Source organism: Aeromonas sp. 603079 (assembly GCF_049172135.1).
GTDB lineage: Bacteria > Pseudomonadota > Gammaproteobacteria > Enterobacterales > Aeromonadaceae > Aeromonas > Aeromonas veronii.
Window position 1 is genome coordinate 1 of record NZ_JAAKPX010000033.1, and the last position, 45595, is coordinate 45595.

The 45595-nt window shown below is 58.7% G+C and carries 40 protein-coding genes and 1 tRNA gene; 22 read left to right on the forward strand and 19 right to left on the reverse strand.

The window, feature by feature from the left end; genetic code table 11:
* Nucleotides 1-206 (forward strand): transposase (locus G5287_RS19690; RefSeq protein WP_335875341.1); only part of this gene is annotated, 206 nt, incomplete at its 5' end.
* 66 nt (nt 207-272) lie between these two features.
* Here G5287_RS19690 and G5287_RS19695 read toward each other — a convergent pair.
* Complete coding sequence (locus G5287_RS19695) at nt 273-2063, reverse strand: AMP-dependent synthetase/ligase (RefSeq protein WP_216952881.1); 1791 nt, start codon at nt 2061-2063, stop codon at nt 273-275.
* Nucleotides 2064-2290: 227 nt separating this feature from the next.
* Between G5287_RS19695 and G5287_RS19700 the strand changes: the two genes are divergently transcribed.
* Entirely contained in the window at nt 2291-2791 is a 501-nt protein-coding gene (locus G5287_RS19700) for a hypothetical protein (protein WP_406596058.1), read from the forward strand.
* Between the two features lie 7 nt (nt 2792-2798).
* On the opposite strand, the gene rimI is transcribed toward G5287_RS19700, so the two are convergent.
* Nucleotides 2799-3248 (reverse strand): ribosomal protein S18-alanine N-acetyltransferase, encoded by a 450-nt coding sequence (rimI, locus tag G5287_RS19705; protein ID WP_216952883.1) that lies wholly within the window; start codon nt 3246-3248, stop codon nt 2799-2801.
* Between the two features lie 109 nt (nt 3249-3357).
* Nucleotides 3358-3792, reverse strand: a complete 435-nt coding sequence (locus G5287_RS19710) for a DNA polymerase III subunit psi (protein WP_227341928.1) — start codon at nt 3790-3792, stop codon at nt 3358-3360.
* A gap of 313 nt (nt 3793-4105) precedes the next feature.
* Between G5287_RS19710 and G5287_RS19715 the strand changes: the two genes are divergently transcribed.
* From G5287_RS19715 to G5287_RS19735, 5 genes are all read left to right on the forward strand, one after another.
* Nucleotides 4106-5719 carry an ATPase RavA domain-containing protein gene (locus tag G5287_RS19715; RefSeq protein ID WP_421231756.1) on the forward strand — a complete coding sequence of 538 codons (1614 nt, stop codon included), beginning with the start codon at nt 4106-4108 and terminating at the stop codon, nt 5717-5719.
* A gap of 9 nt (nt 5720-5728) precedes the next feature.
* Entirely contained in the window at nt 5729-7183 is a 1455-nt protein-coding gene (viaA, locus tag G5287_RS19720) for an ATPase RavA stimulator ViaA (protein WP_421172245.1), read from the forward strand.
* Nucleotides 7184-7378: 195 nt separating this feature from the next.
* Nucleotides 7379-9226 (forward strand): diguanylate cyclase, encoded by a 1848-nt coding sequence (locus G5287_RS19725; protein ID WP_151286234.1) that lies wholly within the window; start codon nt 7379-7381, stop codon nt 9224-9226.
* Nucleotides 9227-9445: 219 nt separating this feature from the next.
* On the forward strand, nt 9446-11032 hold the full coding sequence (gene prfC / locus G5287_RS19730; protein WP_005349018.1) for a peptide chain release factor 3: 1587 nt from the start codon (nt 9446-9448) through the stop codon (nt 11030-11032).
* A gap of 57 nt (nt 11033-11089) precedes the next feature.
* On the forward strand, nt 11090-11566 hold the full coding sequence (locus G5287_RS19735; protein WP_266134772.1) for an ASCH domain-containing protein: 477 nt from the start codon (nt 11090-11092) through the stop codon (nt 11564-11566).
* Between the two features lie 43 nt (nt 11567-11609).
* Here the strand turns inward: G5287_RS19735 and G5287_RS19740 are convergent, their stop codons facing one another.
* Nucleotides 11610-12524: a bifunctional helix-turn-helix transcriptional regulator/GNAT family N-acetyltransferase gene (locus G5287_RS19740; RefSeq protein WP_081042924.1), complete on the reverse strand. Its 915-nt coding sequence runs from the start codon at nt 12522-12524 to the stop codon at nt 11610-11612.
* A gap of 140 nt (nt 12525-12664) precedes the next feature.
* Complete coding sequence (gene mdtH, locus G5287_RS19745) at nt 12665-13861, reverse strand: multidrug efflux MFS transporter MdtH (RefSeq protein WP_421172242.1); 1197 nt, start codon at nt 13859-13861, stop codon at nt 12665-12667.
* A 92-nt stretch (nt 13862-13953) separates the two neighbouring features.
* Here mdtH and G5287_RS19750 point away from each other — a divergent pair, with 92 nt between their 5' ends.
* Nucleotides 13954-14847, forward strand: coding sequence for a LysR family transcriptional regulator (locus G5287_RS19750; protein ID WP_005340524.1), 894 nt, complete (start codon nt 13954-13956; stop codon nt 14845-14847).
* A 32-nt stretch (nt 14848-14879) separates the two neighbouring features.
* Here the strand turns inward: G5287_RS19750 and G5287_RS19755 are convergent, their stop codons facing one another.
* Nucleotides 14880-16655 carry a M4 family metallopeptidase gene (locus G5287_RS19755; RefSeq protein WP_204384234.1) on the reverse strand — a complete coding sequence of 592 codons (1776 nt, stop codon included), beginning with the start codon at nt 16653-16655 and terminating at the stop codon, nt 14880-14882.
* Nucleotides 16656-17000: 345 nt separating this feature from the next.
* Between G5287_RS19755 and G5287_RS19760 the strand changes: the two genes are divergently transcribed.
* Nucleotides 17001-17555, forward strand: a complete 555-nt coding sequence (locus G5287_RS19760) for a GNAT family N-acetyltransferase (protein WP_421231757.1) — start codon at nt 17001-17003, stop codon at nt 17553-17555.
* Nucleotides 17555-18106 carry a ribosomal protein S5-alanine N-acetyltransferase gene (gene rimJ, locus G5287_RS19765; RefSeq protein WP_421231758.1) on the forward strand — a complete coding sequence of 184 codons (552 nt, stop codon included), beginning with the start codon at nt 17555-17557 and terminating at the stop codon, nt 18104-18106. The genes G5287_RS19760 and rimJ overlap by 1 nt, the downstream gene beginning before the upstream one ends.
* 53 nt (nt 18107-18159) lie before the next feature.
* Here rimJ and G5287_RS19770 read toward each other — a convergent pair whose 3' ends face one another.
* From G5287_RS19770 to G5287_RS19780, 3 genes are all read right to left on the reverse strand, one after another.
* Nucleotides 18160-18408 (reverse strand): hypothetical protein, encoded by a 249-nt coding sequence (locus G5287_RS19770; protein ID WP_005340533.1) that lies wholly within the window; start codon nt 18406-18408, stop codon nt 18160-18162.
* Nucleotides 18409-18717: 309 nt separating this feature from the next.
* Nucleotides 18718-19767, reverse strand: a complete 1050-nt coding sequence (locus G5287_RS19775; RefSeq protein WP_421231759.1) for an oxidoreductase — start codon at nt 19765-19767, stop codon at nt 18718-18720.
* A 135-nt stretch (nt 19768-19902) separates the two neighbouring features.
* A complete protein-coding gene (locus tag G5287_RS19780; RefSeq protein ID WP_005340537.1) occupies nt 19903-21066 on the reverse strand; it encodes a multidrug effflux MFS transporter in 1164 nt (387 codons plus the stop codon).
* Between the two features lie 238 nt (nt 21067-21304).
* Between G5287_RS19780 and rdgB the strand changes: the two genes are divergently transcribed.
* Complete coding sequence (gene rdgB / locus G5287_RS19785; protein WP_005340539.1) at nt 21305-21901, forward strand: RdgB/HAM1 family non-canonical purine NTP pyrophosphatase; 597 nt, start codon at nt 21305-21307, stop codon at nt 21899-21901.
* Nucleotides 21902-21991: 90 nt separating this feature from the next.
* Nucleotides 21992-23137, forward strand: a complete 1146-nt coding sequence (hemW, locus tag G5287_RS19790) for a radical SAM family heme chaperone HemW (RefSeq protein WP_058056772.1) — start codon at nt 21992-21994, stop codon at nt 23135-23137.
* A gap of 104 nt (nt 23138-23241) precedes the next feature.
* On the opposite strand, the gene G5287_RS19795 is transcribed toward hemW, so the two are convergent.
* On the reverse strand, nt 23242-23481 hold the full coding sequence (locus G5287_RS19795; RefSeq protein WP_234926049.1) for an alternative ribosome-rescue factor A: 240 nt from the start codon (nt 23479-23481) through the stop codon (nt 23242-23244).
* Between the two features lie 214 nt (nt 23482-23695).
* The gene (gene zntR, locus G5287_RS19800) at nt 23696-24151 is read right to left on the reverse strand and encodes a Zn(2+)-responsive transcriptional regulator (RefSeq protein WP_005341244.1); all 456 of its coding nucleotides are present in this window, start codon (nt 24149-24151) and stop codon (nt 23696-23698) included.
* Between the two features lie 415 nt (nt 24152-24566).
* Between zntR and purH the strand changes: the two genes are divergently transcribed.
* The 4 genes from purH to G5287_RS19820 all read left to right on the forward strand — a co-directional run bounded on the left by purH (nt 24567) and on the right by G5287_RS19820 (nt 28750).
* Complete coding sequence (purH, locus tag G5287_RS19805) at nt 24567-26159, forward strand: bifunctional phosphoribosylaminoimidazolecarboxamide formyltransferase/IMP cyclohydrolase (protein WP_201994810.1); 1593 nt, start codon at nt 24567-24569, stop codon at nt 26157-26159.
* 114 nt (nt 26160-26273) lie between these two features.
* A complete protein-coding gene (gene purD, locus G5287_RS19810; protein WP_005341242.1) occupies nt 26274-27560 on the forward strand; it encodes a phosphoribosylamine--glycine ligase in 1287 nt (428 codons plus the stop codon).
* 277 nt (nt 27561-27837) lie between these two features.
* A complete protein-coding gene (locus G5287_RS19815; protein ID WP_005349056.1) occupies nt 27838-28212 on the forward strand; it encodes a cytochrome b562 in 375 nt (124 codons plus the stop codon).
* Nucleotides 28193-28750 carry a cytochrome b/b6 domain-containing protein gene (locus G5287_RS19820; RefSeq protein ID WP_421231760.1) on the forward strand — a complete coding sequence of 186 codons (558 nt, stop codon included), beginning with the start codon at nt 28193-28195 and terminating at the stop codon, nt 28748-28750. Before G5287_RS19815 ends, G5287_RS19820 begins: the two co-directional genes overlap by 20 nt.
* 336 nt (nt 28751-29086) lie before the next feature.
* Here the strand turns inward: G5287_RS19820 and G5287_RS19825 are convergent.
* The 5 genes from G5287_RS19825 to rpsU all read right to left on the reverse strand — a co-directional run bounded on the left by G5287_RS19825 (nt 29087) and on the right by rpsU (nt 33981).
* Nucleotides 29087-29163, reverse strand: a tRNA-Ile gene (locus tag G5287_RS19825).
* A 187-nt stretch (nt 29164-29350) separates the two neighbouring features.
* Nucleotides 29351-31246 carry an RNA polymerase sigma factor RpoD gene (gene rpoD / locus G5287_RS19830; RefSeq protein WP_263718854.1) on the reverse strand — a complete coding sequence of 632 codons (1896 nt, stop codon included), beginning with the start codon at nt 31244-31246 and terminating at the stop codon, nt 29351-29353.
* 183 nt (nt 31247-31429) lie between these two features.
* Nucleotides 31430-33217 carry a DNA primase gene (gene dnaG / locus G5287_RS19835; protein ID WP_421231761.1) on the reverse strand — a complete coding sequence of 596 codons (1788 nt, stop codon included), beginning with the start codon at nt 33215-33217 and terminating at the stop codon, nt 31430-31432.
* An 89-nt stretch (nt 33218-33306) separates the two neighbouring features.
* Nucleotides 33307-33750 (reverse strand): GatB/YqeY domain-containing protein, encoded by a 444-nt coding sequence (locus tag G5287_RS19840; RefSeq protein WP_005341238.1) that lies wholly within the window; start codon nt 33748-33750, stop codon nt 33307-33309.
* A 15-nt stretch (nt 33751-33765) separates the two neighbouring features.
* A complete protein-coding gene (gene rpsU / locus G5287_RS19845; protein WP_005309452.1) occupies nt 33766-33981 on the reverse strand; it encodes a 30S ribosomal protein S21 in 216 nt (71 codons plus the stop codon).
* A 179-nt stretch (nt 33982-34160) separates the two neighbouring features.
* Here rpsU and tsaD point away from each other — a divergent pair, with 179 nt between their 5' ends.
* Nucleotides 34161-35174: a tRNA (adenosine(37)-N6)-threonylcarbamoyltransferase complex transferase subunit TsaD gene (tsaD, locus tag G5287_RS19850; RefSeq protein WP_005340567.1), complete on the forward strand. Its 1014-nt coding sequence runs from the start codon at nt 34161-34163 to the stop codon at nt 35172-35174.
* Nucleotides 35175-35416: 242 nt separating this feature from the next.
* On the opposite strand, the gene G5287_RS19855 is transcribed toward tsaD, so the two are convergent.
* Both G5287_RS19855 and aspA read right to left on the reverse strand, forming a co-directional pair.
* Nucleotides 35417-36736 carry an anaerobic C4-dicarboxylate transporter gene (locus tag G5287_RS19855; RefSeq protein ID WP_021229055.1) on the reverse strand — a complete coding sequence of 440 codons (1320 nt, stop codon included), beginning with the start codon at nt 36734-36736 and terminating at the stop codon, nt 35417-35419.
* A gap of 125 nt (nt 36737-36861) precedes the next feature.
* Nucleotides 36862-38304: an aspartate ammonia-lyase gene (gene aspA, locus G5287_RS19860; protein ID WP_005340569.1), complete on the reverse strand. Its 1443-nt coding sequence runs from the start codon at nt 38302-38304 to the stop codon at nt 36862-36864.
* A gap of 443 nt (nt 38305-38747) precedes the next feature.
* Here aspA and G5287_RS19865 point away from each other — a divergent pair, with 443 nt between their 5' ends.
* Entirely contained in the window at nt 38748-39224 is a 477-nt protein-coding gene (locus tag G5287_RS19865; protein WP_421231762.1) for an FxsA family protein, read from the forward strand.
* Between the two features lie 34 nt (nt 39225-39258).
* Here the strand turns inward: G5287_RS19865 and G5287_RS19870 are convergent, their stop codons facing one another.
* Entirely contained in the window at nt 39259-40593 is a 1335-nt protein-coding gene (locus G5287_RS19870) for an MATE family efflux transporter (protein WP_231720294.1), read from the reverse strand.
* 260 nt (nt 40594-40853) lie between these two features.
* On the opposite strand from G5287_RS19870, the gene G5287_RS19875 reads away from it, so the two are divergent.
* The 4 genes from G5287_RS19875 to G5287_RS19890 all read left to right on the forward strand — a co-directional run bounded on the left by G5287_RS19875 (nt 40854) and on the right by G5287_RS19890 (nt 45385).
* Entirely contained in the window at nt 40854-41147 is a 294-nt protein-coding gene (locus G5287_RS19875) for a co-chaperone GroES (protein ID WP_005340573.1), read from the forward strand.
* Nucleotides 41148-41190: 43 nt separating this feature from the next.
* On the forward strand, nt 41191-42825 hold the full coding sequence (gene groL / locus G5287_RS19880) for a chaperonin GroEL (protein ID WP_005341224.1): 1635 nt from the start codon (nt 41191-41193) through the stop codon (nt 42823-42825).
* 104 nt (nt 42826-42929) lie between these two features.
* A complete protein-coding gene (locus G5287_RS19885; protein WP_216952894.1) occupies nt 42930-43430 on the forward strand; it encodes a molybdopterin-binding oxidoreductase in 501 nt (166 codons plus the stop codon).
* 23 nt (nt 43431-43453) lie between these two features.
* Complete coding sequence (locus tag G5287_RS19890; protein WP_227341942.1) at nt 43454-45385, forward strand: putative bifunctional diguanylate cyclase/phosphodiesterase; 1932 nt, start codon at nt 43454-43456, stop codon at nt 45383-45385.
* Nucleotides 45386-45595: the final 210 nt, after the last annotated feature.

The window sequence follows — 45595 nt, forward strand, 5'->3', positions numbered from 1 at the left end:
CGATGACGGATGGGTATGACTGTTACCAGAATGCGTTGGCGGAGCGGGTGAACGGGATTTTGAAAGGAGAGTTATTGTTGCAAAGCCCGCAGGATTTGACGCAAGCGCGGGAAATGGTGCGTGAAGCGGTGGATATTTACAACGAGGAGCGGCCGCATCATGCGTTGAAATACAGAACCCCCGATGCGGTACATAGAGGGTTCTGAGTAGAAAAATGCTAGTTGAAAATGTGTAAACCTATTTCAGGACTAGACATCTGAACCTGAGCGATATCAGACGTGGTTATACATGGCCTCGATTTCGCTCTGGTACTTGGCTTCGATGATCTTGCGGCGCAGCTTCATGGTGGGGGTTAGTTCACCCAGCTCCATGGAGAAGGCGCTCGGCAGCAGGGTAAACTTCTTCACCTGCTCGAACTTGGCCAGCTCTTTTTGCAGATCGGCGATGCGGGCTTCGAAGAACTCCATTACCCGGGAGTGGCGCAGCAGCTCGGTCTTGCACTGGTACTGCAGGTTGATGGAGCGGGCGTACTCCTCCAGCGACTCGAAGCAGGGGACGATCAACGCCGAGACGAAGTGGCGGGCATCGGCGACGATGGCGATCTGCTCGATAAAGCGATCCTTGCCGATGGTCCCTTCCACCAGTTGCGGGGCCACGTACTTGCCGTTGGAGGTCTTCATCAGCTCCTTGAGGCGCTCGGTGAAGTAGATATTGCCCTGGCTGTCGAGCTCACCGGCATCGCCGGTACGCAGGAAGCCATCCTCGGTCATCACTTCGGCGGTGGCGTCCGGCTTGTTGTAGTAGCCGCGCATCACTGTGGGGGAGCGCACCAGCAGCTCGTTGTTCTCACCCAGCTTCACTTCGATGCCGTTCAGTGCCGTGCCGATGGAGCCGAGCTTGAACTGGCTGTCTTCGTAGCAGCAGACGGTGGCAGTGGTCTCGGTCATGCCGTAGCCGTACTTGAGGTTGAGCCCCATCGCCTGGAAGAAGAGGTTCACATCGTCGGCCAGACGGGCGCCCGCCACCGGCAGGAAGCGGGTGCGGCCGCCAAAGCGGGCGCGCAGCTTGCGAAACACCAGTCGCTCGGCGAGCCAGAGCTGGCCGTAGAGCAGCGGGGAAGCGGACTTGCCCGTCTGACGGGTGGCAACCATCTGCTTGCCGACACGGGTTGCCCAGCCAAACAGGGCGCGCCGCAGAGCCGGAGCCTGAGCGACTTTGGCCTGGATCATGGCATAGGCCTTCTCGTAGAGGCGCGGCACGGCGCACATCACGGTCGGCTGCACCTCGCCAATCACATCCATCACCTTCTGCGGATCGCGGATATAGACGTTCTCGGCGCCGCAGTAGAGCACGTAATAGCTCCATACCCGCTCGAACACGTGGCTGAGCGGCAGCATGCAGAGCGACACATCCTGCTGATTGAGGTCGAGGCGGCTGTTGTGCATCTCGAAACAGGCGGCGATGTTGCTGAAGTCGAGCATGACCCCCTTGGGTTCGCCGGTGGTGCCGGAGGTATAGATCAGGGTCAGCAGGTCATCCATCCGGTACTGGGTTTCCCGTACTCGCAGTTCCTGCTCACTGGGCTGATGGTTGCCGGAGACCAGAAATGTCTGGAAGTGGCTCGCCTGCTCGCAGCCGCGCAGGTTGACGTTGCCGTCGAGGGCGATGAGCTGGCGGATCTCGCCGCTTTCAATCAGTTGCAGCGCCTGATCGAACTGAGGTTGTTCGCCAACGAACAGCACCTTGATGCCGGCATCTTTGACGATGTAGCGCAGCTGATCGAGGGTGCTGGTGGGGTAGATAGGGACGCTGACGCCGCGGGCGGCCAAGATGCCGAGATCGGCCTGCGTCCATTCCGGCATGTTGCGGGCATAGATGCCGACCATCTCGGTTGGCTGGTGGCCGGCACGGATCAGCGCCTGTGCGCAGTAGTCCATGGCCTGGCCCAGAGTACGCCAGCCGATGGCGCGCCACTGGCCATCTTGCTGAACCCGCAGGGCAGCCTTGTTGCCAAGCTGGGCAATACGTTCACGCATCAGTCGAACCAGATGAAGCTTCGGCATCAGTTAAACATCCTTTAATTACAGTTGTACGCCCGCGAGGGCACTAAAAATCGGGCTAGAGTTTAAACTCCAACATTACAGCTTACAAGTGTTCGCCGTTTGTCTTGGATCACAAAGAGCGCAAATAGCTCTCCCTTTGCGCAGACTGGCCGATACTGCAAAGGAGCAAAGGGAGAGTTAACGATATGAATCTATGGATGAAAGGGGCATTGGCCGTGATCGGGCTCATGATGGTGGGGGGCGGGGCGGCCTGGTACTTTCTGGGCAAGACACAGCAGCCTGCGAATCCCTGGTATGAAGGGGCGGAGGGATACCAGCAGGCCCAACAGCAGGCATTGGCGCTGGGCTATCCGCTGCTCTATGTGCTGGAGACCCCCAAGTGCCGTCGCTGCAAGGCATTGAACGAACGCTTCTGGCGCAGTGAAGAGATGAGAGTGCCGTTGAGCCGATTGGTCAAGGTGCGGCTCAATCCGGGCAAGGGGGATGGGAGTGAACAGATCCTGCGCCGTTTTCCCAAGGTGGCCACACCGCCCGGCATCTATATCCAGCAGCCGGGTCAACCCCTCAAACCGATCAAGATAGTGGTGGATATACAGCAGATCTGGATGCCGGGGAAAACCTGGCTGCGGGGCTTCTATATGCCGCTTTCCGCCGCCGGATTCGAGGCGGTGGTTCACACCACTCTCTCCTTGCAGGATCCGGCGATGGATAACGCCCCCCTCGATTGAGGCGGGATCAGCTGAAGTCGAACAGGCGGGACATCAGTACTGCATCTTCCCGATCATTGCCGGTGCCGTAGTAGTCGGCGCGGCGGCAATACTCGGCAAAGCCGGCGCTCTCGTAGAGGTTGATGGCGGTCTGGTTGCCTGCCCGCACCTCGAGAAACCAGGCCTCTGCCCCGGCTTGTTTGCTGCGAGTCAGGTAGGCTTGCAGCAGTGTCCGTCCCAACCCCTTGCCCTGAAATTCGGGGTGGACACAGATATTCATCAGCGAGCTGTCTCCGGCCACCAGATCCGAGATATAGAAGCCGGCCGGGCGACCATCGACCAGCATCAAGCCGTTGAGATAGCGAGGACCGAAGCAGGATAGCAGGTTGGCCTGGCTCCAGGGCTCCTTGTGGGCGGCCTGCTCTATGGGATAGACAAGGTCGAAATCGGCTTCGAGCAGGGGACGAAACTCAGGCATGTTGACTCCGGGTGACTGGGTGGAGGATGTCGGGGTTGGCAAAGACGACTTTTGTAAAATCAGGTAAAAAGAGCGGCTTCCAAGAGGGCGTTGAAGGCATGATGCAGGATCATGCCGTACTGTTCGCCAGGTGTCGGCGTAGTTGTTGCCACAGGGCGCGCTTTTGTGCGGCACTGGGGGCCAGCGGGCAGATCAACGCATCGGGTCGTTCCGGGTTGGCCTCCGTCAGCCAGAGCAGCGGTGAGGCATCCGCCGTTTGCAGGTTGGCAGGTGGCAGCTCGCTGAGCAGTGAGACCTCGTCGGGGGTCATGCCGAGCAGCTGGCAGATATCCGCCAGCAGCGTGGTGGCAGGCAGCTGAGGCGCCAGCAACCAGAGTTTGCCGCTGGGCAGCGGAGCGCGGGTGGCCGGTGCTGTCTGGTCGGGCTGCACGGCATCTTGCGCAAGCTCGGGTACGAGATCTGCACCCAGCAATGCCGGACGACGCAGTTGCCAGCTTTGAATGCCCATGCGGGCCAACATGCTCTGACGAACGGGATCTTGCATCTGGGGCGACTCACTCTTGATCTGCGTTGGGGAAAATTGTGTTGCGCAGGGTACACTCGAACCGCTTTTGCTGCACCCTTTGCAACGCATCATCTGGCGCATGCGGGCATGGTGCCATCACGACACTGGCTATGCATGGGCGCAGCACGCTGCCGATACGGTATCGCACTGCCTTTGCGTTTTTTCCTGCCAGAGGCGGGTATTGTGCGGCAAGAGATACCAGAATAAACATCATAACAAGACAAAACCCAAGGTCGAGCAAATGGATATCACGCCTTGGGGCTAACATCATCCCAGCTTCGGAACACTCTCTATGTCGTCTTTAGCTCAAGCCCAGAACCCTGCGCGTCTTGTTCCCATCCAGGAGCGCCTGCCCCGGCTGCTGGCAGCCCTCGGTGAGGGGCTTTATGAACGGCAGGATGCCCTGCGCCTCGGTCTGCTGGCAGCCCTCAGCGGTGAGAGTGTCTTCTTGCTGGGGCCACCCGGTATCGCCAAGAGTCTGATTGCCCGTCGCCTCAAGCTGGCCTTTCACGACGCCCGCCACTTTGAATATCTGATGACCCGTTTCAGCACACCGGAGGAGGTATTTGGCCCCCTCTCCATTCAGGCGCTGAAAGAGGATGGCAAATACCTGCGCCTCACTGCCGGCTATCTGCCGGAGGCTGAGGTGGTGTTCCTCGACGAGATCTGGAAGGCGGGTCCCGCCATTCTCAACACCCTGCTCACCGCCATCAACGAACGGCAGTTCCGCAATGGTGATAGCCAGCATCCCATCCCCATGCGGCTGCTGGTGACCGCCTCCAACGAGCTGCCGGCGCCGGACAGCGGGCTGGAAGCGCTCTACGACCGGATGCTGGTGCGGATCTGGATGGACCGGGTGCAGGAGAAAGCCAACTTTCAATCCATGCTGGCCAGCGACGGTCACGCCCACCAGAATCTGCCGGAATCCCTGCAGATCCGGGGGGATGAGTACGAGCAGTGGCAGAGCCAGATTGAGCAGGTGCGCCTGCCGGATGCCTGTTTCGAACTTATCTATCAGCTGCGCCAGCAGCTAGACAGCCAGCTGGCCCATCGCTGTTATGTGTCGGATCGCCGCTGGAAGAAGGCGGTACGGCTCATCAAGGCGAGCGCCTTCTTCAATGGCCGCGATGAGGTCGCACCGGTGGATCTGCTGCTGTTCAAGGATTGTCTCTGGCATGACGAGGAGTCCCGCACCGCCCTGCTGGAGATGATGACCGAGTTCTCCCGTCTCTACGGTTATCAGCAACTGGCCTTGACCCGCCAGCTGCTTGCCCTGCGGGATCAATTCAAACAGCTCAAACAGGGCGTGGCACAACGTCTCTGCTGCAAGGCGCGCAAGCGCAAGCAGTGGTTTGGCCGACGGGCGAGGGGGATCGAGATCCCCCTCGCCAACGCCAGACCCTTTGGCAAGCAGGTGCACTTCCATCTGCTCACCCCGGCCCCGCTGGATGGCAGCGATCCCGAGCGTCTCACCAGCACCCTGGTGTTCGATCGTACCCTGCTTTCCCATTGGCATCCGACCGGTGAGGCGCTGGTGGGTTATCAATATGGCAACCCGAAAGAGGGACACTACGAGCTGGTACTTGACGATGAGCTGCGCCTGCAGGTGCTCGATATCCAGCGCAAGCAGATCCCGCTGGTATTGATGGAGCGCAACGCCATCCCTGAGGTGGTGCTGGAGCCCTGGCTGCAAGCGCTCGATGAGCTGCTTGCCCAGGTTGGCAAGGTGGTGCAGGAGCTTAAACAGCAGCGCACTCTGTTCGATCGTCATCGGCAGCACCTCTTTATTGCCCAGCGCTGGCTGCAACAGGTGGAAGACAGCTTCTTCGTGCTGAGCCGGGATCTTGAACTGCTGCGCGGCGAGCTGACACAGTGGCGCGAGCGGTTGCCAAGGCTGGACGAGTAAGGAGCGCTCATGCTTGAGATTGGCATGCTGGATCTGGGGCTCCTGATCGGTGAAGGGGAGCTGGCAGGGGAGGTGGCTCTTTTGCTTGCTGCGTCGCCCAAGATCTCCGAGTTCATCAAGCGCTCCCCGCTGCAGGGCAAGCTGCTGAAAAAGCGCCTGCAGAGCTGGGGTGAGCAGCTTGGCGAGGAGATCCGTCACAAGCCGGTGCCGGTGGCGCTGGAGCAGGAGTACCTGCTCTATCAGGCGCACCGGCAGTTGCCGATGACCGAACTGATAGGCCGTTTGCCCGCCCTGCTGGAGTCGCTGGATCACTACAGCCCCTTTGCCGGTGAGGCCCGTTCGCTGGTTCGCCAGCTGATGGCTCACCCCACCGAGGGGCTGCGCCAGCTCTTTATCGATAAGTGGCGCGCCAGTCTGGTGGGGAGCCTGCTGCAACTGCAGCAGCAGATCGCCGAGGCGGAGCGGGAGAAGCAGCGTCAGGAGATTGAAGATCAGCTGCTGGCGAGCCGCACCCTGGCCGATGCCCTCGATCCGAACCAGATCTCAGCCGGTGGTCTTTGGGATCTGGCGCAGGGGCACTGGCACAAACGCAGTCTGGTGCTGGTCAAGCAATACGCCCGTATGTTGCAGCGCGAGCCCTTGCTGGCGGAGATTGCCGCTCTGCTCGGGCGCAGCGAGCGGGATCGCCGGGCGCAGGAGCAGCCGGTGCCACCGGTTCAGGTGCTGGAGCTGGAGCCCGCCCCCAGCGACGATGTGCCGGACGACCTGGTGGGCATCCACCAGGCGAGCGACCTGATGCGGCTACTGCCAAGCGAGGCGGTGATGCTGGGGCTGCCGGAGCTGGAGCTGGAGTTCTACCGCCGCTATCTGGAGCGGCGCCTGCTCAGTTACCAGTCACGCGGCACCTTGCCGCGCCAGCGCATCATGCTGCGCACCCCGGAGCAGGGGGGGCAGCAGTTGCAGCAGCGGGGCCCCTTTATCGTCTGTGTCGATACCTCCGGCTCCATGGGGGGCTATCCCGAGGAGTGTGCCAAGGCACTCTTTCTTGCGCTGCTCAAGGTGGCGATGGATGAGAAGCGCGGTTGCTACCTGATGCTCTTCTCTACCGAGGTGGCGACCCTTGAGATCACCGCCGATACCGGACTGGACAAGGCGGAGCGCTTCCTCTCCATGAGCTTTCACGGTGGTACCGATCTGGTGCCTTGTCTGGAGAAGGCGCTGGTCAAACTCGATGATCCTGCCTTTGCCAAGGCAGATGTGCTGGTTATTTCGGACTTTATCGCTCAGAGTCTGCCCCATGCCCTGCTCGAGCAGATGAACCGCTATCGCCAGCGCCAGACCCGCTTTCACGCAGTGGCCATGTCCCGGCACGCCAAACCGGCACTGTTGCGGGTCTTTGACAACAGCTGGCTGCTCGATTGCGGTCTGCGCGGCCGGCTACTGCGGCGCTGGCAGCATCATTAGTTACCGGGAGGGAGCCAGCCCCCTCTTTCGCTCTGTATCCCCCTCCTCATTCCAACGTTATGATATTGCTGTAAAATGTGAGATGAAACCCATTCAAGTCCTCTCTCCTTGCGGTAGCCTTTACAGCCGTTGTTACAGGGTGATTTTCCGGTATCGGGTCGCCTGCTGCTCTTTCCCCATTCATCCGGAGTGTTTATGAGCCGACTTGCCTTGCTGCTGTTGCTGGCGGTATTCGGGCTGGCAGCCAGACCCTTGTCCCCCGAGCAGTTGGAAAATGAACTGGAGGAGATGGAGCAGGTCCATCAGCCTATCGAGTTGCTGCGGGAGCGCGTTGCTCGCTTGCTGCGGGATGGCAGCGACTATCCACCGTCCCAGCTGATGCGGATCAGTCGTCTGGCTTGCTGGGCCCAATCTGCCGATGACATCCAGGCGTCTCGCCGTGCGATTGCGTATGCCGACAGCCAACTGGTGCTGGCTCAACAACGGGGAGATGACGCAGCCATTGCCGAGTTGCTCATCTGTCGTGGCTGGTTCAATCAGCTGCTCGGCGAGGTGGCACAAGCCCGTCGGGATTATGATGAGGGGCTGCGGTTGGCAGGGGAGGCCGCTGTGCTCAAGCTGGAGGCGCTGGCGCTGTCCCACCGGGGAGCCATGTTGTCGTTTCAGGGGGCGTCAGGGCAGGGGCTGGTGGATCTCACTAGGGCGCACGACATCTACGAACGGTTGGGATTGACCACCTGGTATAACCGGGCGCAGCTCGAGATTGCCGCCGCGTTTCGCCGCATGGGTCTCTATGCCGAGGCTCTCACTACCCTGAACCGGTTGCATGAACACTTTGCCCACAACCATGACGGGTTCGGTTTGGCCAGGATGAGAGAGCAGCTGGCTCTGGTCTATCTGGAGACGGGGCGCTATCAGGAAGCGCAGCAGGAGCTCGAACGTAGTCTCGCCTTTTTGCAACAACCCGAGTACCGGATTGAACATGCGGATCGTCAAGTGATGCTGGCGGAGGCTCTGCTCGGTCTGGCGCGCCTGGAGCAGGCCGGACGCTTGCTGGCGCAGGCAGCAGGCGTGCTCACCCCTGAAGTTGATCCTATCCTCCACGCCCATCTCGAGCTGGTAATGGCCAAACTGCAGGTGAAAATGCGGGATCCGGCCCCGGCCTTGAGCGCACTGGCGAAGATTGAACCGATCCTGAAGGCTGAGGGGCACACTCGTTACCTGATGGATCTCTACGCAGTGCGCAGCGAAGCATTCGAGCTGCAAGGGGACTATCCGGCTGCGCTGGCGGCCTTGCGGGATCATTTGGTGCAAGAGCAGCGCCTCGACCAGATGCAGCGAGAGCAGAGTACAGCCTGGGTGCGCGGCCAGTTTGAACTGACCCGCCAGGCGGAAGAGAACAAGCGGTTGCGGGTCGAGCAGCAGTTGCAGCGGCAGGAGCTGGCGCAGATCAAGGAGCGTCGCTTCTGGTTGCTGGTGGTGATGGTGCTCTGCGGTGGAGTGGCTCTGCTGACGATGAGGTGGTTGCTGGAGCGCAATCGTCGGATGCATCGGTTGGCCTTTACCGATGAGCTGACCGGTATCGATAACCGGCGTCGGGTGCTGGTGGATGGGCGCGAGCACTTTGAGCTGGCCCGCAGGCAGCAAATGCCCTTTTCTCTGCTGCTTTTTGATATCGATCACTTCAAGCGGATCAACGATTCGCTGGGTCATCATCAGGGAGATCGGGTACTGCAGTGGGTATCCAGAATGGTGGCAAGAGAGTTGCGGCAGCAGGATCTACTGGGCCGTACCGGTGGAGAGGAGTTTTTAGCACTGCTGCCGGAGACGGGGCTGGAGGAGGCGTCCCGTTTGGCTGAGCGGATCCGCGCCAGGGTCGGCCAACGGGCGTTGCCCGGTTTGTCCCATCCGGTGACCATCAGCATCGGGTGTGCCTGCCAGCGCGATGATGATCAGGATCTGGCCGCGTTGATCCGGCGTGCGGATGAGGCTCTCTACCGGGCAAAGGGGGCCGGGCGCAACCGGGTGGAAACAGACGACTGACGGACTGGGTATTTTTCACTCGCGCGGGTATAATGTCGCGCAATTTTGCTTTGACTCAGGCGATAAGACCCATGTAACGCAACCCTCCTCCCTCTCTCCACCAGGTTGGCAACACGCCAGCTGGCGTGGCTTTCGTTGCGTATACATGTGCCGTGAGCGGCATTCCGGATTTATTCCCACGGTGGCTGATGCCACCGCTCAATAGAAGAACGTTGAATTATGTCAGCTGAATTTCTGAGTGAAGTCTCCAAGAGACGCACTTTTGCGATCATTTCGCACCCGGATGCGGGTAAAACCACCATCACTGAAAAAGTCCTGCTGTTCGGACAGGCCATTCAGCGCGCCGGTACCGTCAAGGGCCGTGGCTCGGGCCAGCACGCCAAATCCGACTGGATGGAGATGGAGAAGCAGCGTGGTATCTCCATCACCACCTCGGTGATGCAGTTCCCCTATGCCGATTGTCTGGTCAACCTGCTCGATACCCCGGGTCACGAGGACTTCTCTGAAGATACCTACCGTACCCTGACCGCGGTCGACTGCTGCCTGATGGTCATCGATGCCGCCAAGGGTGTTGAAGACCGGACCCGCAAGCTGATGGAAGTGACCCGTCTGCGTGATACCCCTATCCTCACCTTCATGAACAAGCTGGACCGCGAAGTGCGCGATCCGATGGAAGTGATGGACGAGGTGGAGCGCGAGCTGAAGATCATGTGCGCCCCGATCACCTGGCCAATCGGCTGTGGCAAATCCTTCAAGGGTGTCTATCACCTCTACAAGGATGAGACCTATCTCTACCAGAGCGGTCAGGGCCACACCATTCAGGAGAAGCGTGTAGTCAAGGGGCTGAACAACCCGGATCTGGATGCCGCCGTCGGCGAAGATCTGGCCCGGCAACTGCGTGACGAGCTGGAGCTGGTGCAGGGCGCCTCTCCCGAGTTCGATCACGATGCCTTTATCGCTGGCGAGATGACCCCGGTCTTCTTCGGTACCGCACTGGGTAACTTCGGTGTTGACCACATGCTGGATGGCCTGACTGACTGGGCGCCGTCTCCTATGCCGCGCAAGGCCGAGAGCCGCGAAGTGGTGGCGACCGAGGAGAAGTTCTCCGGTTTCGTATTCAAGATCCAGGCAAACATGGATCCGAAGCACCGTGACCGTATCGCTTTTATGCGTATCGTGTCAGGTACTTACAGCAAGGGCATGAAGATGCGCCACGTGCGTATCGGCAAGGATGTGAACATCTCCGATGCCGTGACCTTTATGGCCGGTGACCGTGAGCAGGCGGAAGACGCCTTCGCCGGTGACATCATCGGTCTGCACAACCACGGTACCATCCAGATCGGCGACACCTTCACCCAGGGTGAGGATCTCAAGTTCACCGGTATCCCGAACTTTGCACCGGAACTGTTCCGCCGCATCCGCCTGCGCGATCCGCTCAAGCAGAAGCAGCTGCTCAAGGGGCTGGTCCAGCTCTCCGAAGAGGGTGCGGTACAGGTGTTCCGTCCGCTGATCAGCAACGATCTCATCGTCGGTGCGGTCGGTGTGCTGCAGTTTGACGTGGTGGTTTCTCGTCTGAAGAGCGAGTACAACGTCGAGGCCATCTACGAGGCGGTCAACGTCTCCACCGCCCGCTGGGTGGAAGGGACCGACGTCAAGAAGTTCGAAGAGTTCAAGCGCAAGAACGAGGTCAACCTGGCCCTCGATGGCGGTGACAACCTCACCTATATCGCGCCGACCATGGTCAACCTGCGCCTGGCACAGGAGCGTCACCCCGACGTGGAGTTCCGCCAGACTCGCGAGCACTGATACTGCTTACCAAATCCCGCCAGATGGCGGGATTTTTTTATGCATCAAGGAGAGGTGATGGTTGAATCGATGAATCCTGCCTGCTCGGCTCTGGCTGAGAGTTATCTGTTATCCCTGCCGGTGGCAGCACGGGCTCGTCATGTCTCAGCGGACTACTTCTGTGCTGATGCACACAATGCCAACCTCTGTGCCGCGCTGGTAGCAGCAGGCCGCAAGCGAGCAACCTGTAGCCTCGCTTACTGGTATCTGGAGAAGGGCGAGCGGATGCCGGAACAGGGGGACCTACTGGTGGTAACCGACTGGAGTGGTCTGCCCAAGGCTCTGGTTGAACTGGTGTCAGTCACCTTGTGTCCATTCGATGAGATTGATGCTGCGTTTGCCGCCGAGGAGGGGGAGGGAGATGGCTCTTTGGCTTGGTGGCACGAGGCGCACAAGGCTTTCTTCGAACGCGAGATGAAGGCGGAAGGGAGAGAATTTGATGAGCACGCCACGCTGGTGCTGGAGCGATTCCGGGTAGTGGCGCTGCCGCAGTAAACGAAGCGGCAAGCAGGGGAGACTCCTGCTTGCCGCTATCACTTTAGAGCGCTAGGTCTAACACCATGCAGATCTCACAATCCCCGTGGCCGGTGCAGCCAAGGGGGCCGGGCAGGTGTTCAAAGCCCAGTGATTCATAGAGGCTGGTGGCTTCGCGCAGTACCTCAGTGGTCTCCAGATAGCAGCGGCGATAGCCCAAACCACGAGCGGCATCCAGTGCCTGCAACACCAGCCGCTTGCCAAGGCCCAGTCCGCGCAGGGCGGGCATAAAGTACATCTTCTGCAGCTCGCAGACTCCCTCTTCTCCCGCCAATGGCGCGATACCACCACCGCCGAGGATGGAACCGTCCGGCCCTTCGATAACCCAGTAGCGGCTCTTCTCCCCCTGATAGCTCTGGGAGAGGGTGTCGAGATTGGGATCCGAGACCCCATACCCTTTGTCGGCGGTGAGGCCATATTCGGCCGAGACGGCGCGGATCACCAAGGCGATCTGGGCATTGTCCGCCGCCGTGATGGGGCGGATCTGGTAACCCCGCTGGCGACGGGCGCGGGAGAGGGCGCTGCGATAGAGACGTAACCCTTGCCACAACTGCTCCCGCTCGGGCAAGCTCAACTGCGCCAGCATCTCTTCCATCGCCCCGTCCATCTCCCGGTGCAACTCCAGCAGCATCCCCTGACCGTTGACGGTGAGGCGGGCCTCCTTGCTGCGGCCGTCGGAGGGGTGCGGGTGCCAGCTGATAAGCTCCCGCTCGGCGAGGCGTGCCAGCGGACGGCTGGCGTTGGATTTGTCGATGTGCAGCTTTTCTGCCAGCTGCTGATTGGTGGCCGGGGCGTTTTCCAGCTCGATCAGCAGGTGAGCCTCGATGGGGGTGAGTGCCAGATTGCCGCACTGCTGGGAGAGCATGCCGAGTTCGCGAACCAGATCGCGCGACAGGGCGCGCAGGGGACGGGGATCCATATCGTGGTTTCCTTTTTAGTTGTGCATGACAACTAAAATAGCGTAAAAGTTGTAATTCGCAACCTTTTGCTGTGATGGCTTGCAGAATATAGGGTAAGCGGCAGCACCGTTGGCGGGGCTGCCGTAGGCAGGGGGGGGCGTCAGGCGGCGGCTCTGATAGCCAGCTCCGGGCGGCGGGAGAAGCAGCGGGAGAGCAGCAACATGGTGGCGACGCCTATGGTGCCCAGCACCAGCCAGGGGAGGGCCGGTTGTCCCTGTTGCAGCGAGAAGTCATAGAGGGAGCCACCGCCCACATAGCCGGTCATGCCCCCCAGCGCCAGTCCGAGGCGGCTGAAGCCCATGTAGCTGCCGCGGGCTGTGGGGTTGGCCAGCCGGGTCATCAGGGTCTCCCGGGCCGGTTCACAGATGATAATCCCCAGATAGAAGCAGGCCAGCAGCACGAAGATGCCGGAGAGGGTGCTGACAAAGGCGACCAGCCCGATCCCCACCGTCATCAGCAGGATACCCGCCATCAGCCGGCTCTCCAGCCGATAGCGCCGCTCGCTAAAACGGGCGATAGGGTAGAGCAGCGCCAGCGACAGCGCCGTTTCCAGGCTGTACATCCAGCCCACCGCCGTGGTGGTGCCGGAGAGCTGCTTGACCAGAATGGGGAAAATAAGCATCACCTGTACCCACAGCATGTAGTAGCCGCTCAGGATCAGCACCAGTCGGCAGAAGGCGCGATCCGCCAGCACCTGCCCCAACCCTTCCCGCATCGGAGTCGGTTTGACCGAGAGGCGGTAGGCGGGCAGCAGGGTCCAGTTGCAGAGAGCCGCCAGGGTGAAGAGCCCGGCACCCAGCAGGCAGACATAGGTGAAGTCAAAGCGCAGCAGCCAGCTGCCTAGCAGGGCACCGGTGACGGCTCCCGCGCTCTCCAGCATCATCAGCAGGGAGATAAAGCGGCCCCGCTCATGGGGACGGGTAAATTTGATCACCAGTGCGGCCCGTGGCGGATCGAACAGGCAACCGCCCAGTCCGGAGAGGAAGCAGGAGAAGATCAGCATGGCGCCGCTGTCGGCCCAGGCCAGGGTGGCAAAGCCGACGGCGCGCAGCAACATGCCGGTGACGATGAGCGGGCGGGCGCCGAAGCGGTCGGCGAGGGAGCCGCCGAAGATCCCCAGTCCCTGCTGGGTCAGCTGGCGCAGGCCGAGGGCCAGCCCCACCAGACCGGCGGCCCAGCCGAGTTGATCGACGAAGCGCAGGCTGATCATCGGCATCACCACAAAGAAACCCAGGATCACCAGTGTGGTATCCAGCGCCAGAAACCAGCGTCCCCAAAACCTCGCCCTATCGACCATAACGCCCTCTCATTCACAGATACCTTCATTCTGGAGAGGGTTTAGATATAGTGGTAGACGACAACTACCTATATTTCATATCAGGATTATTTATGTCTATGGATCTGGACGATCTGCAACTGCTGCTGGATGTGGCCGAGCTGGGCAGCTTCAGTCAGGCGGCGGCCATTCGTGGCTGGTCACAGCCGCTGGTGAGCCAGCGGATTGCCCAGCTGGAGGAGAGCCTCGGGGCACCGCTGTTTCAGCGTCATCGGCGCGGGGTGACGCCGACCCGTGCCTGCGAGGAGTTTCTCCCTGCCGCCCGCTCGGCGCTGGCCACTCTGAGTGAAGGACGGTTGGCACTGCAGGGGGCACCTGCACTGCCCTGTATCCGTCTCTCCAGCCTCCCTTCGCTCACCTCGGTGGTGTTTGGCTCGCTGTTGATGGAGCTGGTGGATGAGCCGTTCGAGATCCGCTGCACCACGGATCACTCCGGCGAGATCATGCAGTCGCTGCTGACCGGGGAGGCCGATATCGGCTTTGTACTCAAGCGTCCGCCGGTTGCGGGCCTGCAGATGGAGCTGCTCTGCTGCTCCCCCATTATCGCTATCGCCTCGCCATTGCATCCGCTGGCCGGTTGTCACGGCCTCACCCTGGAGGATATTGCCGACCAGCGGCTGGCGCCTCAGGTATGGGGGCCGGGGTGTGACGTCTTTATCCAGCAGTTGCGGCGGCTGCGACGGGCGGCCAGCCCCCTGCATGCGGTGCAGCCCGCCAGCGCGGCGCGGGATCTGGCGCTGGAACACGGGTTTATCACCCTGATGCCGGAGCTGGCCATCAAGCGGGATCTGGAGGTGGGGCGGCTGGTCAGGCTCGATGTGCGCAATCTGCCGCAGGAACATTGGGATGTGATGATGGCGTGGCGCGGTGGCAAGCGGCCCAACCCGGCCCGGGAAACCGTGTTGGCCACCGCCCGCACGCTGGCGAAACGGTGGCGCAATGAGTAGAACGATGCGGGACAAGGCCCGCATCGGGTGGATCAGTAGCTGGCCTTGAGGGTCACGCCACTGAACGCGGAAAACCCTGACAGCTGCACATGCCAGGTGCCCGCCTTGGGATTGGTGAACGAGCAGCTTTCGTTATTGCCCCCCTTGTAGGGACGGCAGTCGTAACTGCTGCTGGTGGGGGCGCTGCCAAAGCGGACGTAGAGGTCGGCATCACCGGTGCCGCCACTGCTGCTGATCTGCAGCGATCTGGTGCCCGCCGGTACGTTCAGGGTGTAGTTGAGCTTGCCACCCTTGCTGGCGGCGAGGTTGCTCACCGGCACGCCGTTTTGCAGCACGTTGTCACTCGGTGGCGGTGTGGTTCCGCAGCTGGCATCGACCCCGACGGTCTGGAAGGCCCGTGCTACATCCGCCTGACTGTAACCCAGATCGGCGGTCGCCCGGCTGACGCCGCAGGCCCCTTGCTGGTAGTTGGTGTTGGCGCCCCAGTAGAGGCGGTTGGCCAGCAAGAACACTTCAAATGCCTTGCGGGTGTTCCAGCCGCTGCTGGTGGCGAGCAGGTAGAAAGCGCGGTTATAGACCCCTGAGCTGTGGTGTACATCCATCCCCTCCCGATAATCCGCCGCATGGCCGATGGATCTGCCATCCCGGGTCGGATCCTCGAAGTAGCGCAGGGAGCCGTTTCCCTTGAATATCTGCGCGCCGACCAGCCAGTCGTTGCTCCCCTTCATGTAGAACTCGGCCGCTTCCCCCGCCATATCGGAGAAGGCCTCGTTGATGCCGCCGGATTGTCCTGAATAGATCAGCCCGGAGTTCTGCTCGGTAAAGCCGTGGCTCACCTCGTGGGCCGCCACATCGAGGCTCACCAGCGGGTGGAAGGTGGTGGCGCCGTCACCGAAGGTCATCTGGCTGCCATCCCAGAAGGCGTTCTCGTAATTCTTGCTGTAGTGAACCCGCATCTTCAGTTTGAAGGTGAGGGGCGCCGTGTTGTACCAGTTGCGGTACATGTCGAACACCACGTTGCCGAAGTAGTGGGCGTCGTTGAGGGGTGAGTAAGCGCCGTTGATCTCCTTGACCCGGTTCTCCGGGCAGGTGAACTGGTGGATGGCACCGCCAGAGGTGGCGTGGTTGAGGTTGATGGTATCGACGTTGGGGCTGGTCATCCGGCAGTTGTCATCGACGATGAGCGGGCCAAAGTCGGTACCGTAGACGTATTTGCCGGTCTTGATGTTGCCCCCCGGGCCGGTGGCGTCCTTGTGGTTGATCCCCTCCCAGCGTTTGAGCTCCTCACCGCTCTGGGCATCAAGAATGACGAAGGGGCGGCTTGGCTTGTCACCTTCAGCGATGAAGGAGACCTGATAAACCAGCCGGGCCAGCCCGTTTTCATCCTGCATCACGTAGAGTTTGACCTGCTCGTTGCTCCCCTTGCTGCCCGCCTTGGCCTTGCTGGCGGCATCCTGTGGCGAGAGGGTGGCGACCGGGCTTGCCACATCCTGATCGATCTGGCGCAGCATGCGCCCGCTGGCCTGTTGCAGCTGGCCGTTCAGGCTCTTGTCAGCCACCACCACCTGACCCATTACCGGGATGCCGTTCCAGACCTGCTCGTAGCGGATCCGCTGCTGGCCGTTGGGCAGCTTGACCACCCGCACCTGACGAAACTCGCCATCTTCCAGCTGCAAGGTACCACTCGCGGCACTGAGGCCTGTCATGGCCCGGATGCCGTTTGCCGTTACGTTGATCTCTACCTCTTGCGCCGCCAGTGCGGCGCTTCCCCAGCAGGCCAGCGCAACGGCCAGATAAATTTTATTCATCTCTTCTTTCCTTAAATCGATGAGGTTGATAAACCGACCGAAGGTCGGGCGTTTTGAAGCTAGTGCCGGTGGGGGAAAGTGCCCCCTGTCAAAAGTGACAGCGCAGCACAAAGGGGTAGCAGGATCTGCCAAAGTGCCGTTTGGGGGCATTTATCGGCGTCATGTGGAGAGCATTATCCGGTTTCAGACACCCACCCTCCTCTTTTGAGGGAGGAGAGATCGTGCGCAGTCACCCTCTGCGAAGCCTGCCGGAGGGGGCCGTAAAAGTGGCTGGCGCGGCCAGTGGCGATTGGCTACATTGGGTGCTGGTTCGCGATTTGATCACTGATTTGAAAGGAGAATCCCATGTTTTCATGGCAGTTGGACGACGAGCTTGCGCTGCTCTTCTTGCAGCCCGATATGGCGAGCGAACTGTTTGCCCTCTGCAATGACAACCGGGAGTACCTCTCCCAGTGGCTACCCTGGCCGCCACTGCTCCAGCGCCCCGTCGACAGCGCCCTCTTCATTCGCAGTGCCATCGAGAAGTTCGCCCGGGGTGAGGGGCTCACCACTGCCATCGAGTATCAGGGGGAGGTGGTGGGGGTCATAGGTTACAACAGCATCGATCATGATCTTGGCAAGGTGGTCATCGGTTACTGGCTGGCGGAGCGCTGGCAGGGTAACGGCATCATCACCCGGGCCTGTCAGGCCCTGATCCACCACGCCTTCGAGGAGATGGGGATGGAGAAGGTGGAGATCAGCGCCGCCACCGATAACGAGCCCAGCAGGGCTGTTTGTGAACGGCTCGGGATGCAGCTGGAGGGGGTGACCCGGCGCGCAGAGCGGCTGGGCAACCGGATTGTGGACCATGCCCACTACAGCCTGCTGCGCGACGAGTGGCTAAGACAGAGGGAGTCCTGATGGCGCTGCCACATATCAAGACGGCCCGCACCCACCTGACCATACTGTCGCCGGATCAGGCCCCCATGATGCTCGACTTCTACCGGCGCAACCGTGCCCATCTCACCCCCTGGGAGCCGCTGCGGGACGAGCACTTTTACACCCTCTCTTACTGGCATGCCCGGCTGCAGGACAGCTACAGCCAGTTCTTCAACGGCACCGGCGTCAATCTGGTGGCCCTCGATCCGGCTGGCGAGCGGGTGATCGCCACCTGCAACTTCAGCAATATCCTGATGGGGGTCTTCAAGGCGTGTCATCTGGGCTATGCCATCGACCAGCAGCATCAGGGGCAGGGGGTGATGGGAGAGGTGCTGTCAGCCGCCATCGACTACCTGTTTCGGGAGCACGATCTGCATCGCATCATGGCTTGCTATATGCCTGCCAATCAGCGCAGCGGCGCCCTGCTGGAGCGGCTCGGCTTCGAGCGGGAGGGATTCGCGCGGGCGTATCTGATGATCAATGGTCGCTGGGAGGATCACATCCTCACCTCGCTGATTAATCCGGCGACCTGATTGTCAGATAAAAAAACGGGCCCATGGGGCCCGTCTTTCAATGAGGTGCAGGCTTAGTTGGCCTTGGCATCGCTCACTGCAGCTTCAACCTTGGTAGCTGCTTCGGTAGCAGCTTTTTCTACGGTTGCAGTCGCTTCGGAGGTGGCCTTCTCTACGGTAGAGGTGGCTTCGCTAGCGGCTTTTTCTACAGTGGCAGCAACTTCGGCGGCCGGAGCAGCAGCAGGAGCGGCAGCTTTTTCTTCTTTCTGACCGCAAGCAGTCAACATCAGACCCAGGATACCGGCTACCAGTACTTTGTTCATGTGCATTCCCTCAAATAAATATGGAGAGATGGTCTGTGCAACCATCACAGCGCCCACCGTTGCCCGGTATTGAAACAAGAAGCCGGGAGGCAGCAGGCGGGCGCAATATAGCCCCATTAGTTACCGATGAAAACGGATATCACAATGACATTTTTTCGTGCCGTGGATAAAAAGCTCCACTGCAACGACTGATATCAATACAAGATGCCGTCAAATGGTGCTAATTGCACAATAAAACACCACTTTGCTGCCATCTTATGGCGGTTTAACAAGGTCAAGGTTGATCAATAGCGGCCGAAGACCCGCACCTTAGTCAGACAGCTTCTGACAGGGCAGCCGTTTTCCCTCAAGGTGGCTCTGACGGGCCAGATCCAGCAGCGCCATCACCGCCAGCGCTTCACTTGCTGGCACCGGGTTGCTTCCCTCACCCTTGATGGCGGCGCAGACACCGCGATAGTAGGCGCCATAATCTCCCGGCTCACCCACCACGCTCTGCTGCTGTAACTGACCATCGACAATGCGGCTGAGCTGACCGGGTTCGCTATCCATGCCCCAATCCGCCGCCGGTGGCCGCAAGCCCTGCTTGAGCTGATCTTCCTGCACATCCATACCGAATTTGACGAACGAGCCCTGACTGCCGTGAATGACAAAGCGGGGCATGGTGGCCGATACCAGACAGCTGCCATGCAGAATAACCCGCAGAGCACCGTAACCCAGCACCACATGGAAGTAGTCGTCCGCCAGTGCGCCGGGGCGCTGCCCGGCAAGGTCTGCCTGTAGCCAGTCCGGTTGGCCGAAGAGCTGCAGCGCCTGATCCAGCACATGGGGGCCGAGATCGAACCAGAGTCCGGAACCCGGGCCACCCGCTTCGCGCCAGCGCTGGCGCACTTCGGGGCGATAGCGATCGAAGTGCGACTCGAACTGGGCGATCTGCCCCAGTGTCCCCTCGGCAATCAAACGGCGCACGGTGAGAAAATCCCCGTCCCAGCGCCGGTTGTGGAAGATGCTGAGCAGTCGCTGCTGCTTTTCGGCCAGTTCGACCAGCGCTTGCGCTTCGGCCAGATCCAGTGCAAAGGGCTTGTCGATCACCACATGTTTACCTGCCAGCAGCGCCTGGCGGGCGAGGGGGGCATGGGTGTCGTTGGGGGTGGCAATCACCACCAGATCGACGGTCTCATCGCTTAGTACATCCTCCAGTGAACCGACCCGGCAGCCGGGCAGATCGGCCTGCACCTTGGCGGCATCGCGGCTCACCACCCAACTCAGGGACAAGCCCGGCGTGGTAGAGAGGAAGGGGGCGTGGAAGGTCTTGCCTGCAAAGCCATAGCCCACCAGGGCTGCGTTGAGAGTGTGGCTCATCGGGGGTTCTCCGCTGACATCGAGTGAGTGGGGTTGCCATCGCAGGCTCTCTGCCGGATGGCCATATGCTGTAAAGGCGATACAAACGAGAAGGGGGCCGATGGCCCCCCGAATGTGCCCATCAGAGCACAGGATTTATTGCAAACACAAGCGGCGACCGCGCCGGGTCATCAGCATCACCAGAGGCGGCAGCAGCAGCCACATATGCAGCGCCAGCTGGCTGAGCGGGTCGTGCATCAGGGCGCCGGTCAGGCCAACCAAAGCGCCGGAGCCGCTCATCTGGAACAGGCCGAGCAGGGCCGCTGCGGTACCGGCGCAGTGGCCGAACGGTGCCAGCGCCATGCCGGCGGCCGAGCCCAGAATCATGGCAAAGCCGATGCTGGAGAGGAATACCGGCCCCATCATCGCCAGCGGATGCTCGATGTGCATGGCCAAAGTCAGGGTGATGGCCGAAAGCATCAACACCAGCAGGCCGATGCGAAGGGTGCGTCTTGGCCCCACCTTGGCGATAAAGCGCGGCGCCATAAAGCAGGCCAGGATGTTGAGCGCGGCGTTGGCGGTAAACCAGTAGCTAAAGCCGCTCATATCGAGCCCCAGTTTCACCATCAGCTGCACCGGTGCAGCGGTGACATAAGCGAGGATCACCGCCATCGCCAGCATGCACAGCGCCGCATTGAACAGGAAGCTGGGGGAGCGCAGTACCGGGCTGTAGCGCGACCAGCTGATGAGGGCCCCTTCGCTGCGGGTCTCCTCCGGGCGGGTCTCCGGCATCCGCCACATCAGCCAGCTGCCGACGATGAGCGCATAACCGGCCATAAACCAGAAGTTGGCAGACCAGCCCGCCTTGGCGGTGAGCCAGCCACCGAGCAGGGGGGCCAGCGCAGGAATAAAGCAGATGGCGCCATTGAGGTAGGAGATCATCTGACCGCTCTTTTTCGGGCCGTAGCTGTCACGTACCACCGAGAAGGCGGCGACCGAGGTAGCGCAGGCGCCGAAGCCCTGCAGCACTCGCGCCAGCATCAATTCGCCGAGGCTGGCGGCAAAACCGGCCCCCAGCGCGCTCAGGCCATAGAGCAGCACGCCGCCCAGGGCGATGGGCTTGCGACCGTAGCGATCGGCCAGCGGGCCAACAAGCAGTTGCCCCAGCCCCATGCTGAACAGGAACCAGGTGATGGTGCCCTGCATCAGTGTCACTTCGGCGCCCAGCTGCTCGGCCATCTGCGGAATGGCGGGCAGGTAGATGTCGATAGCCAGCGGACTGAACAGCACCAGTAGTACGAGCAAAAGTATCAATGGCATCTGTCACCTCTTTAGTCAGCCAGGTTAATGAATTGGGGCGCGAGTCTACTGACTCACAGTAATGAATAGAAATGGTATTTAATCACTTTGGTTATTCCATTATGGAAACATGTATTAAAAAGCTGGTTATTCGATGGCGGCAAATCCCCCGCAACCCCATCACAGCGGGTGTAATTGACGCTTTTACTAAACGCTTGCGCCGCATAGAATGCGCAGATTATTTTTGCGGAGGTGCTCGATGAACAAGCTTGTCCTGGCAACAGGTAACCAGAAAAAGGTGAAGGAATTGGCCGCCATGCTGGCCGATATGAAGATCCAGGTGATCCCACAGAGCGAGTTTGCGGTCTCCGATGCCGATGAGACCGGCACCACCTTCGTCGAGAATGCCATCATCAAGGCCCGCCACGCCGCCCGTATTACCGGTCTGCCCGCCGTGGCCGATGACTCCGGTCTGGAAGTCGATCTGCTGCAAGGGCGCCCCGGCGTCTACTCCGCCCGCTTTGCCGGTGTGGGTGCCGGCGACAAGGCCAACATCGAGAAGCTGCTCGGCGAGCTGCAAGGTGCCCCCGAGTACCTGAAGAGCGCCCGCTTCTGGTGTGTGCTGGTCTATATGCGCCACGCTGACGATCCCACTCCCATCATCTGTCAGGCGAGCTGGGAAGGGATGATCATCGACGAGCCGCGCGGTCAGCACGGTTTCGGCTATGACCCGGTCTTCTTCGTGCCGGATCACGACTGCACCGCCGCCCAGATGCCAGCCGAGCTGAAAAACCAGCTGAGCCATCGCGGTCAGGCGCTGGCCAAGCTCAAAGCAGCGCTGGCTGCGGCGCACTGAGTCACTTCGCCACCTTGTCGGTTACACACGGTCAATTACACATAGTCATCTACAATGGGGGCCTTGAGCCCCCGTTTTATTGGAAGCCCCATGCTGCAACTGCCGCCGCTCTCTCTCTATATTCATGTGCCCTGGTGCGTCCAGAAGTGCCCTTACTGTGACTTCAACTCCCATGCCCAGAAGGGGGAGTTGCCTCACCTCGAATATGTCGCCGCTCTGCTGGAGGATCTGGATCAGGATCTGAAGTGGGCGCAGGGGCGGCCGCTCTCCTCGATCTTTATCGGCGGCGGCACCCCCAGCCTGCTGACGGTGGAGGCGATGCAAGCCTTGCTGGACGGGGTACGGGCCCGCATACCGCTCACCGCAGATTGCGAGATCACCATGGAGGCCAACCCGGGCACGGTGGAGGCGGACAAGTTTGCCGGTTTCCAGCGCGCCGGTATTAACCGCATCTCCATCGGCGTGCAGAGCTTCCAGCAGGAGAAGCTGACCCGCCTCGGCCGCATTCACGGCCCGGAAGAGGCCCGCAAGGCCGCCGCACTGGCCCATGCCATCAAGTTGCCTACCTTCAATCTGGATCTGATGCATGGTCTGCCGGATCAGAGTCTGGATGACGCCCTTTATGACCTGCAGCAGGCTATCGACTGCGCCCCGCCGCACCTCTCCTGGTATCAGCTCACCATAGAGCCGAACACGGCATTTGCCTCCAAACCGCCCAAACTGCCGGAAGATGACACCCTGTGGGATATCTATGAGCAGGGCCACGCCATGCTCACCGCCAGCGGTTATCGCCAGTACGAAATCTCGGCTTACGCCAAAGAGGGCTATCAGTGCCATCACAACCTCAACTACTGGCGCTTTGGTGACTATCTGGGGATTGGCTGTGGCGCCCACGGCAAGGTGACCGATCTCGCGAACCAACAGATCCTGCGCACCGCCAAGGTGAAGCATCCGAAAGGGTATCTGGACAAGAGTCGCCCCTATCTGGACGAGCAGTGGCAGGTGACGGCAGACGATCTGCCGCTCGAATACTTTATGAACCGCTTCCGCCTGTTTGAACCGGCCCCCAAGGCGGAGTTCGAGGCCTATACCGGCTTGCCGCTGGAAAGGGTAGAGACGGTGCTCGCCATCGCCCAGAGCAAGGAGCTGATCGAGGATTTGGGGGATAGCTGGCAGCTCACTTCTCTCGGCCATCGCTATCTGAACGTATTGCTCGAACTCTTTATGGATGAGTGAGCGGCCTGTTGAGGCTGTGAGTTGGCGTTGCCAAATCGCTTCTTCTGTCAAAACGATCAGGGCGCCAATGGCGCCCTGATCGTTTATGGTCGGTAGAAACCCGCTCAGCAGCAGACGCTGATCATCTGTTGTTGGCCGGGCTCCCACCGCTTGCCAAATTTGGCCTTGCGCTGGTAACTCCCCTTGCCCTTCTTGTTGCGCTCGACCCGGCTGCGAAACAGGGGATCGGAGAGCAGGGCATGCAGATGGTTATCCTTTATCTCGCCGCGCTGATGGGCATAGCTGCCCCCTTGCGCATTTTCCTCACGGGGGAGGGCGGGTTGGTCGACCCGGATCTTGGCCATGATGGCTCCTCTTCTTTTCTCTTGGTGTGTTGATGCTTGTGTCTGGATGGCGGTTTTCGCTGCGGGCGCCTGTTCAGGCTAACGCCCGGCAACCGGATGCACTGGCACCGGTTAAAAACGCGGCGATTTTGTCACCAAATTGCCGCCGGAGCAATGCGTCGGGCGCGCCGAGTCAGTCACTCTGAGCCAGGCACGCTCAGTCAGGCATACCATGTCAGCCGTGAACCGGGTCATGCTGGTCGTGGCTGTGGTGCTCGTGATGGGCCGGGGCTCCAGATTCCAGCGTCTCGAGGATGGCGCAGTGCTCGGCCGAGCGCGGCCCGCCGCAGCAGATATTGGAGAGCTCGCGCAGATTATCGCGAAAGCGGGTCAGTTCGATGATCTTCTGCTCCACCTGGGCCAGCTTGGTGTCGGCCACTGCTTTCACCTCCTGACAGGTGACTTTGGCCTTGTTGGTATCGAGGTCGAGCAGCTCGCCAATATCGGCCAGCGAGAATCCGACCGACTTGGCGCGGATAATAAACTCCAGCCGCCGCTTGTCCTGTTCGCTGTAGAGACGGTAGCCGGATTCGTTGCGGATCCCCGGTGAGATAAGCCCGTTCTTCTCGTAAAAACGCAGGGTATCTGCCTTGACCCCGCACGCCTTGGCCAGTTCACCGATCCGATACATGCTCTCTCTCCCCTTGAATATATGCCGCTACAAAAACCGGAATCCACTATCACCCCTTTGCTCATGGATTGCCAGCCAAGGGCATAAAAGGGGCAGATAAACATCTCCTGGCGACCCTTTTTCCCATAAAACACTGAAAGTGCAAACGTTTCGAGAAAATCAAGTAGAAAACGTTTAACGCCGCGCCAAATAAGGCTTTGCTGTTTCAAAAAATCCACCACAGGTCACATTTTTTGTGTAGAATACGCGCCCATAACAGAGCGCCGCACCAAGCGGGCATTTCCTAAAACGCTTTTGCCGGATGTCGGGGCGAGAGTGGTTTGCGAAATCCCCCACTTCCATTTATTTGGGGACTCTCTGTGTTGAGCCTCGCCTCCCATGGAACGGTCCCCGTTATGTTGAGGACGATAGTGTGATGGAACAAGCTCGACCCATTCGCCGTGCACTGCTGAGTGTGTCTGACAAAACTGGCATTCTGGAATTTGCCAAGGCACTCAACGAGCGTGGTGTTGCCCTGCTCTCCACGGGCGGTACCGCCAAGCTGCTTGGCGAGGCGGGTCTGCCGGTGACCGAGGTCTCCGACTACACGGGTTTCCCTGAAATGATGGATGGCCGGGTCAAGACCCTGCATCCCAAGGTTCATGGCGGCATCCTCGGCCGTCGGGATCAGGATGACGCCATCATGGCCCAGCACGCTATCTCCCCCATCGACATGGTTGTCGTCAACCTTTACCCCTTCGCCGCGACAGTGGCCAAAGCGGGCTGCACCCTGGCCGATGCGGTCGAGAACATCGACATCGGCGGCCCGACCATGGTGCGCTCTGCCGCCAAAAACCATAAAGATGTCGCTATCGTCGTCAAAGCTGCCGACTATGATCGGGTTATTCGCGAAATGGATGCCAACGGCAACAGCCTGAAACTGGCGACCCGTTTCGATCTGGCCATCGCAGCCTTCGAGCACACCGCCGCCTACGACGGCATGATCGCCAACTACTTCGGCACCATGGTTCCTTCCTACGGTGACAACAAGGAGGGTGACGAGGAGTCCCGCTTCCCGCGTACCTTCAACAGCCAGTTCATCAAGAAGCAGGACATGCGTTACGGCGAAAACAGCCATCAGGCCGCCGCCTTCTACGCCGAAGAGCATGCCGCGCCGGGTTCCGTCTCCAGCGCTGTCCAGCTGCAGGGCAAGGCGCTCTCCTACAACAACATCGCTGATACCGATGCAGCGCTGGAGTGTGTGAAGGAGTTCGACGAGCCGGCCTGCGTCATCGTCAAGCATGCCAACCCCTGCGGTGTGGCTATTGGTAGCGACCTGCTGAGTGCCTACGACCGGGCTTACCAGACCGACCCCACCTCTGCCTTCGGCGGCATCATCGCCTTCAACCGGCCGCTTGATGGCGCCACTGCGGCAGCCATCGTGGCCCGCCAGTTTGTCGAAGTGATCATCGCCCCGACCGTCAGCCAGGAGGCCCGCGATGCGGTCGCCGCCAAGCAGAACGTGCGTCTGCTCGAATGCGGTCAGTGGACTGCACCGGCGCAAGGGTTTGACCTCAAGCGCGTCAACGGTGGCCTGCTGGTACAGGAGCGGGATCTCGGCATGGTGACGCTGGGTGACCTGACCGTGGTCAGCAAGCGTCAGCCGACCGAGGCCGAGCTGCAAGATCTGCTGTTCTGCTGGAAAGTGGCCAAGTTCGTCAAATCCAACGCCATCGTTTACGCCAAAGATGGCCAGACCATCGGCGTCGGTGCAGGCCAGATGAGCCGTGTTTATTCGGCCAAAATCGCCGGTATCAAGGCGGCGGATGAAGGACTGACCGTGGCGGGCTCCGTGATGGCCTCCGATGCCTTCTTCCCGTTCCGCGACGGTATCGATGCTGCCGCGCAGGCCGGTATCTCCTGCGTGATCCAGCCAGGTGGCTCGATGCGCGATCAGGAGGTGATCGATGCCGCCGACGAGCACGGTATGTGCATGGTGTTCACCAACATGCGCCATTTCCGTCATTGATGGGTCAGGGGCTACCGATGGCGGCCCTTTTGTTGTCTCTTTTCAACTGACTATTGCCACTGACTGACGGTCCTAGTGGCCGTCCAGTGACCACAAATAGAAGCGAGCGATACGATGAAAGTACTGATCATTGGCAACGGTGGCCGCGAACACGCTCTGGCCTGGAAGGCCAAACACTCCCCACTGGTACGTCACGTTTTTGTGGCGCCGGGCAATGCGGGCACCCAGCTTGAGCCGGGTGTCGAGAACGTCGCCATCGAGGCGACCGATATCGAAGGGCTGCTGGCCTTTGCCAAAGAGAAGCAGGTCGGCCTCACCATCGTCGGGCCGGAAGCGCCGCTGGTGAAAGGGGTGGTGGATGCCTTCCGCGCCGCCGGTCAGCCGATCTTTGGCCCGACGGCTGCAGCTGCCCAGCTGGAAGGCTCCAAGGCTTTCACCAAGGATTTCCTGGCCCGTCACGCCATCCCGACTGCCGAGTACCAGAACTTCACCGAAGTGGAGCCTGCGCTCGCCTACTTGCGTGAGAAGGGGGCCCCCATCGTCATTAAGGCCGATGGTCTGGCGGCAGGCAAGGGGGTGATTGTCGCCATGACCTTGCAGGAGGCGGAAGACGCGGTGCGCGACATGCTCTCCGGCAATGCCTTTGGCGAAGCGGGCTCCCGGGTGGTGATTGAGGAGTTTCTGGAGGGTGAAGAGGCGAGCTTCATCGTCATGGTCGATGGCGAGCACGTGCTGCCGATGGCCACCAGTCAGGATCACAAGCGGGTTGGCGACGGTGATACCGGCCTCAACACCGGCGGCATGGGGGCTTACTCCCCGGCGCCTGTGGTGACCGCCGAGGTACATCGACGCGTGATGGAGCAGGTGATCATGCCGACCGTGCGCGGCATGGCGGCCGAAGGCAACGTCTACACCGGTTTCCTCTACGCCGGTCTGATGATCGACGGTGCAGGCAATCCCAAGGTGATCGAGTTCAACTGTCGTTTCGGCGATCCCGAGACCCAGCCCATCATGCTGCGGATGCAGTCCGATCTGGTGGAGCTCTGCCTGGCCGCTTGCGCAGGCAAGCTGGATCAGAAAGAGGCCATCTATGATCCCCGCGCCGCTATCGGCGTGGTGTTGGCGGCGGGTGGCTATCCCGGCGATTACAGCACCAACCACCCCATCAGCGGCTTGCCGGTAGATGAAGTGGCGGGTGAGAAGGTGTTCCATGCCGGTACCCGTCTGGAGGGCGATACCAGCCTGACCGCTGGCGGCCGCGTGTTGTGCGCCACGGCGCTGGGCCACACTGTGGCAGAAGCCCAGCAGCGTGCCTATCAGCTCGCTGGCCGCATCAAGTGGGATGGCGTCTTCTACCGCAAGGATATCGGCTGGCGCGCCATTGCTCGCGAACAGGAGTAACTGACGCACGCAAATGGCCAGCTGATTCAGACCCCGCTATGGCGGGGTTTTTTGTCCCTGTTTACCGCTTTCAACCATCCCCATGGTGCGCGTCACCAGCGTTCAATCAGTTACCAAGCGCAAACAAGCGCGGCATATCTGTCACTATTTGCCACAAAAAACAGCATTTTTCACAAACGTTTCACCATGAGTCATGGCATCATGCTGGTGATGAATTCTTGTTTGGATTCATAAGTACCCCTAACAATTCGAGCATGTCGTTATATAAGGAAATCCCATGTTGAAAACCGTCCGCCCCCTGCTGCTGCCCCTGATGTTTGGCCTGATGACCCTGCCTGCCGTGGCGGGTGATCTGGAACAGCCGATGAAGAAGATTGGCTTCAACTACAAGCAGGCCGTCAAGGCTGATGATGCAGCCACCATGGAGAAGCACATCAACGAGATGAAGGCCCAGCTGGATGTGGCCAAGCAGAAGAATATGCCGGCCGCCAAGAAAGAGAAATTCCTTGAAGGGATGAACGAGGTACAGACCGAGCTGGACGCCAGCCTGGCCGCACTCAAGGCGGGTGATGAGGCCAAGGCGCGCGAACATCTGGCCAAGGTCAACGACCTGAAGAAGGAGTACCACAAATATGCCAAGCAAAAAGGGTGAGCCCTTTCGCTGGGATCCGCTGGTTCGCCTGACCCACTGGGGCTTGGTGGCGGTCTGCATCGGCAACCTCTGGGTTAACGAAGCGGGCGAGGAGTGGCACGAGTGGCTGGGTTACGGCGCCATTGGGCTGGTCTCCTTGCGTCTGCTTTGGGGGCTTACTTTTGCCCGTGGCTACGCCCGCCTTGGTGCCCTCATCCCCAGCGGTGAGGATTTTCGCCAGCAAGCGCGCGAGATGCGTGAGCGGCAGCCTCCGGCTCCGGGTCATCACGGTAGCGGCAAGCTGGCCGTGTGGGCGCTCTGGCTGGTTGTGCTGGCCACTGCTGGCAGCGGCTGGTTTCAAAATACCGAGACGGGATTTGAACTGGGGGCTGACGAGTGGCATGAGTGGTGCGTGGTGGCGCTGCAGGGACTGATTGGTCTGCATCTGCTGGCCATCGTCTTCACCTCCTGGCGCCAGCGCAGCAATCTGATTACCCGGATGCTGCCTGCCATCGGGCGTCGCTCATCCATCCAGAGCGGCAGCAACGAGCAAACCTGAGGCTCAGCATTAGGCTCCTTGTCTCTGAGTGAGGCGCCTGATCCGGACCCTGCCCAGACCCGCCCATGGCGGGGCTTTTCTATGACCTCATCGAGCTTATCACGGGACATTGCTCGATCCGCAGATGCAAAAAGGCCGCTCATTATGAGCGGCCTTTTTCAATTTGGTGGCCCTAGTACCACTGAATTGAGTACCACAACGCTTGTGGTACTAATGATGGTACTAAATTAACTGGTTTCTGACGACGCCATCGGACTATTACGGACAACAAAAAACCCGCAAAGCCTTACGCTATGCGGGTTTCTGTATTTTCTCGTTCCTGCTCGGAACTTAATTTGGTGGCCCCTGGGGGACTTGAACCCACGACCAATCGATTATGAGTCGACTGCTCTGACCAACTGAGCTAAGGGGCCAAATTGTGCGTTTAGCGGCGTGGATTATAGGGGAAGAGGAAAGGGCAGTCTATAGGCATATCAACCACTTGGCGACTAATTGTCCAGGTCGATAGAGGGTGCAAAGCGGGTCGCAAGGGTAAATGCCAGACAAAACAAAGCCCCGCATGGCAGGGCTTTGGCAGAGCAGTTTGACACAGGGTCAGGACTATTCGTCCAGGAAGCTGCGCAGCACTTCCGAGCGGCTCGGGTGGCGCAGTTTGCGCAGTGCCTTGGCTTCGATCTGACGAATACGCTCACGGGTAACATCGAACTGCTTGCCCACTTCCTCTAGGGTGTGGTCAGTGTTCATGTCGATACCGAAACGCATCCGCAGCACCTTGGCTTCGCGGGCCGTCAGGCCAGCCAGTACTTCGCGGGTGGCGTTGCGCAGGCTTTCGCTGGTCGCCGCATCTGCTGGCAGAGCCAGGGTGGTATCTTCGATAAAGTCGCCCAAGTGGGAATCTTCATCATCACCGATGGGCGTCTCCATAGAGATAGGCTCTTTGGCGATCTTCAGTACCTTGCGGATCTTGTCCTCCGGCATGCCCATGCGCATGGCCAGCTCTTCCGGGTTCGGCTCGCGACCCATCTCCTGCAGCATCTGACGGGAGATACGGTTGAGCTTGTTGATGGTCTCGATCATGTGTACCGGGATACGGATGGTACGGGCCTGATCCGCGATGGAGCGGGTAATGGCCTGACGGATCCACCAGGTAGCGTAGGTCGAGAACTTGTAGCCACGACGGTATTCAAACTTGTCTACCGCCTTCATCAAACCGATGTTGCCCTCCTGGATCAGATCCAAGAACTGCAGACCGCGGTTGGTGTACTTCTTGGCGATAGAGATAACCAGGCGCAAGTTGGCCTCAACCATCTCTTTCTTCGCACGGCGGGCTTTGGCCTCACCGATGCTCATACGACGGTTGATATCCTTGATCTGGGCAATCGACAGACCGGTCTCTTCTTCAATCTGCTGCAGCTTGCCGATGGCGCGCTGAATATCCTCGTCCATTTCAACCAGACGGGGAGACCAGGCTTTGCCAGCCTGCTTCTGGTATTCAAACCAGGCAGTTTCACACTCGTTGTTGGTGAAGGCCGCGACGAAGGTTTTCTTCGGCATCTTGGCCTGCTCAACGCAGAGCTTCATGATGATGCGTTCCTGCACGCGGACGCGCTCCATCATTTCACGCATGTTGTTGACCAGGCGATCGAACTGCTTGGGCATCAGGCGGAATTGACGGAATACATCGGCCAGCTGGGCGATGGCAGCCTGGGTATCTTCGTGCGCGCGACCATTCTTCTGAATGGAGAGACGGGTCACTTCATACTGGGCACGCAGTTCGCCGAACTTCTCGCGAGCGACTTCCGGATCCGGACCACCGTCACCGTCGTCGTCAGAGCTGTCGCCATCTTCGTCTTCGTCTTCTTCGTCCTCTTCATCTTCGTCGGCCAGATCGTCTTCGCCGAGCTCGGAACCGATATGCGTGGCAGTAGGCGCCATGTCTTCAGTTTCGTTCGGGTCAATAAAGCCAGAGATGATGTCAGAGAGACGCAGCTGCTCGGCTTCGTACTTGTCGTACTGTTCGAGCAGGTAAGTAATTGCTTCAGGGTACTCGGCTACGGAGCTTTGTACCTGGTTGATACCGTCTTCGATCCGCTTGGCGATGTCGATTTCGCCTTCACGGGTCAGCAGTTCGACGGTACCCATTTCCCGCATGTACATGCGGACGGGATCGGTCGTACGACCAATCTCAGATTCAACAGATGCCAGAGCCTGGGCCGCTGCTTCGGCAGCGTCCTCATCGGCGGTACCACCTTCAGCCATGATAAGGTCATCGGCATCCGGAGCGTTTTCAACCACTTGAATGCCCATATCGTTGATCATCTGAATGATGTCTTCGATCTGGTCTGAATCGACAATGTCTTGCGGGAGGTGATCGTTCACCTCGGCATAGGTCAGGTAGCCCTGTTCTTTACCTTTGGCAACGAGGAGTTTAAGCTGAGACTGCGGGGTTTGCTCCATAGAACTCATCCGGTTGGTGTTGCTAGGTTGCGCGTACAGTGCGCTGCTGCGCAAATAGCCAATTCTAATAGAAAACCGCCAGACATGCTATGTCTGGTTGCGGCGTCGGTCATGAGAAACCCCTGCCCGCAGTATTGTCGGGGCCAGGCGGTTATAAAAATTTTGCTTTTCATCCCGTCGATTCGGGCAACGCTATCCATATTGGGACTAATCACTCAAATATCAAGCCCCACTCTCATTTCTTTTCTCAATTTGCACCTCTCTTATCAGCATCATCAGCTCTTGGGTTTCTTCGGAGCTTAGTCCTTCCTGAGCCACTTTGGCCTGCAATTCTTCGATCCGCTGCTTCAGAAACTGGTTGATGAAGCCGACGAAGGTGTCCTGCAATTCTCCCAGAATATCCGGCTCCTGATCGAGTTTGATCTCCTCGAACAGGTCGTGCATGGCCAGCTGAGCAAGGATCTCTCCTTCCTTGGTACCACGCCAGTGTTCCAGCAGGATACCGGTTGTGATACCAGGCTGTGCCTGGATTTGCTGGTGCAGTTGCAGCAGGAACTTGATGCCCTGTACGCGTAGTCCGGCCAATTCCGGCATGGGGGGAAGCTCAGCCGTTACTGCCGGATATTGCACCATCAGTGCCAGTGCACGCCGCAGTGGTGTCAGCTTGGCTGCCTTGGGTTTGTTGACCTCGGCCTTGGGCTGACTGTTGCGAGCAAAGAGCTCGGCGATGCGCTGTTTGTTCTCGCCCCAACGCATCATGCTGGAGAGACGAGTGATCAGCCCTTCGCGGGTAAACCCTTCCGGAACGCGACGAATAAGCTCGGCGGCCTTGTTGGCCACTTCGAACTTGCCTGCCTCACCCGAAAGTGCGGCATCCCGGCCGAGACGCTCGAACATGAAGTCGGCGAACGGTTGGGCTTCATCGAGCAGGGCTTCAAAACCCTCCTTGCCGATCTGGCGTACCAGCGAGTCGGGATCCTCGCCATCGGGCAGGAACACGAACTTCAGCTCGCGGCCATCCTGCAGATGAGGGAGGGCATTATCCAGCGCGCGCCAGGCGGCTTCACGACCGGCGTTGTCACCGTCGTAGCAGCAGACTACCTCGGCGGTGGTGCGAAACAGGGTGTGGATATGGTCGCTGGTCGTTGCAGTACCCAGCGCCGCCACCGCATAGTCGATGTCGTACTGACCGAGTGCCACCACATCCATATAGCCTTCCACCACAAGGATCCGGCGTGGATCCTTGTGTGCCTGCTTTACTTCGTAGAGACCGAACAGCTCCCGCCCTTTATGGAAGATGGGGGTCTCCGGCGAGTTCAGGTATTTGGGGGTGCCATCACCCAGCACCCGGCCACCGAAACCGATGACCCGGCCACGCTTGTCACGGATCGGGAACATGATGCGATCGCGGAAACGATCATAACTCCCCGGGCCATTGTCACGGGTGATCAGCATGCCGCCCGAGATAAGCAACTGCTCGTGATCCCGGCTGGTACCAAAGCGGCGGCGCACCTGATCCCAATCGCTGGGTGCATAGCCAATGTTGAATCGTTTGACCACTTCACCGGTCAGGCCGCGGCCTTTGAGGTACTCCACCGCATGGGGAGCGCTCTTGAGATTGCTCTCGTAGAAGCGGGCGATCTGGTTCATCAGCTCGAACAGATCCTTGCTGACTGCGGGCTGGCTATTGGCCGAGCCGCCGATGCTCTGCTCGCGAGGTACCTGCATGCCTTGCATGCTGGCGAGCTCTTCGATGGCATCGGGAAATTCGAGGCCGTCGTATTCCATGACAAAGCCGATGGCGTTGCCGTGGGCGCCACAACCGAAACAGTGGTAGAACTGCTTCTCCTGGCTGACGGTAAAAGAGGGGCTTTTTTCGTTATGAAAAGGGCAGCAAGCCTGGTAGTTCTTACCGGCTTTTTTCAGCCGCACTCGCGAGTCGATCAGCTCGACTATGTCTGTGCGTGCGAGCAGATCGTCGATAAAGGATTGGGGGATCCTGCCTGCCATAACCGTCCTGTTTCACTGCGATAGAAAATAAAAAAGCCGCGCATTCCAAGGGAAGCACGGCTTCTTCGACCAAACAAGAGAGTTGCCTGTTACGCCAAGCGGGTTTTCACCTGAGCACTGACGGCGCCGACATCGGCACGCCCCTGAATTTTTGGCTTCAAGACAGCCATGACTTTACCCATGTCAGCCATGACGGCAGCACCGCTCTCGGCGATGGCTTGCTCGATCAGGGCGGCAATTTCATCTGCGGTCAGTTGTTGTGGCAGGAACTCCTGCAGCACAACGATCTCGGCGGACTCTTTGTCGGCGAGATCCTGGCGACCGGCAGCTTCAAATTGGCTGATGGAATCGCGGCGCTGTTTGACCATCTTGGTCACGACAGCGAGGATATCCTCATCATTGAGCTCGACACGGGTATCGACTTCACGCTGCTTGATTTCTGCCATCAACAATCGGATAGCGCCCAACCGCGGCTTGTCTTTGGCAAGCATGGCGAGCTTTTGCTGATCCTTGAGTTGATCCTTCAGAGACACGGCATGATCCCTTGATTAGTACAGGCGGATACGACGTGCGTTTTCGCGAGACAGCTTCTTGGCGTGACGCTTGACAGCAGACGCTTTGGCGCGCTTACGAATGGTAGTCGGCTTCTCGTAGAACTCACGGCTACGAACTTCGGACAGGATACCGGCTTTTTCGCAAGAACGCTTGAAGCGACGCAGAGCAACGTCAAACGGCTCATTTTCACGGACTTTGATTACTGGCATGTGCCTTTCACCTCAGTGATAAATTGTTAGCTGACCTTCAATCGATCAGCATGTCTTAAAATGGTGCGAAATTATACTCTGGACAGGGAATGAAAGTAAACCCGCAGAGATCGCTCTGGTTTAAAAAACCCGCGAAGGTTACCATAGCCGTCTCATTTTAGCAGTGAAAATTTTTAGCAATGCGTGTATTGGGCATAGAGACATCCTGTGACGAAACCGGGATCGCGATCTTCGACGATCAAAAAGGGATCCTTTCCCATCAGTTATACAGCCAGGTCAAGCTGCATGCGGACTACGGTGGCGTCGTCCCCGAGCTCGCCAGCCGGGATCATGTTCGCAAGACGATCCCGTTGATCCAGGCCGCGTTGCAAGAGGCGGGACTGGGCAAAGATGACATCGACGGCATCGCGTATACCGCGGGTCCTGGTCTGGTTGGCGCCATTCTGGTGGGCGCCACTATTGGTCGTTCGCTGGCGATGGCATGGAACAAGCCTGCTATCGCCGTCCACCATATGGAAGGGCACTTGCTGGCCCCCATGCTGGAAGAGAAAGCCCCCGAGTTTCCCTTCGTGGCGCTGCTGGTCTCCGGTGGTCACTCCATGCTGGTGCGGGTTGACGGCATCGGCAGCTATCAGCTGTTGGGGGAATCCATCGATGATGCCGCTGGCGAGGCGTTCGACAAGACCGCCAAGCTGATGGGGCTGGATTATCCGGGCGGTCCGCTGCTCTCCCGTCTGGCCGAGAAAGGCACTAAGGGACGCTTCCACTTCCCCCGTCCCATGACAGATCGTCCCGGGCTCGACATGAGCTTCTCCGGCCTCAAGACCTTCACCGCAAACACGATTGCTGCCAATGGTGATGATGAGCAGACCCGTGCCGATATCGCTCGGGCGTTCGAAGATGCGGTGGTTGATACCCTGGCCATCAAGTGCCGTCGTGCGCTGAAAGAGACCGGTCTTACGCGTCTGGTAGTCGCTGGAGGTGTCAGTGCCAACCGCCATCTACGTGCCCAGCTGGCCGAGCTGATGGAGAGCCTCAAGGGCGAGGTGTTCTATCCGCGCACTGAATATTGCACCGATAACGGCGCCATGATCGCCTATGCCGGTATGCAGCGTCTGAAGGCGGGCGTGTTCGAGCCGTTGGCGGTTAAAGCGGTGCCGCGCTGGCCGCTGGATACCTTGGATCCGGTCTGATCCGACGGATCCCGCCTTCTGGCGTGGTGGTGAGTACCCATGGTGGCCTATCGCTCCTGCAATCCGGCAGCGGTGGTTATAGCGCCGCTGGCACGCTGTTGTGGTGTCTGCTGTCGCCGTGGTTGAGCCATCCGGATAAGAGGTCAGGTCTCTTGCTGGCAGACAGCCAAGCACAGAGTAAAGAGATAAAAAATCCCCGCCAACTGGCGGGGATTTTTGTTTGGTGATCGGCAGGCGATGGATTACAGCAGGATGCCGCCGAAGAAGAAGCCCAGCGCCACGGCGATGGCGATGGTGGCGGTGCCCGGTACGAAGAAGGGGTGGTTGAACACCGCCTTACCGATACGGGTGGAGCCGGTGTCGTCCATCTCTACCGCGGCCAGCAGAGTCGGGTAGGTCGGCAGTACGAACAGAGCGCTCACAGCTGCGAAAGAGGCAATCGCAGTCAGCGGGCTGACACCCAGTGCCAGTGCGGCAGGCATCAACGCTTTGGTGGTGGCGCCTTGTGAATAGAGCAGCATGGCAGCGAAGAACAGCACCACGGCCAGCAGCCAGGAGTACTGGTTCAGCAGGTCGCCAGCGATCAGCTGGATGGTGTCCATGTTGCCTTTAACGAAGACGTTACCCAGCCAGGCCACACCCAGTACGCAGATACAGGCGGACATACCGGACTTGAAGGTCGGCATGTTGGTCACTTGGGTGGCGTCCAGTTTGCACACCAGGGTCATGATGGTGGCCGCGGCCAGCATGATACCCATGATGGCGCCGTCACGGGGGATTGGCGGGTTGGTGATCAGGCCCACTTTACCGGAGATGGCAGTGGCATAAGCCATGACGGCCACGATGGCGGCGATGAAGATCCAGACCGACAGTTTGGCGTACGGCTTGATCTCGAGCTTGGTAGTACCACGCAGTTTGATCAGGCCCTTGGCTTTGCGCTCCAGATAGACTTCGTCCTGCTCCAGCGGCTTGCCCATCATGTTGGCAATGAAGGCGCCCAGGATACAGGCCAGGAAGGTAGAGGGGATGCAGATGGCCAGCAGGGTCAGGTAGTCAACACCAAACGGCTCGAGCATGCCGGAGAAGGCAACCACAGCGGCAGAGATCGGGGACGCTGTGATGGCGATCTGGGAGGCGACAACCGCGATGGAGAGCGGACGGGATGGGCGGATCCCTTGCTCTTTGGCCACTTCAGCGATCACCGGCAGGGTGGAGAAGGCGGTATGACCGGTACCGGCCAGCATGGTCATCAGGTAGGTGACCACCGGGGCGGCGAAGGTGATGTATTTGGGGTTCTTGCGCAGCGCTTTTTCTGCCAGGAAGACCAGATAGTCCATCCCGCCAGCCAGTTGCATACAGGCGATGGCACAGATGACGGACGCGATGATCATGATCACATCCCAAGGGATGTAGCTGACCAGTTGATCGCTCGGGATGGGCATGCCCAGACCCCACGTCAATACCAGTACCCCCAGACCACCGGCAAAGCCGATGCCGATGCTGCCTATCCGGGCCCCCAGATAGATAGCGGCGAGCACGACAAGTAACTCGATTCCAATCATAGCGATAACTCCATTTTTTAGTTTTTGGTTTTTATTTGGCAAAAAGCCAATTCCCGATCGGGCTGGGGATAAAGACCAATCGGGAACTGACTTTATGGGCCGGGAAGATCCCGGCCCACACTCGCTTATACGGCAGCTTCGCGGGTGAAACGCTTGGCTTTGTATTGCGGGTTCATCAGGTTCTCGATGGAGAGAATTTCGTCCAGCTGTTCGGCGCTCAGCAGGCCGCGCTCAAGAACGACTTCGCGGACGTTCTTGCCGGTCTGGGCACAGATCTTGCCGACAATATCCCCTTCGTGGTGGCCGATGAAGGGGTTCAGGTAGGTCACGATACCGATGGAGTTCAGCACGTGATTCATGCAGATTTCCGGGTTGGCGGTGATACCTTCCACGCACTTCTCGCGCAGGGAAATACAGGCTTTTTCCATCAGGCTCAGGGATTCGAACATCGCCTGACCAATCACCGGCTCCATGACGTTCAACTGCAGCTGACCGGCTTCGGCGGCGAAGGTGATGGTGATGTCGTTACCGAATACCTTGAAGCAGGATTGGTTGACCACTTCCGGGATAACCGGGTTGACCTTGGCCGGCATGATGGAGGAACCCGCTTGCATTTCCGGCAGGTTGATCTCTTTCAGTGCAGTGCGCGGGCCGGAGGAGAGCAGACGCAGGTCGTTACAGATCTTGGACAGCTTCATGGCCAGACGCTTGATGGCGCCGTGCAGCATGACGTAGGCGCCACAGTCTGAGGTCGCTTCGATCAGATCTTCTGCCGGCACATAGGCACGACCGGTGATCTCGGCCAGACGCTTGATGGCCAGTGCAGAGTACTCGGGCGGAGTGTTCAGACCGGTACCGATGGCGGTCGCGCCCAGGTTCACTTCCAGCAGCAGCTCCTGGCAACGCTTGATGGACTTGATCTCTTCACGCAGGGTCACGGCGAACGCGTGGAACTCCTGACCCAGGGTCATCGGAACCGCATCTTGCAGCTGGGTACGGCCCATCTTCAGGATGTTTTTGAACTCTTTCGCTTTGGCATCGAATGCCGCGATCAGGTGCTCCAGCGCATGCAGGGTCACGTCGGTGCTGTTGACCACAGCAACGCGGAAACCGGTGGGGTAGGCATCGTTGGTGGACTGGCACTTGTTGACGTGGTCGTTCGGGTTGATGACGTCGTAACGGCCTTTCTCCAGACCCATGATTTCCAGGGCGATGTTGGCCAGTACTTCGTTGGTGTTCATGTTGACGGAGGTACCGGCACCACCTTGGTAAACGTCGACCGGGAACTGGTCGAAGCATTTGCCGGTGTTCAGCATCAGGTCGCAGGCTTCTACGATCTTGTCAGCAATTTCAGGACGGATGGTACCCAGTTCACCGTTTGCCAGCGCAGCGGCCTTCTTGGTCAGCACCATACCGCGGACGAATTCCGGAACGTCAGAAATCTTCTGAGAGCTGATCTTGAAGTTCTCGACAGCGCGCAGGGTGTGCACACCGTAGTAGAGATCATTGGAAACTTCTTTGGTGCCCAGCAGGTCTTCTTCAATGCGGACGTTCTTGATGTCGCTCATTGTAATGCCTCAGAAATCAGATAAATGGAAAAATCCTCACCGAGTGGTCGCGAGTTCCTTGCGCACAGCTCATCCTGAAGCACCACACATCGAGTGGGGCGGTTGGGAGAATGATCTCCCGAAAAACTAATCAATATACTACTCCAATTGAGGTATCGGTTATTAGAGGTGGATCACTAAATTTGCGACATTTTCAAATTACTTTGAGGAAAGTACACATATGTTATGAAGTGTTTATCATGATGATTTTTATAAATTTTTGTGACTTTTTGCTGGTTTTTTAGATTGCTGATGACGTAGGAGTCAGTTGACCAACTTGAAAAAGAGGGGGGCTGCCCCCATTTATTCAGGGCAGAAAGTGGTGATGACGGGGCGGCAAAATCGCCTCTGACCATCGTTGGATGGGGGCCACTTTTTCTCAATTTACCGGTGCTGGAGTGGATATGGGCAAGTTGTTTTTGTTGTTGGTGGGTCTGGTTGTGCTGGAGCTCACCGTGATGATCGAGGTCGGCTCGGTGATCGGGGCGCTGCCGACTGTCGGCTTACTCATCCTGACTGCGGTATTGGGCTCCTCACTGGTGCGCAGTGAAGGGATCAAGACCCTGTTCAGCGCCCAGCAAAAGATGCAGATGGGCGAGATGCCGGGCCGCGAGGTGATGGGGGGCATGATGCTGGCGTTGGCCGGTTTGCTGCTGATTATCCCGGGTTTCGTGACCGACATTTTCGGTGTGCTGTTGCTGCAACCCTGGCTGCGGAACAAAGTGGCTGACAAGCTGATCGGCAGCAGTCAGCTCCGGATGCTGATGGGCGGTTTCCAGCGTACTCAATCGCCGTTTGGCAACGCACCATCCGATGATCATCTGGGGAGCGCCAAGCAGGGTGGCACCACCATCGAAGGCGAATTTGAGCGTAAAGAGTAATCGACGAGGCGAAAACCCGAGGCGAGTGACTGAATCAGGGTTTGCCCTGATGGCACAAGGCCTCGAAGCGGTGTCGGGCATACCACCATGCGAGGGTGCCCGCCGCCAGATTGGCCAGCAGTATCCCCAGATATATCCCCTGTTCTCCTCCCAGCTTTGCCCCCAGCCAGGCTCCTGGCAACAGAAAACCAAACAGCCGCAATCCGTTGAACAAAAACGAGATACTGGATGCTCGCACGCCATTGAGTGCCGAGGCCAGCAGCATCACCATGCCCTGAAAGCCGTAACCGATCGGCACCAGATGCAGATAGAGAATAATGAGGCGGATGACCTGTGGATGATCGCTGAACAGGTTGGCGATGAGTGGCGCCAGTAGCCAGGTCAGGCCATAGATGGCGAGCTGGAAAAGCAACGCAAAACTCATGCAGCTCTGCAGTGCAGCTTTGGCGCGGGCCGGATTGCCGGCGCCACAGTTTTGCGAGATGAAGGGGGCCAGTACGGAGGCAAGGGCCATCATCACAATCAGCAGCAGCGCCTCAACCCGCGACGCGGCGCCGTAAGCGGCCACCACCTCGGTACCCAGTCCTGCAAAGATCGTCATCAGCACCGCATTGGCCAGGGGGTTGAGCATATTGGTAAAAGAGGCGGGGACGGCGACATGGAGTAACGCCCGCCAGTGGGTCAGCAACCGGGCCCGCGGCGAGAGGCGCCACAGCAGCAAGCCCTCCCGATGACGCAGGATATAGAGGCTGACCAGCATCGCCATCAACCAGGAGATAGAAGTCGCGATGGCGGCCCCGCGGATCCCCCATTCGGGAAAGGGGCCGATGCCGAAGATCAACAGAGGATCCAGCACCCCGTTGACCAACCCGGCTACTGCCATCACCAGACTGGGGGTTTTGGTATCGCCGGTCGCCCGTATGGCGGCATTGCCCACCATGGGCAGCACCAGCATGGGGACGGTGAGATACCAGATCAGCATGTAGTCATGGATGAGGGAGATAAGCTCGGCACTGGCCCCCAGCAGAGTAAACAGAGGCTTGATGGTGAGAGCGCCCCCCGCGGAGAGCAGGGCCACCATGATCACCGCCAGAAACAGACTGTCGGTGGCGAGATGGGCCGCCTCATCGTGTTTGCCCTGCCCCAGGGTATGACCGATCACCGCAGACAATCCGGCGCCCAATCCCATCGCCAGCGACGTAACCACAAAAGTGACAGGAAAGGTAAAACTGATGGCGGCCAGAGCTTCGGTGCCCAGCATACCGATAAAAAAGGTATCGACCAGATTAAAGGCCAGAATGGCGATGATGCCGAAGATCATGGGGCCCGTCATCTGGCGCAGTACGACCGGAATAGGGGCTGTCAACATGGGGTTGGTGCGGGTCAAGGGCTCGTCTCTACAGCTGGCTTTGAAGGTTCTGGCATGGAAACCGGGCGGCTTGAACCGACCTTGCACCAGAGTGCGGACATGGCTGAACCATCGAAGATGTTTATAGTACGTGAAAAAATTTTTTTTGTATTTGCCCTTGAAGGGTTAGCAACTCTGCCCCACATCAGGGACATATCTAATTTGGCCTGGAACGGCCATTCCTCAAAGCAACAATGAGACTCATTTTGGGAGAGTTATCGATGAAAATTCGTCCACTGCACGACCGCGTCATCATCAAGCGCATCGAAGCTGAAGCCAAATCTGCCGGCGGTATCGTCTTGACTGGTACTGCGGCCCAGAAGTCCACCCGTGGTGAAGTGCTTGCCGTGGGGACTGGTCGCATCCTGGATAATGGCGAAGTCAAAGCGCTGGCCGTGAAGGTTGGTGACAAGGTTATCTTCAACGAAGGCTACGGTGTGAAGACCGAGAAGCTGGATGGTCAGGACGTCCTGATCCTCTCCGAAACCGACATCCTGGCGATTGTCGAAGAGTAATCCATCCTCCTTTTCCCCGAATTGATTTAAGGATTGAAGAAAAATGGCAGCTAAAGACGTTAAGTTTGGTAACGAAGCCCGCATCAAGATGCTGGAAGGCGTAAACATCCTGGCTGATGCCGTCAAGGTGACTCTGGGCCCGAAAGGCCGCAACGTGGTGCTGGATAAGTCCTTCGGCGCCCCGACCATCACTAAAGATGGTGTGTCTGTTGCGCGCGAAATCGAGCTGGAAGACAAGTTCCAGAACATGGGCGCCCAGATGGTCAAGGAAGTGGCTTCCAAGGCGAACGATGCCGCCGGTGACGGTACCACTACTGCAACCGTTCTGGCTCAGGCTATCGTCAACGAAGGTCTGAAAGCCGTTGCCGCCGGTATGAACCCGATGGATCTGAAGCGCGGTATCGACAAGGCCGTTGTGGCTGCTGTTGCCGAGCTGCAAGCGCTGTCCCAGCCGTGCGCTGACAGCAATGCCATTGCTCAGGTGGGCACCATCTCCGCCAACTCCGACGAGAAAGTGGGCAAGCTGATTGCCGAAGCCATGGACAAAGTGGGTCGCGATGGCGTCATCACCGTTGAAGATGGTCAGGGTCTGGAAGATGAGCTGGCAGTTGTTGAAGGTATGCAGTTCGACCGCGGCTACCTGTCCCCCTACTTCATCAACAAGCAAGAGACCGGTTCTGTTGAACTGGACGACCCGTTCATCCTGCTGGTTGACAAGAAAGTCTCCAACATCCGCGAAATGCTGCCGGTGCTGGAAGGCGTTGCCAAAGCTGGCAAGCCGCTGCTGATTGTTGCTGAAGACGTAGAAGGCGAAGCCCTGGCGACTCTGGTGGTTAACACCATGCGCGGTATCGTCAAAGTGGCTGCCGTCAAGGCGCCTGGCTTCGGTGACCGTCGCAAGGCCATGCTGCAGGATATCGCTGTACTGACTGGCGGTACCGTCATCTCCGAAGAAGTTGGCATGGAGTTGGAAAAAGCGACTCTGGAAGATCTGGGTCGTGCCAAGCGCATCGTCATCACCAAAGAGAACACCACCATCATCGATGGCGTGGGTGATGCCGGTGTGATCGAAGGCCGTGTTGCCCAGATCCGTCAGCAGATCGAAGAGACCTCTTCCGACTACGATCGTGAGAAGCTGCAAGAGCGCGTAGCCAAGCTGGCTGGCGGTGTTGCCGTGATCAAGGTTGGCGCAGCCACCGAAGTCGAGATGAAAGAGAAGAAAGCACGCGTTGAAGATGCCCTGCACGCTACCCGCGCCGCTGTTGAAGAAGGCGTGGTTGCCGGTGGTGGTGTTGCGCTGGTTCGCGTTGCTGCCAAACTGGCGGGTCTGCGCGGTGACAACGAAGACCAGAACGTCGGTATCAAGGTTGCCCTGCGAGCCATGGAAGCCCCGCTGCGTCAAATCGTCATCAACGCCGGTGAAGAAGCCTCCGTCATCGCCAACGCGGTGAAGAATGGTGAAGGCAACTTCGGTTACAACGCTTACACCGAGCAGTATGGCGACATGCTGACCATGGGTATCCTGGATCCGACCAAGGTCACCCGCTCTGCCCTGCAGTTCGCCTCTTCTATCGCCGGCCTTATGATCACCACCGAGTGCATGGTGACCGAGCTGCCGAAGAAAGATGCTCCAGCCATGCCTGATATGGGTGGCATGGGTGGCATGGGCATGATGTAATCATCATCCCGGCTCTGTTTGAGAAACGGCTCGCCTTGGCGGGCCGTTTTTTTATATCTGACTAAACTGAGTCTGTTGATAGCAGAAAAGTGTAAGGGGGAAAGATGAAGGTGCTTGGATGGATAACTCTGCTGTTTGCATTGATTGCCATGCCGCTTGTGGCTGCCGAGGCCCTCAAGGGGCCTGTGATCTTGAAAGTAAGCGGCAATATCAGCTCCCCAGATGAGGTGGACGGCAAAGTGCTTTTTGACTTGGCCACGCTGCAGGCGTTGCCGCAATATGAGATAGTCACCAGCAACCCTTGGGTTGATAAACCTCACAAGTACAGAGGGCCCAAGGTGGCGGATGTGCTGGCCGCAGTGGGGGCTAATGGCAAGAGCATAACCCTGACAGCATTGAACAGTTTCCAGATCCGCATCAATTGGGACAAAGTTGCCAAGTATAACCCTATTCTTGCTTGGGAAGATGACGGGGTAGCCATGAGGGTCCGTGACAAGGGGCCGCTCTGGTTTATGTTGCCTCTTGATCAATATCCGGAGCTGAAGCGCTCTGAATATACCGACATGATGATTTGGCAGCTGGATCTGATAGATATTCAACACTGATAAAAGAGTCACGGGAGCACGGGGTGAAAGGAAAGACTAGGGCGTGGCCACTGCTCGTCATTCTGTATGTATCCATCCTGTCGTTTACCGGGAGCACCCTTTATTGTCTGGTTCAGCTCCAGAATGCGACCAGAGCGATGGAGAAATATACCTATGATGTCTCCTGGGCGCTGATGCAGCTGCAGCTCGAGTTGGGGCGTTTCCTCAGTGCTGTAGAGGTCTACCATTATGGTGGAATAGAGCACAATGACCTGATGTTGCGCTATGACATTCTTTGGAGCAGAACCCCCATCCTGTTGAGCGGTCAGTTGCGTAAAAGCATGCAGGATAAGCAGAAAACCTTGCGCTTGGTGCAACTGATTGAAAACAACATTCGCGATATAGAGCCTGTCATTACCAAGCTGCAGAGCGGAGACTCTGTCTACCAGCAAATAATGATGCGCCTAGCCCCCTTGCAGGAACCTTTATCCTATGCACTAGCTTCCGTTATGCAGAAGAACATCAACATCTACTCAGAGAATGATCGCCATTTTGGTCAATTGCGTAATGCTCTGCTGTTGATGGTGTCTGGGTTGGTTATCTCGGTTTTACTCCTTAGCTCGCTTCTTGTATATGAAGCTCGACGTCACTTTAGGGCAGCAAGGCGTGACCCGTTGACGGGTCTCTCCAATCGGGTGGCATTGCTGGAACGGATGGAGCTCTGTGCCACTCAGGAGGTGCCTTTCGGATTGGTATTGGTCGATATCAACGACTTCAGAGATATCAACAGCAAGTTTGGTTATGACGCGGGCGATTTTTTGCTCAGTGAATTGGCCAGACGGATCAGATTGCTCTGTGAAGAAGGGGAGTGGAGTGGTCGGTTGGGTGGCGATCAATTTGCCATTATCCAGCGTGGTAGCAGCGATCTGCGTCAGGTCAGGGAGCTGGTAGCGCGACTGCTGCACGTTCTGAAGCAAGATATCGTCTATGATAACTATCCCTTCCGGCTCGAGGTGGGGATCGGGATTGCCTTCTATCCGATGGACAGCGATAAAACACAGGAGTTATTGAGTCGTGCGGAACAGGCTCTGTTCCATAGCCGCAAGACCCATGTCCCCTATGTGATTTACGATAACTCCTTGCTCAACGAGACGGCGCGGCGCAAGCATTTGGCCTCGGACATGATCATGGCGCTGGAACACAATGCGTTGGAACTCTATTACCAACCCATCGTCAATCTCGAGAGTGGTCGTTGTGAAGCTGTCGAGGCACTGCTGCGCTGGCGGCATCCGGAGCTGGGCTTTATTCCGCCAAACGAAGTGATCATGGTGGCTGAGGAGTTCCAGCTTGCAGAGCGTCTGGGTGGCTGGGTGTTGAACACCGCTTGCGAGCAGCTTTATCAGTGGCATCAGTTGGGTATGGTCGACCTGCAGATGTGCGTGAATGTCTCGCCGGGCATGTACCAGCGCAATTTGCTCAAATTGGTGGCCAAGGCATTGATGGAGCACCACCTGCCAGCCAGCAGTCTGGTTTTGGAGGTCACTGAAGATACCACCATGCGCGAAGTGAAGAATTCGCTGCAACTGATGCAGGATCTCAATCAACAGGGTGTGTTGCTGGCATTAGACGATTTTGGGACTGGTTATTCATCTTTGAGTTATCTGCAAAAGCTACCTGTGAGCAAGGTGAAGATTGACCGCTCCTTCATACAGGGCATTGATACTTCCATGGAGGCATCCGAGCTGGTCGCCAATATTTGCCGGATGGGATCCATGTTGGGCAAGAGTCTGGTTTGTGAAGGGATTGAGACTCAGGCCCAGCTTGATGTACTGCGATCCCTGACCGATATCCACTTGTATGGACAGGGCTATCTGTTCAGCCGGCCAGAACAGGCGGAGAAAATCTATCAAACTTTGCTGGAGATGGAGGAGCTTTGGCTGGCGCGTCAACAATCGGAAATGGCTTATATGAGTTAAGAAGAGGCTTGCCTGTCATCTGCCTCCATAATGTGTGATTTAGCTCGAATTTTCTTCTTGTTGTTTGTTGTTTGAACGGTTGTGCGGTCTTATCAAAAAAATATGCAAATTACCCTTGCCAGAAAGAATCGGCTCCCTATAATGCGCCTCCATCGACAGGGCAAGCGGCAACGCAAACAACCTCGTCGATAACCTCGAAAAGCCTTTGAA

What these genes read in the sequence shown, in the direction of transcription:
- G5287_RS19695 (WP_216952881.1), bottom strand. Translation starts at nt 2,063, where the DNA reads ATGCCGAAGCTTCATCTGGTTCGACTGATGCGTGAACGTATTGCCCAG.
- G5287_RS19700 (WP_406596058.1), top strand. Translation starts at nt 2,291, where the DNA reads ATGATGGTGGGGGGCGGGGCGGCCTGGTACTTTCTGGGCAAGACACAG.
- rimI (WP_216952883.1), bottom strand. Translation starts at nt 3,248, where the DNA reads ATGCCTGAGTTTCGTCCCCTGCTCGAAGCCGATTTCGACCTTGTCTAT.
- G5287_RS19710 (WP_227341928.1), bottom strand. Translation starts at nt 3,792, where the DNA reads ATGCAAGATCCCGTTCGTCAGAGCATGTTGGCCCGCATGGGCATTCAA.
- G5287_RS19715 (WP_421231756.1), top strand. Translation starts at nt 4,106, where the DNA reads ATGTCGTCTTTAGCTCAAGCCCAGAACCCTGCGCGTCTTGTTCCCATC.
- viaA (WP_421172245.1), top strand. Translation starts at nt 5,729, where the DNA reads ATGCTTGAGATTGGCATGCTGGATCTGGGGCTCCTGATCGGTGAAGGG.
- G5287_RS19725 (WP_151286234.1), top strand. Translation starts at nt 7,379, where the DNA reads ATGAGCCGACTTGCCTTGCTGCTGTTGCTGGCGGTATTCGGGCTGGCA.
- prfC (WP_005349018.1), top strand. Translation starts at nt 9,446, where the DNA reads ATGTCAGCTGAATTTCTGAGTGAAGTCTCCAAGAGACGCACTTTTGCG.
- G5287_RS19735 (WP_266134772.1), top strand. Translation starts at nt 11,090, where the DNA reads ATGGTTGAATCGATGAATCCTGCCTGCTCGGCTCTGGCTGAGAGTTAT.
- G5287_RS19740 (WP_081042924.1), bottom strand. Translation starts at nt 12,524, where the DNA reads ATGGATCCCCGTCCCCTGCGCGCCCTGTCGCGCGATCTGGTTCGCGAA.
- mdtH (WP_421172242.1), bottom strand. Translation starts at nt 13,861, where the DNA reads ATGGTCGATAGGGCGAGGTTTTGGGGACGCTGGTTTCTGGCGCTGGAT.
- G5287_RS19750 (WP_005340524.1), top strand. Translation starts at nt 13,954, where the DNA reads ATGTCTATGGATCTGGACGATCTGCAACTGCTGCTGGATGTGGCCGAG.
- G5287_RS19755 (WP_204384234.1), bottom strand. Translation starts at nt 16,655, where the DNA reads ATGAATAAAATTTATCTGGCCGTTGCGCTGGCCTGCTGGGGAAGCGCC.
- G5287_RS19760 (WP_421231757.1), top strand. Translation starts at nt 17,001, where the DNA reads ATGTTTTCATGGCAGTTGGACGACGAGCTTGCGCTGCTCTTCTTGCAG.
- rimJ (WP_421231758.1), top strand. Translation starts at nt 17,555, where the DNA reads ATGGCGCTGCCACATATCAAGACGGCCCGCACCCACCTGACCATACTG.
- G5287_RS19770 (WP_005340533.1), bottom strand. Translation starts at nt 18,408, where the DNA reads ATGAACAAAGTACTGGTAGCCGGTATCCTGGGTCTGATGTTGACTGCT.
- G5287_RS19775 (WP_421231759.1), bottom strand. Translation starts at nt 19,767, where the DNA reads ATGAGCCACACTCTCAACGCAGCCCTGGTGGGCTATGGCTTTGCAGGC.
- G5287_RS19780 (WP_005340537.1), bottom strand. Translation starts at nt 21,066, where the DNA reads ATGCCATTGATACTTTTGCTCGTACTACTGGTGCTGTTCAGTCCGCTG.
- rdgB (WP_005340539.1), top strand. Translation starts at nt 21,305, where the DNA reads ATGAACAAGCTTGTCCTGGCAACAGGTAACCAGAAAAAGGTGAAGGAA.
- hemW (WP_058056772.1), top strand. Translation starts at nt 21,992, where the DNA reads ATGCTGCAACTGCCGCCGCTCTCTCTCTATATTCATGTGCCCTGGTGC.
- G5287_RS19795 (WP_234926049.1), bottom strand. Translation starts at nt 23,481, where the DNA reads ATGGCCAAGATCCGGGTCGACCAACCCGCCCTCCCCCGTGAGGAAAAT.
- zntR (WP_005341244.1), bottom strand. Translation starts at nt 24,151, where the DNA reads ATGTATCGGATCGGTGAACTGGCCAAGGCGTGCGGGGTCAAGGCAGAT.
- purH (WP_201994810.1), top strand. Translation starts at nt 24,567, where the DNA reads ATGGAACAAGCTCGACCCATTCGCCGTGCACTGCTGAGTGTGTCTGAC.
- purD (WP_005341242.1), top strand. Translation starts at nt 26,274, where the DNA reads ATGAAAGTACTGATCATTGGCAACGGTGGCCGCGAACACGCTCTGGCC.
- G5287_RS19815 (WP_005349056.1), top strand. Translation starts at nt 27,838, where the DNA reads ATGTTGAAAACCGTCCGCCCCCTGCTGCTGCCCCTGATGTTTGGCCTG.
- G5287_RS19820 (WP_421231760.1), top strand. Translation starts at nt 28,193, where the DNA reads ATGCCAAGCAAAAAGGGTGAGCCCTTTCGCTGGGATCCGCTGGTTCGC.
- dnaG (WP_421231761.1), bottom strand. Translation starts at nt 33,217, where the DNA reads ATGGCAGGCAGGATCCCCCAATCCTTTATCGACGATCTGCTCGCACGC.
- rpsU (WP_005309452.1), bottom strand. Translation starts at nt 33,981, where the DNA reads ATGCCAGTAATCAAAGTCCGTGAAAATGAGCCGTTTGACGTTGCTCTG.
- tsaD (WP_005340567.1), top strand. Translation starts at nt 34,161, where the DNA reads ATGCGTGTATTGGGCATAGAGACATCCTGTGACGAAACCGGGATCGCG.
- G5287_RS19855 (WP_021229055.1), bottom strand. Translation starts at nt 36,736, where the DNA reads ATGATTGGAATCGAGTTACTTGTCGTGCTCGCCGCTATCTATCTGGGG.
- aspA (WP_005340569.1), bottom strand. Translation starts at nt 38,304, where the DNA reads ATGAGCGACATCAAGAACGTCCGCATTGAAGAAGACCTGCTGGGCACC.
- G5287_RS19865 (WP_421231762.1), top strand. Translation starts at nt 38,748, where the DNA reads ATGGGCAAGTTGTTTTTGTTGTTGGTGGGTCTGGTTGTGCTGGAGCTC.
- G5287_RS19870 (WP_231720294.1), bottom strand. Translation starts at nt 40,593, where the DNA reads ATGTTGACAGCCCCTATTCCGGTCGTACTGCGCCAGATGACGGGCCCC.
- G5287_RS19875 (WP_005340573.1), top strand. Translation starts at nt 40,854, where the DNA reads ATGAAAATTCGTCCACTGCACGACCGCGTCATCATCAAGCGCATCGAA.
- groL (WP_005341224.1), top strand. Translation starts at nt 41,191, where the DNA reads ATGGCAGCTAAAGACGTTAAGTTTGGTAACGAAGCCCGCATCAAGATG.
- G5287_RS19885 (WP_216952894.1), top strand. Translation starts at nt 42,930, where the DNA reads ATGAAGGTGCTTGGATGGATAACTCTGCTGTTTGCATTGATTGCCATG.